A 56008-nucleotide genomic window follows, 5' to 3' on the forward strand; every position below is an offset into this window, starting at 1 on the left:
TGCAGGGTGTCCGCGGCATGGATGCCGCGGCCAAGCCCCCATGGACGGGTTTACGGCGTCCCCGCAATCCGACACCGCCCCGCCAAACCACAGCCAACCCAGAGCCGCTTTGGCTTTGGCTTTGGCTGTTGCCGGCCAGCGGCCGGCACTACCGCGGGTGCAGGGCGCAGCCCTGCCGCCCCCCCCTCCCCTGCGCACGAAAACGATTTCACTGATTTCAGCAAACCGTCATCCCTTCGCCACGCCAGTACCATATTGCGCAGCAGCATGCGCCTGCGGGCGACCCGTGCTAAAAATCGCCCGCCCATCGCTTAGATCGATCCAAGACGACGCTGCGATGGCCGGGAGTTGGGGGAGCAGCAACAGGACGTACCAGGCCACGCGCGCGGCGCCACTGGCAGTTGCTTGGCGACAGCGACAAAGTCACTTCAAATTAGATCGATTCAAGTTGTCCGTGCCACGTCACCGGATCAATCCATGAGAGAGGGAGAGATGGGAATGCAGCATTCAACACGTACGCATGGCCAGGACGCATTGTCGTTGGCCATCGCGCTGGCCTTGGCCGCCGCCGTCATTCCGGGTGGCGCCGCCGCGCAACAGGCCGCTTCCACCGGCTCGCAGGACGCCACCACCCTGGACAGCGTCCAGGTCACCGGCTACCGCTACGCCATTGAAAAGAGCCTCGAGCAGAAGCGCGACGCCAACGCGGTGGTCGAGGTGATCACCGCCGAGGACGTCGGCAAGTTCCCCGACAAGAACGTGGCCGACGCACTGCAGCGCGTGCCCGGCGTGGTCATCACCCGCAGCGGTGGCGAAGGCAAGAGTGTCAGTGTGCGCGGCCTCGCGCCGGACCTGACCCTGACCCAGTTGAACGGCAACTTCGTCGCCTCGTCGGAGACCAACAACGAAGCGACGCGCTCCTTCAACTACACCCTGCTGCCATCGAACATGTTGTCCAGCGCGGAGCTGTTCAAGTCGCCGGAAGCACGCATCGACGAAGGCGGCATCGGCGGCACGGTCATCCTGCATACCCGCCGCCCGCTGGACATGGAATCCAACTCCGGCTACGTGAACCTGGAGGGCACCACCTCCGATACCAGCCACGATGTCGATCCGCAGGCGTCCGCGCTGTACTCGTGGCACAGCAAGGATGAGCGCTTCGGCGTCCTCGTCGGCGTGACCCAGCAGAAGCGCACCACCCGCACCATGGAAGCCAGCACCGAGGACTACCAGTGGTACGGCAATGGCACCACGGCCCGCGATGCCAACGGCAACCTGCTGGAGCAGGATGGCATCCACTACTGGTGGGGCCAGTCCGGCTTCAACAACCAGGCTGGCAAGAACTACAGCGAATTCTTCATGCCGACCTCGGTGAACTTCGCGGTGAAGGAAGAAAAGCGCGAGCGCAAGGGCGGCCAGCTGACCTTCCAGTTCAAGCCGGTCGACAACGTCACGATGACCGCGAACTACTTCCGCTTCGAGCTGCAGGGTGACTACACCCAGAACATGCTGAAGGTGCCGGAGTGGAACCTGGCCCGCTACAACCAGGACGGCAACTGGGCTGGCGGCCGCCTGCTCAACGGCCTGGATTTCGACCCGAGTGGCAGCATCGTCACGGGCGCGCAGTACCAGAAGCTGGCCGGAAAGACCTATTACTGCAGTGAGGAAGAAGCAGCGGCAGCCGGCCTGGAACCCGGTGGCTGGGGCCCGGACGACTGCACCATCCCCACTCCGCAGCTCACCGGTGGATACAGCAAGGAAAAGGCACTGTCGCAGACCGCCGACCTGACCATCGACTGGGATATCAGCCCGCTGTGGAAGGCCTCGTTCACCGGCGGCCGCACCTGGTCCGAAGGTGGTCCGTCGATGAATTTCCGCATGTCGGCCAAGCCGCGCCGCAAGGTTGGCAACCAGTGGCAGTCCGGCAACCAGTACACCGCCTGGGACCTGACCGGCACGCCGTCGGTGCAGTTCTCGCCGGACCTGCAGCAGCAGTTGATGGCGGGCGTGGCCGAAGTCGATACCGGCTCGACCGATTCGTCGTGGATGCAGACCGAGGTCAAGCAGAACTACTTCCAGGCCGACGTCACCAAGCTGTTCGAGGCCGGCTGGCTGGATTCGATCCAGTTCGGCGCCAAGTACCGCGATGGCAAGGTCCACCGCAACACCGGCAACACCTATTGGGTGTGCCCGGGCCTGGATCCGTCCGACTATGACAACAATCGCTACCAGGCCGGCTGCGATCCGACCGCAGGCGATGCGCAACCGGGCTTCTTCCTGTCCAACCCGATCAGCAACATCACCGGCGCGTTCAACGCCAACGTGTTCCCGGGCATCAACTACCCGGCCTACATCGACTACCTGAACAAGACCTACGGTGGCTCGCACAACCGCACCGAAGAAGACTTCGTCTACGACGTCAACGAGAAGATTTATTCCGGCTACTTCCAGGCCAACTTCCGCACTGAGCGGGTACGCGGCAACATCGGCGTGCGCGTGGTGCGGACCAAGCAGTTCGCCCAGTCCAGCGATTCGGTCGAGCGCTTCAACGACTATTTCGTCGACAACGCCAGCGGCGCGCCGATGAGCTGCGATGATCCGGCCGCCGACCCGAACCTGCGCTGCCAGGGTGGCTTCGTCCGCCTGCCCGACCCGCAGGTGCGCGACAAGGTGTATGCCCTGTCGTCGCTGGAAAAGACCTATACCGACGTGCTGCCCAGCTTCAACATTGCCTGGGACATCACCGACAACCTGGTGCTGCGTGGCGCGGCGTCGAAGGTGGTCGCGCGCCCGAGCTACACCAGCATCGCCTATCCCGGTGGCCTGCGCTACATCAGCGAAGAGTACGCCAACGACCGCCGCGTCACCGGCGGCACCGACACGCCCGGCTGGTACGGCTCGGGCAGCAACAAGGCGCTGGAACCGTTCAAGGCGGTCCAGTTCGACCTGGGCCTGGAGTGGTACTTCAAGCCGGGCGCGGTCGCAGGTGTTTCGCTGTTCCGCAAGAACGTGGACAACTTCACCGTGCCGGTGGTGCGCGACCAGCAGATGAACGTCGGCGGGCAGTCGGTCACCGTGCAGAAGTACGAGACCCAGGCCAATGGCCGCGATGGCGTGTCGCAGGGCGTGGAACTGTATGGCCAGTACACGTTCGACTTCGGACTGGGCGTGCAGGCCAACTACACCTACAACGACACCAACCTGGCCTCGATCGTGCTGGATGGCGAGGAAATCGGCTCCTCGCCGCTGGTCGGCAGTGCCAAGAACCAGGCCAACGTTACGGTGTTCTACGAGAACGACAAGTTCCTGGCGCGCGCCTCGTACAACCGTCGAGGTGAAGTGGTCGGCGGCCTGAACAATGGCATGACCACCTACACCAAGCCTTACAGCCAGCTTGACCTGAACGTGGCCTATAACCTCACCCCGGACTGGACGGTGACCGCGGCCGTACTGAACGCCACCAAGTCCGAGCTGCGCAGCTACATCGGCAACGACAGCCAGGCCCGCCTGCTGTCCAATCTGTACGCCGGGCGCCAGCTGTATTTCGGCGTGAACTGGAAGTTCTGAGGCAGCGCCGGGCCTGGCCCGGCGCAGTCTTGCCCGCCCCGACGGGAATGGTCCTCCACGGCAGCCGCGCTGGTACAGGCGGCTGCCGTTTTCATTTGCCTGCACCGCCGTTCAGCCACCTGATTGACCCTGCCATCGTTGGAAGGTGCACACTGGTTTCACCTCACGAGCACCGAAGGAGCTACAGATGGAATTCCATGTTGACGGCATGACCTGCGGCGGCTGCGCGCGCAGCGTGACCCGCGCGATCCAGCAGATCGATCCCAGCGCCAGTGTGGTGGCCGATCCGCCGACCGGCCTGGTCAAGGTGCAGACCACCGCATCACAGGAGCAGGTGTTCGCCGCGCTGAAGGATGCGGGGTTCCCGCCGCGCACTGCCTGATCCCCTGCTTTCTGCCACAGCGGAGCCCGCCCCCTGCACTGTCACTGGGCGGGCTTTTCAGTGCATGCGAACATGAAAACTCAGTGCTTGCGTGCGCGGCGGCGCACCGCGCCGGTCTTGGCCGCTTCCACCGGCAGCGGAGCCTCATCGTCTTCACCCAGCCGCTGCAGGATCGGGCATTCCGGGCGCTCATCGCCGGCACAGCAGCGGATCAGCGATTTCAGCGTGTCGGCCATCTGCCGCATGTGCTCGATGCGCTGTTCCAGGTCGGCGATGTGCTGCTCGGCCAGCTGCTTGACGTCGGCACTGTGGCGCGACGTGTCGTTCCACAGGCCCAGCAGGTCGCCGATCTCGGCCACCTGGAAGCCGAGATCGCGCGCGCGGCGGATGAAGCGCAGGCGATGGATGTCGGCCTGCGAATACGCCCGATAGCCCGACTCCGTTCTATCCGCCGCAGGAATCAGGCCGATCTGTTCGTAGTAGCGGATCATTTTCGCCGACACGCTGGAGGCCTTGGCGGCGTCACCGATATTCATGCGATTCTCCTTCAGTGGGTCGCAACGGCGGCATCCGCCATTGGCGGCTGGAAGCGGCGCAGGCGCAGTGCGTTGCCCAGCACGAACACACTGGACAGTGCCATCGCACCGGCCGCGAACACCGGCGACAGCAGCACGCCCCAGGCCGGGTAAAGCACGCCGGCGGCCACCGGAATCAACGCGGTGTTGTAGGCGAAGGCCCAGAACAGGTTCTGCCGGATGTTGCCCAACGTCGCCTTCGATAGCGCAATGGCGTTCGGTACGCCCTGCAGGTTGCCCGACATCAGCACCACGTCGGCCGATTCCACCGCGATATCGGTGCCGGTGCCGATGGCCAGGCCGACATCGGCCTCGGCCAGTGCTGGCGCATCGTTGATGCCGTCACCAACGAAGGCGACGTGGCCGTGCGTAGCCTTCAGCCGGCGCACTGCCTCGACCTTGCCTTCCGGCAGCACCTCGGCCACCACTTCATCGATGCCGAGCTGGCGCGCGATCGCCTTCGCGGTCCCGGCGTTGTCGCCGGTGATCATCGCCACCTTCAGGCCCAACCGATGCAGTGCCGCGATCGCTGCCGGGGTGCTCGGCTTGATCGGATCGGATACCGCGATGATCGCGGCCAGGCGACCGTCGATGGCGGCATACAGCGGCGACTTCCCCTGCGTGCCGAGTTCCGCCGCCAATGCTGCGAATGCAGTGATGTCCACGCCCAAGTCGCGCATGAAGCGATCGGCACCGACCTCCACGCGTGCACCCTCGACACTGGCCCGCACGCCCATGCCGGTGACCGATTCGAAGTCGACCATGCCCGGCAACGTGATGCCCTGCCCGGTCGCGGCATCAACAATCGCGCGGGCGATGGGATGCTCCGAGCGCGACTCCACCGCGGCCACTGCCGCCAGAACCCTGTTGCGATCGAAGCCGGCAGCAATCTCCAGATCGGTCAGGCGCGGGCGGCCTTCGGTCAGCGTGCCGGTCTTGTCCACCGCCACCACCTGAGCGTCCTTCAGCAGCTGCAGTGCTTCGCCCTTGCGGAACAGCACGCCCATTTCGGCGCCACGACCGGTTCCGACCATGATCGAGGTCGGCGTGGCCAGGCCCATCGCGCACGGGCAGGCAATGATCAGCACCGCCACCGCATTGACCAGTGCGAAGCTCAGTGCCGGCGATGGACCGAAGATCAACCAGACCGCGAAGGTCGCCAGCGCGGCCAGCATCACCGCCGGCACGAACCACAACGTGACCTTGTCGACCACCGCCTGGATCGGCAGCTTCGAGCCCTGCGCCTGTTCGACCATGCGGATGATCTGCGCCAGCAGGGTCTGCGCGCCCACGGCCGTGGCCCGCACCGTCAGTGCGCCCTTCTGGTTGACCGTGCCACCCACCACGCTGCTGCCCGGCAGCTTCTCGACCGGAATCGGCTCGCCGCTGATCATCGATTCATCGATGTAGCTGCGGCCTTCAACCACCTCGCCGTCGACCGGCACGCGCTCGCCCGGGCGCACTTCCACCAGGTCGCCGCTCTGCACTTCATTGACCGGGATGTCGACCGCGCGGCCGTCACGGACCACATGGGCCACCTTGGCCTGCAGGTTGACCAGGCGCTTGATCGCTTCGGAGGTGCGGCCCTTGGCCCGGGCCTCCAGGAAGCGGCCGAGCAGGATCAGCGCGACGATCACCGCCGCCGCTTCGTAGTAGACGTTCACCGTGCCCGGCGGCAGCAGCCGCGGTGCAAAGGTCGCTACCACCGAATAGCCGAACGCCGCGGCGGTGCCCACCGCCACCAGCGAATTCATGTCCGGCGCCAAACGCAGCAGCGCCGGGAACCCCTTCTGGTAGAAACGGCGGCCCGGAATGGCCAGCACCAGCGCGGTCAGCACGAACTGCAGGTACCAGCTGGCCTGCATGCCGAGGGTGGACATCACCCATGCGTGCATGTCGGGGATCAGGTGCGAACCCATTTCCAGTACGAACACCGGCAGTGCCAGCGCGGTGGCCACGATCAGGTCGCGCTTCAGTCCGGCGCGCTCGGCATCCTTCTTTTCCGCAGCCTGATCATCGGACTGCACACCCGCCTCGATCACACGTGCGTCATAGCCGGCCTTGTCGATCGCGGCGACCAGCGCAGCCACGTCCGCCATGCCACGCACCGTGGCGCGCTCGGTGGCCAGGTTGACGCTGGCCTGGCTGACGCCGGGCACGGCCAACAGCGCGCGTTCGACACGGCCCACGCAGGAAGCGCAGGTCATGCCTTCGACCGCCAGCTCGGTGGTCGCCGCGGGCACGTCATAGCCCACCCGCTCCACTGCCTGGACAAGCGCCGCGCGATCCACCGGGCCCGACGGACGAATGTCCGCCCGCTCGGTGGCCAGGTTCACCGAGACACTGCCCACGCCCTCGACCTTGGACAGTGCTGCCTCGACCCGGCCTACGCAGCTGGCGCAGGTCATGCCCTCGATGGGCAGGCTGATGGTGGAGGGGCTGGCGGGGGCGGCAGCGGCGCGCGGCGTGCTCATGATCGGATTCCCGGGTTTCCTTCTGGATGCGGACAGGCTAAACCTTGCCATCGTGGGAAGGTCAAATCCAGCCTGTCCGCATACCTTGAAGGGGGCGCCGCCCCCGGTGTTCCGTTTCCGCATCCACGCATGGCGTGGATCTACCGGCGGAGGCCGGTCTCCTCAGAAGGTGAACACATACTCCAATGCGAACTCGCGGCCGACCGCGCTCAGCAACCGGGTCGGGGCGAAGTCATAGTCCAGCTTGTACGGGTCCTTGTGGTTCCAGCTGGCCGAATTGAACACGTTGTTGACGTAGACATTGACCTTGGCGTGCTCGGTCACCTGGTAACCCACGTTGACGTTCCAGGTGATGAACGGCCCGACCCGGCCGAAGTAGCGCGAGGTCTGCTGGCCCGCGTTGGGGTTCGGGTTCACCGAGCCATCCGGCAGCTGTGCCGGTTCCAGGCAGTTCAGCGACGGACTGTCACTGGGCACGTAGCCGTCGGCGAACGGCAGGCAACCGCCGGGATTGTCCAGGCGATCGGTGCCCCAGTGATAGCGCACGCCCGGCACCGAACCCACGCGGTCGGCATAGACGTTGGCGTTCCAGTTGCCGCGCTGCCAGGCCAGGCTCGCGCGCAGCTTGCTGCGCAGGTCTCGGTCGCGCCGTTCCGGGTTCGGGTCGTTGGCGTAGCGCTGTTCCTTGGTCGAGATCTGGTTGGTGTAGTTCAGGCCCAGCTGGAAGCTGCCCCACTGCGCGGTTTCCAGGCGATAGCGTGCAGTCAGGTCGATACCGCGCACTTCCCGGCTGGCCAGGTTGAACGGGCCGCGCTCGATCGACACCAGCCGGCCGCTGCTGTCACGGTTCACGCGGGCCAGAATGCCGGCGCAGTAATCGCCACCGGCCGGATTGGCCCACGGCGTGCCATCGATGTTCTTGCCGGTCAGGCAGCCGGCCTCGCTGGCCAGCACCTCGTCGGCGCCGACGTCGACGATCATGTCTTCCAGCTTGATCGCCCAGTAGTCGGCGCTGACCGACAGGTTCGGCATCACGTCCCAGACGAAGCCGACCGTCCACGAATCGCCGGTTTCCGAACGCAGCAGCGGCGTGCCACGCCGGTTCACGTCGAAGGTGTACCAGACATCGGTGTTGCCCACGCCACAGTTGTTGACCAGGTAGGCACCGCTCTGGATGCAGCGCAGGCGGTCATAGGTCTGCACTTCGGAACTGCTCGGCTGGCCCAGCAGATAGTGCATGTCCGGCGCGTGGAAACTGGTGGCGTACGAGCCACGCACCAGCAGCGATTCGACCGGGCGCCATTCCAGGCCGACGTTCCAAGTGGTCTCCTTCTGGCTGCCGATATCCAGCGTTTCACTGCTGTCATCGGCCTTGTAGTTGCCATAGCGGTCGTAGCGGGCGGCCGCGGTGGCCGTCACGCTCTCCAGCAGCGGGATCTTGAACTCGACGCCGGCCGAGTAGCGGGTGCGCTCGCCGCCACCGCGATCGACGTTCTGCAGATCGAAGTCGATGCCGGCGCGCGGGTCCGGGCTGAGGTGATAGCCCTGCTGCGCGACTTCGGCCACGGCGGCGAACGAGATCGGGCCGGCCCAGCCCTGGAACAGTTCGCCGGTGATATCCGCCGAGGCCTGGTTGACCCACGATGACGCGCGGTTCCTGGCCACCGCACCCATCTGCCAGTACTGGTCCGGCGTGAGCGGATTCCACCAGCGCGATTCGTTCAGCGCGTAGATCGCCTCGCCGTTGGCGGTGGTGCCCAGGCGCGGGCCGAGGAAGTAGTCGTACGACTTCTGCTTGTCGACCACGTTCTGCCGTTCTTCCACGCGATAGTAGGAACGGCCCACCGTGGCGCTCCAGTCGAAGCGGTCGGCAAGGCGTCCACGCAGGCCCGCGCTCCAGTCCCATGACAGCTCGCGGTTGGTGTTGCGCAGGGTGTCCAGGCCGCCGACTTCGTTCGGGGTGAACTGGCGCACGCCCAGGATCGGGCGGTTGCGGTTGGCATCCCAGTAGTAGCCGTTGTCATCGTCGATCAGCGAGACGCTGGGTGGATTGGTGCCCCAGATCGCTTCGGAGCGGTACACCGCCAGGTTGGTCCAGGCCTGCAGGTCGCTGCTGAAATCGAAGGTGGCATACAGGTTGCCGGACACGTTCTCGGCACCACCGGTCAGCAGCCAGTTGGCGTAGTCGGCGCTCATGCCGCACAGGCGGCCGGTGTTGGTGATGCGGTTGGCGGCGTAGTTGTAGACCAGTCGATCGGCCGTGTAGTACTCACCGTCGAACTTCTCGCAGGTACCGGTGGGCGGCGCCAGGCGCTGGCCCGTCGTCGGATCGATCAGCGCCAGCCCGGCCGTGGGACGGAAGCCGACCTTGCGCTGCTCCATGTTCCAGGACGCATACGGCGCATCATCGGCATCGTCCATCTGCGGGCGGTCGCGGCCGAACAACGGATCGCGCTTGGTGTACTGCAACGCATAGGTCACGCTCCAGTTGTCACCCGTTTTGCCGCCGGCCCATGACAGGTCCCAGGTGTCGCGCCCGCCTTCGGTGGAGGTGCCGCCGCGCACGCGCACTTCGTCGCCGTCGTAGTTGGTTTTGAGGATGACGTTGACCACGCCGGCGATCGCGTCCGAACCATAGATGGCCGAGGCGCCGCCGGTCAGTACTTCGATGCGTTCCACCGCTGCGGCCGGAATGTTGCCGTAGTTGGAGAAATTGGTTTCACCGCCATACGGCAGCGGGTAATCGGCCACGCGACGGCCGTTGACCAACAGCAGCGAGCGGTTCGGGCCCATCCCGCGCAAGTTCAGCCCGCTGGCATTTGGCGTGTGCGAACCCCACTGCGAGGCGGCTTCAACGGTGCCGGTCGCTTCGGTGAGCGTCTTCAGCGCGTCATACACGCTGACGAAGCCCTCTTTCTGGATCTGCTGCGCGGTGATCACGTTGACCGGGGCCGGGCCTTCGACACTGGCGCGCTTGATGCGCGAACCGGTAACGGTGACCGCATCCAAGTCCTTGGTGGACGAACTGGCCGCTTCCTGTGCACCAGCGGCCAGGGGAAACAGGACCAGGACCAGTGCCTGGGACAGCAGGTGACGACGCTTGCGAACGGACTGAGCCATGGGTGATTGCTCTTGGAAAGTGTGGACGCACGGACGGTGGTGGCGTAGCACGACGGCTGATCCGGGTACCGGGATCGGTTCACGACCGTCCCAGCCCCTCCCCTGTGGATCGATCCAAACTAAAGCACAGCTGAACCGCGCCGGGCATGCGGCGATGCAGCAACCGCTGGCGGAATGCCGCTATCGGCTGCCGGTATCCAGAACAATCAAAGGGTTGCGCAACATCGCTGAGAGAACGGCGCACACGACAATGACACGAACGCGACAATCGCGCGCGGAACGGTTTTGTCCGCCCTCAGCGATTCCCCTCACCCGATCGAGTCGGGACGAAGTGGTCATTTCGGAGGGTGTAGTGGCTCGACGCATCGCCTCCGGGTCCGATACCCCACCACTCGATGGTGATCCCGCCGCCCTGCCAGATGACCGAGGAAAAGTCGGATTCACTGTGGGGTCGCCCCGAGTTCTGGCTGGCCAGAGACAGGGCCTCAGGGCAGCTGCTGATCCGTATCCTGCCCCGCTCCACGGGCTCCAGCGGCATCACTTCGTAGACGAAGAGATGGATCTCGCGCCCAGCGCCGCAAAGGCCCATCGGGCTATCCGCGTTGGAATCGAATACCTGATACAGCGCGCGAAAACGCCTCGCCCCGATTCGATGTGCACGCGTGTCGAGGAACGCGCCCCGCGCGGTTGGCTCAAGCCTCACACCAACCATTTCGGGGTCAACCTGCAGGTCCTTGTCGGCAGCCACCTCCCGCACCCACTCCGGTGCCTGCCCTTCACGTGCGCCGATTGCAATCGCTGGCACCGCGCAGACAAGCAGCAGGAACGGTCGAAACATGCGGGAATTCGTTGGCGAACGACGGTATGAACCACTATCGGCAATCACCGACTGCGCCGCCATGCGACGGCGCACCAGCGTATCCATTTCAACGACTTGGCCTGCCGCTCTAGCCGTTCGAACGTGCTGTAAGCGTCACTTCTTCGGGCGCAACGATGGGCAGGCCCGAGGTCGGAGCCCTTCTGCGAAGGGATCCGACCCCGGGCCCAAAGAGCAGCCGAGCGTTGGCTCGGCTCTACAGGAGAAGCGGGTTACCTTGCGCCGTCCAGCGCCTGCCGCAGTGCGGCCACGGTGGCGGTGGCGGTCTGGCTCCAGTCCGGGTCCAGGCCGCGCAGCGCCGGGTTCTGGAACTGCATGGCCGAGCGCCGCAGGCCCTTGGCCGAGGCGTGCAGTTCGGTGCAGCCGCTCCGTCGCGCAACGGCCGCGATGTTGGCCGGTCCCAGCCCGGCGCCGGCCATCACCGTGATACGTCCCGCCGCCTGGGTGACCAGACCCGCCAGCACATCCGCGCCGGCCTCGGCGCTGAACTGGCCGCCCGAGGTCAGCACGCGCTGGCAACCCAGCTCAACCACCTGCTCAAGTGCCGCAGGCAGATCGCGGGCAGCATCGAAGGCGCGATGGAAAGTCACCTGCAGCGGCCCGGCGGCCTGCACCAGTTCACGGCACAGCGCCAGATCGATCCCGCCCTGCACATCCAGCGCACCGATCACCACGCCATCGCAGCCGAGCGCGCGGCACTGCGCGATGTCACGCAGCATCAGTTCGGTTTCCAGTGCGTCGTAGTGGAAGTCGCCCGGTCGCGGGCGCACCAGTACGAACAGCGGAATGGACAGGCGTTCGCGGGCGATCGCGATGCTGGCGAACGACGGCGTTGTGCCGCCCTCGGCCAGGTTGTCGAACAGTTCGATGCGATCGGCGCCGCCGGCCTGGGCGGCCAGCGCCGAGGCCAGCGAGTTGCTGGCAATCTCCAGGGTCAGCCGTGTGCTCACGCCTGGGTGCTCGTGTAGATCGACGGCGAATCACGCAGGTCATCCTGGCGCTGCGCATCGCACACGGCGTAGACGAAGCCGCGGTGCAACGCGTAGGCACCCACCTCGCCCTGCTTGTTCATGGCCAGGAAGCACACCTGCAGCGTCTTGCTCGCTTCGGGGCGCTTGCGCACCACGCGGTCGATGGCTTCGCGGCAGGCCTGCGCGGGCGAGCGCCCTTGGCGCATCAGTTCGACCACCAGGAACGAGGCGGCGTTGCGGATCATCTCCTCACCCACGCCCGAGGCAGTGGCCGCGCCCACTTCGTTGTCGACATACAGGCCGGCACCGATGATCGGGCTGTCGCCGACCCGGCCGTGCAGCTTCCAGGCCATGCCGCTGGTGGTGCAGGCACCTGCAAGATGGCCCTTGGCATCCAGCGCCAGCATGCCGATGGTGTCGTGGTTGTCACTGTTGCCGGGAATACCACGGCGCTCGGCATTGATCTGCGGCTGGTACTTCTCGGTCTTCAGCCACTCGCGCCAGGCCGCTTCGGCCTGCGGCGTCAGCAGGTGCCTGCGTTCAAAACCCTGCTGCACCGCGAACTGCTGCGCGCCCTCGCCCACCAGCAGCACGTGCGGGCTGTTTTCCATCACTTTGCGGGCCACCGACACCGGATGCAGGATGTCCACCAGCGCGGCCACTGCGCCACAACGGCCATCACCATCCATGATGCTCGCGTCCAGGCTCAGCACGCCGTCGCGATCCGGGTTACCGCAATGGCCGACGGTGGGGTTGCACAGCTCGCTCTCGGCCCAGCGTGCACCGGCTTCAACTGCATCCAGTGCGCTGCCACCCTGCGCCAGCACCTCCCATGCGGCCTGGTTGGCCGGCACGCCGAAGTCCCAGGTCGAAACCACCTTGGCCCCACCCTGCGTGCGCGCCTGCACGCCCGGCAAGGCCACCATGCCTGCAGCCAGTGCGCCGGCCTGCAGGAACTGCCTGCGATCCACCATCTTCCCCTCCCAGTCTGCAATGCACGGCCGGCCCGATGCCGGCCACGCCGATCAGTCGTGCGTGGGCTGCCGTGCGGCGTACCAGACCGCTGCGCCGAGAACGCCCAGCTGGCCATGCTCCACGCGCCATACCGGCACCTGGCGCAGTACCTCGGTCAGCACGCCCTTGTTGAGGAAGCGCTCACGGAAGCGGCCATCGGCCAGGAAATCCTGCACATGCGCGGAAATGCCCCCGGCCAGGTACACCGAACGCGCACCCACCGCGATCGCTGCGTCGCCGGCCAGGCTGCCCAGCCAGGCACAGAACACCTGCAGCGTTTCCACCGCCAGCGCATCCTCGCCGCTGCGCGCGGCGCCGATCAGTGCCTCGGTGCTGCCCCACACCGGGGTGACACCGCGCAGTTCGCACAGGCACGGATACAGGTTCATCAGGCCACTGCCGGACAGCACGCGCTCGTTGTCCACGTGCGTCCAGCGCTGCAGCAGCTTGCCCAGCACCTGCAGTTCCAGCGCGTTGCCGGCGCCGAGCGCGGCATGGCCGATCTCGCTGGCCAGCACCGGACGCTCGCCGTCGGCAAAGCGCAATGCTGCACCCAGGCCGGTACCGGCGCCCAGCACCAGCGCCGGGAACGCCTGCGCCGGGTCAGCATCGCCATTGAGCGGCACCAGGGTGTCAGGCTGCAGGTAAGGAATGGCCAACGCCACCGCTTCAAAATCATTGATCAGCTGCAGCTCATGCAGCCCGGACTGCACCCGCGTGGCCGACAGCGAGACCGTCCATGGCAGGTTGGAATTGATCAGCACATCGCCATCGAGCAGGCCGGCGATGGCGACCACGGCGGCCTCTACCGGCTGGCCGAGGCCTGCGGTGAAATCAGCAAGGATCGCTGACAGGCTCGGATGCTCGGCGCAGGCATAGGTGCGATGGCTGCCCAGCAGTGGTGCCTGGCCGGGTTGCGTTTCAGCCAGCGCCAAACGGGCGAAGGTGCCGCCGACATCGGCGACAACGAGACTGCGCGGAAGACCGCCGCGGGCGGAGTCGGTGGAAACCGGGGACGCTGCTGCGATGGTCACGCTGGCCTGCTTGGATCGATTGAATCGCCCCGATTCTCAGGCATCGGGGCGGCTTTGCCTAGCGCGCCGGCGGTTCAGGTTGGACTACATGCCTTCCTGTTCGGCCACCTGCACACCATCCACCAGCACGCGCAGGCGCTGCGGGCGGAAGCCGGCGAACAACAGCGGCCGGGTGCGCTCGACCAGCACCTCATGGCCGGCGATGTGGCGCAGCCACGACTGTACCAGCGAGAACGAGAAGTGGGTGCCCGGATGCAGCGGATGCTGCACCCAGACCTTCTCGGTGGCGCTCTGCAGCAGCATCGCGCCGGTGAACCAGTGGCGGCTGAGGGTGACTGGCGTGGTGCCGGCCATGAAGCGGATATCCATGCGGGGTCCTTTCGCTGGAGCGGAGATGCGGGGGATCAGGGCTGGGCCGTCTGCAGGCTGTAGCGGGTGGTGGCGGTGAATACTGCGCCATCAGGCTGGGTAGAGCGTACTTCGACCTTGTGACTGCCCACTGCCAGGTCGGTCGGCAGCGCACCACGCCACAGGTGCGGCGACGCGGTGGCCTCCGGCGAACGGTCGTAGCCGCGCAGGCTGTCAGCCAGATCGTCAGCCACGTTCTCCACCATCAGGCGCGGATCGGGCTGACTGACCTGCTTCATCGGCTGCCAGGCACCGCCATCGACGCGGTACTCGACCACGCTGGCGTCCTCGCCCATGTAGACGTTGGCGTAGACACCCCACGCCGGATAGGCCCCCTGGCGCAGCACCTTCGGTGCATGCAGGCCGATCTGCTCGCTGGCCGGCTTGCCGGCCACGCGGTACTGCAGTTTGTAGCTGCCATTGCCGGCGACGTCCAGCAACGCGTAGCCCTTCGGCGTGCCATCACTCATGGCGCTGTCCGGCACGCCGGCGGCATCCTTCACCCCGGACCAGAATGCGCCGCAGTTGGCACCGACGTTGTATTCGTGCAGCGGCTTGTCACCGTTCCAGCCGTCGGCCTTGCCGTGGTAGACGTGCTGCTGGGTGTGGCTGTGCCCGCTGAGCACCAGCACGTTGCGGAAGTCCTTCAGCAGGTCGAACAGGCGCTGGCGGTCAGCATGACGGAAGGTCTCGCGCCCCGGCGCGGCGTCGAACAGCGGGATGTGCATGCCCAGCACCAGCAGGCGGTCCTTGTGCAGGCCTTTCAGGTAGCTGGCAAGGAAAGCGAACTGGTCTTCGCGCAGGCCACCGACATACTTCGGCCTTGCGTTGGGGTCATACACCACGTCGTCGAGGAACACGAAACTGGCACCGCCCTCTTCCACCGCGTAGGTGTCCGGGCCGTAGATGTTGCGCCAGCTGTCCAGCGAATGCTCGTCGCTGGCTGCATCGAAATCGAGGTCGTGATTGCCCGGCACATGGAACCACGGCACGCCCAGCGACGTGGTGACCTTGTTGATTGCCGGATACAGGGTCAGATCGTCGTTGACGATGTCACCCAGGGTGGTGCCCATGCGCGCCTTGGTCTGGCCGATCAGCGGCGACACGATCGACTGCTGGTAGTAGCCGATGTCCTTCAGGCTGGCGGTCTGGGAGTCGGTGAAGACCAGCATCTGGAAGCCGCGACGGCTGTCATGGCGATCCGACTGCAGCGCGAAATCCCAGTTGCGGGTGACATCGCTGGTGGCGGCGATGCCGCCGTACTTCAGCGCCGGCGAGCCGTTCGGGCGGAAGTGGCGCCAGAACGAAGGCAGGCCGTCTGTCGCCTTCGGGAACGAATACGCATCGGGCTTGATCACGAACACGGTCTGGCCGTCACGCACCGGAAGGCTGTAGCTGCCATCGGCGGCGGTCTTGACGATCGTCTCGCCGTTGGAGACCTGCACCCCGGCCAGGCCCGGATCGGTCGCACCGCGGCCCGGCTTGCCGTCACGCTCCAGATAGACCTTGCCGGTGACCACGGTGTCCGCAGCCCAGGCCGGCGAGGTCAGCAACAGGCAGCACAGCCAGGCGGCAGGCAGTTTCATGGGAGGCATCCGGCAGAAAGAGACGCGGTATTGTAGAGCCGAGCCACGCTCGGCTGCATTGCCGGCACTACCACGCTTCAACGATGGCGTTTTTCCAGCACCGCCCGCGCATCGTCCAGCGACAGACCGCGCGCGCGCAGCAGTACCAGCAGGTGGTACAGCAGGTCCGAAGCCTCACCGAGCAGTGCCTCGTCATCCTGCGCAACCGCAGCCAGCGCGGTCTCCACCCCCTCCTCACCCACCTTCTGTGCGATGCGGCGGATGCCGCCCTCGAACAGGCGGGTCGTATAGCTGCCCGGCGGGCGCTGCGCCTCACGCATCGCGACCAACTGGTCCAGCCCGCCCAGGAAGTCCTTCGGCGCCTGGTCGAAACAGCTCTCCGCACCCGTGTGGCAGGTTGGCCCCGCCGGGCGTGCCATCACCAGCAGCGTGTCGGCATCGCAGTCGACACTGATCGACTGTACCGCCAGGACGTTGCCGGACTGCTCGCCCTTGGTCCACAACCGCTGCTTGCTGCGGCTGAAGAAGGTCATGTGGCCGATGGCCAGCGTGGCGGCCAGCGATGCGGCGCTGACATAGCCCAGCATCAGCACCTGCAGGGTATCGGCATCCTGCACCACGGCCGGCAGCAGGCCGTCGCCCTTGCCCCAGTCCAGCGCCTGCAGCGCATCCAGCGATGGCCTCACTTCAATAGACATCCCGCACCTCGATCTGCTGTGCGCGCAGGTAGCGCTTCAATTCCGGAATGGCGATGGCACCGCTGTGGAACACGCTGGCTGCCAACGCGCCGTCGACGTCGGCCTGGTCAAAGGCTTCGGCGAAGTGCTCCATCGCACCGGCGCCACCGGAGGCGATCAGCGGCACCTGGCACAGGGCCCGCGCCTGCTGCAGCTGCACGACATCGTAGCCACGGCGCACGCCGTCGCTGTCCATGCAGTTCAGCACGATCTCGCCAGCGCCACGCCGTTGAGCTTCGACGATCCAGTCCAGGGTACGCAGCGGTACCGCCTGGGTCTTGTCCGGGTCGCCACTGAAACGGCGCACCCGCCACTGGCCGTCCGCTTCACGTACCGAGTCGACACCCACCACCACGCACTGCACGCCGAACTCGTCGGCCAGTTCAGTGATCAGTTCCGGGCGGCCCAGCGCGGGGGAGTTGATCGACACCTTGTCGGCACCGGCGAACAACACGCGACGCGCGGCTTCCACGCTGTCGATGCCACCGGCCACGCAGAACGGAATGTCGATCAGGCGCGCGATGCGCTCGATCCACGCCACGTCCACCGAACGCGCCTCGGGGCTGGCGCCGATGTCATAGAACACCAGCTCGTCGGCACCCTGGTCGCGGTAGCGCTGCGCCAGCTCGGCGATGTCGCCCATGTCGACGTGGTCGCGGAAGCGCACGCCCTTCACCACGCGGCCATCGCGCACGTCAAGGCAGGGAATGATGCGGCGGCTCAACATGCCAACGCCTCCGCCAGGTCAATGCGCTGCTCCAGCAGGGCCTTGCCGAGAATCGCACCACCGCAGCCAGCGGCACGCGCCTCGGCCACATCGGCCACGTCACGGATGCCGCCGGACGCCTGCACCGCCACCCCCGGCAGCAATGCAGACAGGTGCTGGTAGAGGCCGATATTGGGCCCGGCCAGCATGCCGTCGCGGGCGATGTCGGTGCACAAGAGGTGGCGCATGCCGGCGCGCGCGTAGCGCTGGGCCAGGTCATCCAGGGTCACCCCGGCGTTCTCGGTCCAGCCGTGCACCGGCAGCTGCCACTGCCCCTGTGCGTCCTGGCGCGCGTCCAGCGCAATCGTGATGCGCTCGGCGCCAAATTCCTCCAGCCAGCCGACCACTTCATCGGGGCGGCGCACCGCCAGCGAGCCGACCACCACGCGGCCGGCGCCAGCATCAAGCATGCGCGCCACATCGTCGCGGCCACGCACGCCACCACCGGTCTGCACCTGCAGCGGCGTCTGCGCGCGGATCGCCGCCAGCAGCGGTGCCAGCGTATAGCCACCGGCGCGTGCAGCATCCAGGTCGACCAGATGCATCCACTGCGCGCCCTGTGCGGCGAAGGCCTGCGCGCGCGGCAGCGGATCGTCGCCGTAGGAGGTTTCCTGCGCGTAGTCGCCCTGGCGCAGCCGCACCACGCGGTCATCGCGGATATCCAGCGCGGGGTAGACGATGTAACTCATGCAGCGGTGCCCTCGAGGAAATTGCGCAGCATCAGCGAGCCGGTCTCGCCGGAGCGCTCGGGGTGGAACTGTGCGCCGTAGTAACGGCCCTGCTCCACCACGGCAGTGAACAGGCCGCCGTGGTCACAGGCAGCGACGGTGTGGGTATTGAGGGGCGCCGCGTAGCTGTGCACGAAGTAGGCGCTGGCCCGCTCCGGGACACCCTGCAACAGCAACGACTCCCGCAGCGGCAGCAGCCGGTTCCAGCCCATGTGCGGCACGCGGATGCCACAGGCCGGCACCAGCTTGCGCACCACGCCCGGAATCAGTCCCAGTGTCTCTACGCCCGCTTCCTCGGAGCGTTCGAACAGCAACTGCATGCCAAGACAGATGCCCATCAGCGGCACCTGCAATCGCTGCAGCGGTTCCACCAGGCCCTGCGCGTGCAGGCGCTGCATGCCGGGACCGGCGGCGCCGACACCGGGCAGGATCACCCGCTGCGCACCCACCAGTTCGTCCGCATCGCGCACCAGCCGCACCGTCGCGCCCAGGCGCTCCAGTGCGTAGCGCACCGAGCCCAGGTTGGCACCACCGGCATCGATCAGCGCGACGTCGCTCACAATGCCCCCTTGGTGCTCGGCAGTGCCGTGCCCTGCCGGGCCAGCGCCGGGCGCAGTGCGCGCGCCAGCGCCTTGAAGCAGGCCTCCACCTTGTGGTGATCGTTGTCGCCGCGTACCTGCAGATTGAGGTTCAGGCCACTGGCATCGCACAGCGAACGGAAGAAGTGCGGCACCAGCTCGGTCGGCATGTCGCCCACCCGCTCGCGCTTGAACTCGCCCTCGAACACGAAGTACGGGCGTCCGCTGAAGTCCAGCGCGGCGCTGGCCAGGGTCTCGTCCATCGGCAGGGTGAAACCGTAGCGGCCGATGCCGCGCTTGTCGCCCAGCGCCTCGCGCAGGGCCTGGCCCAGGGCCAGCCCGGTGTCCTCGATGGTGTGGTGCTCATCGATGTGCAGGTCACCCTCGGCCTGGATATCGAGGGCGAACCCGCCGTGCTTGCCGATCTGTTCCAGCATGTGGTCGAAGAAGGGCAGTCCGGTGGCGATGCGCGCATCACCGGCACGGTCCAGATCGAGTTCAACGCGGATCTTCGTCTCCTTGGTGTTGCGCTGGACCACGGCAGTACGCGGCGCGTCGGCCAGCGCGTGGGCGATGCCCGGCCAGTCCCACTCGCCCCCGAACTGCGCGGTGCGCAGCTGGAAGCCACGTATGTTGAGGTTGTCGGCGAACTGCAGGTCGGTGATGCGGTCGCCAACCATGCCCGAGCGCGCCCAGTCGATGCTGCGGTCCTGCAGGTAGGCGGTCATCAGGCCGATGCCCGGCTTGCGGGTCGGCGCATTGTCCTGCGGCCAGCTGCAGTCGATCAGCACGTCACGGAAGGTGATGCCCTGGCTCTCGAAGATCTGCAGCATCAGGTCGTTGGGGCCATCGAAGCTGGCGCGTGGGTAGCTGTCGCTGCCCAGGCCGTCCTGGTTGGTGACGATCACGAACTGGTAGCCGGCATCCCGCAGCTTCAGCAGCGCCGGGATCACCTGCGGCACGAAGCGCAGCTTCTCGTAGGCATCGATCTGGAAATCGGACGGCTCCTCGATGAGGGTGCCGTCGCGGTCGATGAACAGGATCGGGGTCATGCTGCGGCCCTCCGCGCCGACAGGGCCGCAAGCACGCGGTCGTTCTCTTCGGGACTGCCGATACTGATGCGCAGTGCATCACCCAACTGCGGCGCGGCGCGCTGGTCACGCACCACCACGCCCGCAGCCAGCAGCGTATCGAACGCGGCCTGGGCATCGGCGAAGCGAACCAGCAGGTAGTTGCCGGCCGAGCGGTAGACGCGACGCACGCCGGCCAGGCCCGGCAGCGCCACGCGCAGGCGTTCGCGCTCGGCAATCACCGTGGCTACGCGCTCGGCGGTCCGGGCCAGCGCGGCGGGTTGCAACGCCTGCACCGCCAGTTCCGCGCACGGCGTCGGCACCGGGTACGGCGCCTGGCAGCGGCGCAGCACGGCAATCAGCTCCGGGGCGGCCATCAGGGTGCCGATACGGGCAGCAGCCAGCGCGTGCGCCTTGGACAAGGTGCGCAGTACCGCCAGGTTGGCGTGTGCGGCCAGAAGCGTGGTGGCCGATGCGCGCCCCGCGTACTCCACATAGGCCTCGTCCACCACCACCAGCGCCTGCCCGCGCAGCGCAACCGCCACACGCTCGACCTCCTCCAGAGCGATGTCACTGCCGGCCGGGTTCGACGGTGCGCACAGGAACACCAGCTTGGCTCCCTGCGCCTTGGCCGCGTCGATCACCGCATCCAGATCGGCGCGCAGGCCATCCTCGCTGTCCACCAGCGGCACTTCAATCAATGCGGCGCCCTGCAGGCGTGCGCAGACGGCGTACATGCCGAACACCGGCGGCGTGACCAGCACGCCATCGCGACCGGGCACACACAGCGCGCGCACCAGCAGGTCGATGGCCTCGTCACTGCCGCGGCCGACCAGCAGCTGCTGTGGCGTCACGCCGTACAGCGCCGCCAGTTCCTCACGCAGCACCAGCGGTTGCGGTTCGGGATAGCGCCGGCTGCTGCCAGCCGCATCGGCCGGATTGGCCCAGGCCGACTCGTTGGCATTCAACCAGACCTCGCCCTGCACCACCGCACTGCGCGCCGAGCTGTAGCCGGCGAAGGCCTGCAGATCCGGGCGCACCAGTGCCAGCACGTCATCAATGGCGGCGCTCATGCGGCGGCCTCCATGCGCAATGCCACCGCACGTTCGTGGGCATCCAGGCCTTCGGCGCTGGCGATGATGCGTGCGCAGCCGCCGATCGCCGCCAGGCCGGCGGCGCTCGCGCTCTGCACGCTGATCAGGTTCTGGAAGCTGGCAACGCTGACGCCACTGTAGGCACGCGCGGCACCGGCGGTCGGCAGCACGTGGTTGGTGCCGCTGCAGTAGTCGCCCAGTGCTTCGGGGGTGTAATCCCCCAGGAACACCGAGCCGGCCGCCTGCACCTTGTCCAGCCACGCGCGCGGGTCGCGCAGGGCCAGGATCAGGTGCTCGGGCGCATAGCGGTTGCTGATCGCGAAGGCCTCGTCCAGCGAATCGACCTGGATCAGGCGCGAGGCCGACAAGGCCTGGCGCGCGATCTGCTGGCGCGGCAACACGGCCACCTGGCGCTCCACCTCGGCTTCGACCACGGCCAGCATCGCGGCATCGTCGGTCAGCAGCAGTACCTGCGAATCCGGGCCATGCTCGGCCTGCGACAGCAGGTCGGCGGCGACGAATGCCGGATTGGCGCCGGCATCGGCAATCACCAGCACTTCCGAAGGACCGGCCGGCATGTCGATGGCGGCGGCGCCGTCCTGTGCGACCTGCTGCTTGGCTTCGGTAACGAAGCTGTTGCCCGGCCCGAACAGCTTGTCGCAGGCGGGAATGCTTGCGGTGCCATAGGCCATGGCAGCGATCGCCTGCGCGCCGCCCAGCTTGAACACGCGCTGCACGCCGGTCAGCCGCGCCGCCACCAGTACGGCCGGGTCTGCGCTGCCATCGGCTCGCGGCGGCGTGCACAGCACCACCTGCGGGCAGCCGGCCAGCTGTGCCGGAACACCCAGCATCAGCGCGGTGGACGGCAGCGGCGCGCTGCCGGCTGGCACGTACAGGCCCACCCGCCCGATCGGACGCAGCATGCGTTCGCAGACTACGCCCGGCGCGGTTTCAACTGCGTATCCCTTGCCCATGCCGGCGGCGTGGAAGCGGGCGATGCGCTCGGCCGCGTCCACCATGGCCTGGCGCAGTTCGCCGGGTACGGCGGCTTCGGCCGCAGCGAACTCGGCTTCGCTCACTTCAAAGGACGACAGTTCGACACCATCGAAGCGTGAGGTGATCGCACGCAGCGCGTCGTCGCCCTGCGCGCGCACCTGTGCAATCAGCGTCGCCACCGCGTCGCGGGTCTGCTGCGCCACGGTCTGCACCGGGCGGGTCAATGCCGCGCTGCGCGCGGCCTCATCAAGTCGGGACCAGATCAGACGGTTCATGCCAGCGACCGCTCCACGCTCAGTACCATCAGGCCCTGCGCACCCGCGCGCTCGAGCTCCTCCATGCGCTGCCAGCTCAGCGGGCCGGGGCACATGGTCTGCAGGCGCAGCGCACCGCCATCGGCCGGCAACCGCACCAGCGGCTCGGCATCGGCCAGCAACTGCGCCAGCGCGTCGACGCGATCCTCGCTGGCGCGGAACATCAGCAGCTTGCGGTCCTGGCGCTGCACCACGCCGTCGAGGCGGCGCAGCAGCATCGCGCGCAGCGATGCACGTGCATCATCCGGCACGCGCACCGCACCAGCCAGCACCGCCTCGCTGTCGAGGAGATTGTGTACCGGGGTCAACTGGTTGGCACGCAGCGTGGCGCCGCTGGACACCAGATCGCAGATCAGGTCGGCGGTACCCAGGCGCGGGGCGATTTCCACCGACCCGGACAGCTCGACCACCTGCGCGTCCACGCCCTGCTCGGCCAGCCACTGCGTGAGGATGGCCGGGTAGCTGGTGGCGATGCGGGTGCCGGCCAGCTGCGCCGGGCCCTGCCACTGCCATTCCTCGGGCACCGCCAGCATCAGCCGGCACTGGCCGAAGCCCAGCCCGCGCAGCGCCTGGTAGGCGTCGGGCAGGCCGATCTGACGGCGTGCCGCGGCCTGTTCGTCCAGCTCGTTGCGGCCGACGATGCCGAGGTCGCAGACGCCGTCGGCGATCAGGCCGGGGATGTCGTCGTCGCGCACCAGCAGCAGGTCTACCGGCAGCGATTCGCCGTAGCAGAACAACTTGTCACGGCTTTCGCGCCAGCTCAGGCCACAGGCGCTGAGCAGGTTGCGGGCGGGCTCGGCCAGCCGGCCAGTCTTCTGGATGGCGATACGCAGCCGGTCTCGTGCCGGCGCTGCCTGGGTTGCACTCATGGGGGAGGTCTCGAAGTTCGGAACGGGGCGCGGATCAGCGCGAAGCAAGGCGGTCGATGGCGGCGGCATAGCCCCGATGGCCGTGCTCGAGCGTGCGCGCCACCCGTCCGGTGGTGGTCACGCTGACCCCGGTGCGCTCGTGGATCTCGCGATACGGCACGCCCTGCTGCAGCAACGGCACCACCTTCCAGCGGTCGGCCATGGCTTCCAGTTCGGCCGGAGTGCACAGGTCGCGCAGGAAGGCCTCGACCTGTTCCGGCTCGCGCAGGGCGGCAAAGGCCCGGGCCAAGGCTTCAAGGTCGGCCTTCGGGTCTTTGGCGGCAATCTCGGGGCGGGCTTTCACGGGGTCGTTTCCATGCATCAATGTAATAGCGCGCTAGTACATTAGCGCATTCTTGCGCGGTGCGTCAAATCTGGGGGGATTTGTGGGCAGGGCTGCGCCCTGCACCCGCTAGATGCCGAAGCGACGTCAAATGCTGGATGGCTGAGGGTTGGCGGGGTGGGTCCGGTGGCAGGGGACGCCGTAAACCCGTCCATGGGGGCTTGGCCGCGGCATCCATGCCGCGGACACCCCTGCCTCCGGACCCACCCCGCCGTCGACAGTTTCCTGCGAGCTGTTGGAACAGCAAGGGGTCGGATCCGTTTTCTGAAGGAAAACGGCTCTGCCCCCCGGAACGCGGCCCGGAAACGAAAACGCCCACCGGGTGGTGGGCGTTTCGTGGCGTGTCGGCGTGCGGCCAACCGGCCGTTACATCACCTTCGACTGCTCCAGCTCGACCTGCAGGGTGCTGGCCAGCTCGTCGCGGGAGACTTCGAACTGCTGCTCGCGCAGCAGGTCCTTCACTGCCACCACGCCGCGCGCCAGCTCGTCTTCACCGGCCAGCACCACGAAGCGGATGCCCGCCTTGGCCGCGTACTGGAACTGCTTGCCGATCTTCTTCGGCTCCATCTGCACTTCGGTATTGATGCCACCGGCGCGCAGGCGGCGCGCGATGTCCAGCGACTGCGGCATGCCCTGCTCGTCCATCAGCGCCACCAGCGCCTGCACGCTGCTGGCCTCGATGCCATCGATCAGGCCGGCCTCGCGCAGCTGCCAGAACAGGCGCGACAGGCCGATGGAAATGCCCACGCCCGGCAACTTGGACTTGCTGTAGTGGCTGGCCAAGTCTTCGTAGCGGCCGCCCGAGCAGATCGAGCCGATCTGCGGGTGGTCGGTCAACGTTGTCTCGTAGACGGTGCCGGTGTAGTAGTCCAGGCCGCGCGCAATGGAGAAGTTCAGGCAGTACGCGGTTTCCGGCACGCCCAGCGCCTGCACCAGCTGCAGCACTTCGCGCAGTTCGGCCACGCCGGTACGCAGGATCTCCGAAGAACCGGCGTCGGCTTCAAGCGTTGCCAGCTGCGCCAGCGCATCGGCATGGCCCTGCGAACGCACGGCCACGAATGCCAGGATCTTCTCGACCTGCTCGCCCGGGATGTTGAAGCCCTCGCCCACCAGCGTCTCGCGCACGTAATCGGCGCCGCGCTTGTCCAGCTTGTCCACTTCGCGCAGCACCGCCAGCTGGCGCTCGCCTTCGGCCACGCCCAGGCTCTCGAAGAAGCCGCGCATGAGCTTGCGGTTGTTCAGCTGGATGCTGAAGTCACCGATGCGCAGTTCCGAGAACACGGCGTGGATGACCGCCAGAACTTCGGCATCATAGCGAACGCTCAGGCTGTCCTTGCCGATCACGTCGATGTCGCACTGGTAGAACTCGCGGAAACGGCCGCGCTGGGCACGCTCGCCGCGGTACACGCGCTGCATCTGGTAGCGACGGAACGGGAAGGTGAGTTCGTGTTCGTGCTCGGCCACGTAGCGTGCCAGCGGCACGGTCAGGTCGAAGCGCAGCGCCATTTCCGGCAGCGAACGGTCGCCCGATTCGGCCGCATTGGCCAGCGCACCGGTGGATTGCACGAAGTACACCTGGCGCTCGGTCTCGCCGCCGGACTTGGTCAGCAGCACGTCGGACAGCTCGAACACCGGCGTCTCCACCGGCAGGAACCCGAAGCGCTCGTAGTTGCGGCGGATCACGTCCAGCATGCGCTGGAACGCAATCTGCTCGCGCGGCAGCAGTTCAAGGGTGCCGGGCGGGGTACGGGGCTTGATCACGGGCGGAACTCCTGCTGGAACGGGACGTGGGAGGGGGCGACATTCTAGCGCCCCCGCCTCGGGCAGGGTCGAACGGCCGCTTGAAGTATCATAAGGCCCTCCCCCGCCCGCGATACGCCCCCGCAACATGTCACGGCCTTCCGGCGCTCCGCCCGCCACCAACGATCCCGCCTCGCCGTCCTGCACCACGCTGGACTGCCTGCACTGCTCGGTTCGCCACCTTGCGGTGTGCTCGGCGCTGTCGCCCGATGAAGTGCAGGCGCTGGAACAGGTCACCGTTTCGCAGCAGGTCAGCATGGGCAGCACGCTGGCCCGCACGGGTGAAGAACGCGACCATGTCTATACATTGACTGCCGGCGCACTGCGCCTGGTACGCACCCTGGCCGACGGCCGCCGCCAGATCAACGGCTTCGTGCTGCCCGGCGACTACCTGGGCCTGAGCGGCAGCGACCATCACCGCTACGACATCGAAGCCATCGCCGACAGCCGTGTCTGCCGCGTCGCGCTGCCACAGATGAAGGCGCTCCGCAGCCGCTTCCCGCACCTGGAGCGCAAGCTGCTGCAGCGTGCCTGCCAGGAACTGGATGCCGCGCAGGACGCTGCACTGGCGCTGGCACGCCTGCAGCCGGCCGAGAAGCTGGCTGATTTCCTGCTGCGCCTGGCCGCGCGTGAAGCCAGGCTGGGCGGCGACGGCCTGCGCGTGTCGCTGCCGATGGGCCGAGGCGACATCGCCGACCATCTGGGCCTGACCATGGAAACGGTCAGCCGCACCTTCACCAAGCTGCGCCAGCAAGGGCTGATTGCCCTGCCCCACCTGAACGTAGTGGAGATCCTCGACGAGGACGGGCTGCGCACACTGGCCGGTGAAGGGTTGATCTGACCGCACTGCGGTTGATGGGATTGCCGGCCAGCGGCCGGCAACCACATCCATCTCCGATCAACGCAACAACACCTCGCGCAACGCCGCGTAATCGGCGGCCAACGGTTCGGCGTGCGCCGGCCGTTGCAACAACGCATCCAATGCCGGCGGCACGGCCACAGGTTCGCCGATCAACGGCTCGACCACGGCCTCGAACTTGGCCGGATGCGCGGTGGCCACCACCGCCCAGTCGCCCTTGGCACCACGGGCGCGCAGGTCCTGCAGCACCTTCACCGCCGTAGCCGTATGCGGGCAGAACAGCTCGCCACTGCTGGCATGGGCCGCCGCAATCGTCGCGCGGATGGTCACATCATCCACCGCGAACGCACGCAGTGCAGCGCGCAGCTCCGCATCATCTCCGCGGTACAGCCAGCGCAGGCGTTCGAAGTTGCTTGGCGCACCCACGTCCATTGCATTGGCCACGGTGGCCACACTGGCCTGCGGCTGGTAGTCGCCGCCACTGAAGTACGCGGGCAGCACGGCATTGGCATTGGTGGCCAGCACGATCTGTCCGATCGGCACTCCCAGTGCGCGCGCCAGCACCGCGGCCATCGCGTTGCCAAGGTTGCCGGTCGGCACCACCAGGTTGAGCCGGCGACGATGCAACGCGTAGTGGCTCAGTGCCGTATGTGCGTAGTAACTCATCTGCGGCAGCAGGCGACCGAGGCTGATGCTGTTGGCCGAGCTCAGCGGCACCTGTGCCTGCAGTTCGCGGTCGGCCAGCGCCTGCTTGACCATGGCCTGGCAGTCATCGAAGGCACCGGCCACGCGCAGCGCCAGGATGTTGTCACCAAAGCAGCCGAGCTGGTGCGCCTGGCGCGGTGACACGCGACCATCCGGATACAGCACCACCACGCGTACGCCTGGCTGGCGATGGAAGGCCGCAGCAACGGCCGCGCCGGTATCGCCGGAGGTGGCGACGACGATGGTCAGGTCACGGTCCTTGCCGGCCTGCAGCCGCGACAGCGTACCGGCCAGGAAACGCGCACCAATGTCCTTGAACGCCGCCGTCGGCCCATGGAACAGTTCCAGCACGTGGTTACCGTCGCCGAGCGCACGCAGCGGCACCGGGAAGTCGAACGCCTCGCGGCAGATCGACGGTAATCCGGCCTCCAGCGCATCTCCGGCGAAGAACGGTGCCAGCAGGTCTGCAGCGGTATCGGCCAGGGTCGCACCGGCTTCCAGCTCACGTGGCGCCGGCAGTACTTGGGGCACGTACAGGCCACCATCGGGCGCCAAGCCTGCAGCGATGGCCGCACTGAGGCCAACGGCCGGGGACCGGCCGCGGGTCGAAACGAATTGCATGGGTTCAGTATCCAAAGAGGGAGAAGGATTCAGCACAGCCGGGCTCCGGGCGCATCCAGCGGCGACACCCAGGCATCGCTGTCGAAGCCGGCAGCAGCGAATGCGGCCTGCACCGGCGCCGCGGCAGCGTGGGCCTGGTCGGCATCTTCGAACCAGGCGAATACGCTGGGGCCGGCACCGGAGATGCCCGCGCCCATTGCACGGGCTGACAACGCCGCATCACGAGCCGCCTCGAAGCCGCCGATCAGTCCCGCCCGTCGCGGCTCCACCAGCACATCGCGCAGGCCAGCGCGGACCAGCGCCGCGTCGCTGCGATGGCAGCCGCTGAGCACCAGCGCAAGATTCGCACTCTGCGCCACGAATTCACCCAGCGCATAGCTGCCTTGCAGCGCCTGGCGTGCCAGACGGGTTTCCAGCACCGCGTGCGGGTGCACCAGCAGGCTGTGCCAACTGGCTGGCACAGGGATCGGCAGCAGGCGGTCGGCCGTGCACAACGCCAGCCCGCCGAGCAGCAGCGGCCCCACGTTGTCACCATGGCGGCCCCCACTGGCCACGGCCTCGCCATCCAGCGCAAACGGATACAGCGCATCGCGCGAGAGTGGCGCATCCAGCAATGCGTTGGCAGCAACCAGCGCAGCGACGGACGAGGCTGCCGAGCCCCCCATGCCGGAGCCGAATGGAATGCCCTTGTCGATCTCCACCGCGAAGCCGAAGTGCAGGCCCAGCCCTGCGCGCAGCGACATCAACGCCGCACCTGCCGTGTTTCCGGCCGCCTCCAGCGGAAGTTCGACCGCACTGCCACGGATGGCCTCGATGCGCACCACCGGCTCATCGATACGCCGCACGCTCACCGTATCGCCAACGCCTGCAATGGCATGCCCCAGTATGTCGAAGCCCACCGCCACATTGGCCACCGAGGCGGGCGCAAATGCACGTGCGATCACAGGCGTGCTCCCTCGCCAGCGGCTACCCGCAGCAGGTCGGCGAACACGCCCGCCGCCGTCACTTCCGGTCCAGCGCCCGGTCCCTGCACCACCAGCGGGTTGTCGCAGTAGCGGCGGGTACGGAACTGCACCACATTGTCGGTCAGCCGCAGGTTGGCGAAGGCATGGTCGGCCGGCAGTTCCTGCAGGCCCACCGAGGCGCCGTCGGTGCCCAGCCGTGCCACGTAGCGCAGCACCGCGCCACGCGCCCGTGCATCCTGCAGGCGCTGCAGCAGGCTGGCGTCGGACTCGCCCAGCCGTGCCATGAAGTCATCCACGCTGCCGTCGCGCAGCAGTGCCGGCACCAGGCTTTCCACCTGTACCTGTTCCAGGCTGAGCGCGTGACCGGCCTCGCGTGCAAGGATCACCAGCTTGCGTGCCACGTCCACACCGGACAGATCATCGCGCGGGTCCGGCTCGGTATAGCCCATCGACCGCGCCTGCGCGACCAGCTGCGAGAACGGCTGGCTGCCATCGAAGCGGTTGAACAGCCAGGCCAGCGTGCCGGAGAAGATGCCCTCGATGGCCAGCACCTCGTCACCGGTATCGACCAGATCGCGCAGCGTGGTGATCACCGGCAGGCCCGCGCCCACCGTGGCCTCGTAGCGGAAGCGCGCACCACTGGCCGCTGCGGCGGCGCGGATGCGCTGGTAGCGCGGCAGCGGCCCGGCACCCGCCTGTTTGTTCGGGGTGACCACATGGATGCCCGCCGCCAGCCAGCCCTCGTAGCGCTCGGCCACCTCGGCACTGCCACTGCAGTCGATCACCACCGCATGCGGCAGGTGCGCAGCCAGCAGGTGCTCGGTGAAACGATCAAGATCGCTGGATTCACCCGCGTCCCGCAGGGCCTCGCGCCAGTCCGCGTGCAGGCCGTCCACTTCCAGGCGCATGCGCGAACGCGAGGCCAGCGCACGCAGGCGAAGATCCACATTGGCCTTGGCCAGCAGCTGCGGGCGCGCGGCCAGCAACTGGTCCAGCAGTGCGGCGCCAACGTTGCCGGGCCCGATCACACCGACCGCGAAGGTCTGCGGCGACAACCAGAAGCCTGCATGCGCCGCGCGCAGCGCACGGGTGGCATCGGCGCTATCCACTGCGACCGAGATGTTGCGCTCGGACGAGCCCTGCGCAATCGCCAGGATGTTCACCTGCGCACGCCCCAGTGCCTCGAACAGGCGCGCCGCCACACCTGGCTGCCCGGCCATGCCGTCACCGACCGCGGCCAGTACGCTGACGCCCTCACTGACCTGTACGCGCTGCACCTGTCCCGCTGACAACTCGTGCGCAAATGCGTGCAGCAGTGCATCACGGCCACGGCCGGCTTCGGCAGCACGCACCACGCAACAGATTGAATGTTCCGAGGAACCCTGCGAGATCATCACCACCGACACCTGCGCCTGGCGCAGCGCGGCAAACACGCGCTCGGCGGTACCCGGCACGCCGATCAGGCCGGTGCCTTCCAGGTTCAGCAGGGCCAGCCCGGGACTCAGGGTCAGGCCCTTCACCGGCCCGCGCGGCGAGCGCTCGGCGCTGATCCGCGTACCCGGATGCGCCGGCTGGAACGTATTGCGGATGAAGATCGGCAGGCCGAGGCGGATCGCCGGCGACATCGTCTGCGGGTGCACCACCTTGGCGCCGAAGTACGCCAGTTCGCAGGCCTCGTCGTAGCTCAGCGCTTCCAGCTGCACCGCCTCGGGCACCAGCCGTGGGTCCGCCGACAGCACGCCATCGACATCGGTCCAGATGTGCAGCTCGTCAGCGTTGAACAGCGCGGCAAAGATCGCACCGGAATAGTCGCTGCCGTTGCGGCCGAGGGTGGTAATGCGGTCATCGCGATCGCGTGCGACGAATCCGGTGGCAACCAGGCGCGACTGCGGATGCTGCAGGCGCCACTTGGCCAGGCGGTCGGCACTGGCTTCCCAGTCGACATCCACGCCGAGTTCGCCATGCCCGACCACCAGCACATCGCGCGCGTCGAGTACCGCGCAGTCTTCGCCCAGCGCGCGCAGATGCGTGCCGAGCAGCTGTGCGGAAAACACTTCGCCCAAGCCCTGCACACGGTCCAGCACCTCGCGCGGCAGCTCGCCGATCACCGCCAGCGCGGCCAGCACTTCGGCCAACTGATCGAAGCGGGCGTCGATCCATTCAACCGTCTCGCCCACCTGCTCGCCCAGCAGCGCCACGGCAGCGCCGCGATGGCGTGCGCGCAGGGCATGCCAGGCCTCACGCCAGCCTTGATCGCCCTTGGCCGCCAGCTGGGCCAGTTCGATCAGCGCGTCGGTGACGCCCTTCATCGCCGAGACGACAGTGACCTGCAGCGATTCAGGACGGGCCAGCAGCAGGCCGCCCACATGGCGATAGCGTTCGGCATCGGCCACCGAGGTGCCGCCGAACTTGTGCACGACGGTGAACGGGGCAGCCAGGTCGGCCGGGGCAACGGAATGAGCGGGAGCGTGGGAAGACATGCAGACCTCGGTAGGAGGCCCCGTCGCATGCAGGTGTCGAGTTTCCCCGCCACCTGTAGGGTGCGGGGCCGTGGTTTTCGGGAGTTACACGAAGACGACGGGCCGCACCAGGGCAGTGGTGACGGTGGTGGTGGTAATGGTGGTGATGGTCGCGACCGGCGCAGTCGAACGGCCCGCAATGGCGGGGGCGATCAGGCTGGCGTGGGCGGCATCAAGGACCATGGCGCACAGAAAACACCGTGCGCCCTGCCGCTGTCAAGTGCTGCGATGCAAAAAACCGATGCAGCGATCATCGGCCAACGTGCCGACATTTGGTTGCAACTGAGACAAAGCCGGCATCAGCACGCTTGACGACTGCATTCAGCCTGCATGTTCGGCGATCGCCCGTGGTGTGCGATGCGCATGCGCGCACAGCATCACGCCAGCCACCAGGAACACGATTGCCAGCGCTTCCAGCAGCGAGGGCCAGCGCTGCTGCCATGCAAAGGCGTACAGCAGCGCGAACAGGGTCTCGAACACGATCATCTGGCCAGTCAGGGTCAGTGGCAGCAGGCGGCTGGCACGGTTCCAGAATGCGTTGCCAAGGATCGAGGCCACCACTGCCACGCCGGCGCTGATCGCCCAGAACCCGCTCCATTGCGCCGCCGTATGGCTGCCGGTGTGCCCGATGAAGGCCATCGGCACCAGCAGCAGGGCCAGGCCGCCGGTGGTGACGCCGGTCAGCAGCGACCAGTCGTGGCTGGACAGATCCGGTCGGCGCGCCAGCCAGCGGCTGTTGCCGATCGAATACAGCGCCCACGAGAACAGCGCACCGAACGCGCACAGCAGCCCGATCAGGCGCTGCCGCCACGGGGTGGCCAGGTGCTCGGACATCAGCGCTTCCCAACCCACCAGGGCGACCCCCAGCACGCACAGCCCCAGTGCCGGCAGCAGCTGTTTCAGTGGTACAGCGCCCTGCTCGCGCACGCCAACGAGGGTGACCACCACCGGAATCAGGCCAACGATCAGCGATGCCGCAGCGCCACCGGCCCACTGCACGGCGGTCGCCAGCAGCAGGAAATACACCAGGTTGCCTGCCAGGCTCAGCCACAGCAGGCCGATCCATTCGGCACGGCCCAGCCGCGGTGCCAGCCGCTTCCATCGCGGCAGCAGCAGGGCGACTGCCATCAGGCCATAGACCAGGTAGCGGCCGGCGGACAGTTGCAACGCATTGAACGACTGAAGCACGGCAGGCGCGAGAAAGACCACGCCCCACAGTGCGCCAGCGGCCACGCCATTGGCGATGCCCACGGCCATCGGGTTGTTGCGCATTCGGATTGTCCGGGCGGATGGAACGGGCCGCGCAGTGTAAGCGCTGGCCGCTGGGCGCTCTTGACCCAGGCTGCTGCCTTGTCACCTCTGTAGAGCCGAGCCAATGCTCGGCTGCGATTTACCGTTGTGCAGATAAGGGCAGCCGAGCGTGGGCTCGGCTCTACAGATCAGCCGGCACCCCTGCGCCACGCAGCGGGGGTCTGGCCACATTCGCGGCGCAGCGCACGGGTCAGTGCACTCTGTTCGGAATAGCCTGCGGCCAGTGCGATATCGCTGATCGGCGCGGCGGTGGTGCGCAGCTGATGCTTGGCCCAACGCAAGCGGCACGCACTGAGCCAGGCCTGCGGGCTCAGCCCGAACTCGCGCTGGAACAATGTGTGCAACCGGCTCTCGCTGACACCGACAACTCCGGCCATCCGGGAAACCGGCCAGGCCCGGCCGGGATCGGCCTGCACCGCCGCGCACAGGCCCTGCATGCGCGCGCCACTGCCCGCCGGTGCAAATACCTGCAGCAACTGCGGCAGCAACGCCGGCATCGGCTGCCCTGCCTGCACGGCGGCCAGGCGCTGCCGCAACGCCAGCGGCAGATGCAGCCAGCGCTGGCGGCACAGATGCTCCTGCGTGCCGTCATCCAGCACGCCTGGAGGACAATCAACGATCACGAAACCATTGGGGCCGTCCGCCATCTGGTCATGTGCTTCGCCGGCGGCGACAAATGCCCCCTGCAGCAGGTCCAGCCGGCCGCCGCGCCCTTCCATCTCGAACTGCAGTTCCCCCTGCAGCGGCAGCACCCACTGCGCGTAGTCATGGCGGTCCAGGCCGGTGGCCTGCCCGTAGTGCCGAAGATGGAAGATGGCGCCCATCCGGGCAGTGTGCGCGTGTAACAACGGCCGTGCAAACCGCTGCTATAGTCGATCCGTCATCCAACGCAGGGAGTGCAGGTCATGACCCATCAGCAGCTGTCCCTGGTGCTTGCCACCAGCCTCGGCCTGGCGCTCACCGCCTCGGCCTCCGCGCAGGAACGTACGCCACCGGCCCCGCACTGCATGGACGCGGTCGGCGTCCAGGAAGTGGAGCAGGCTTCATCGCGTTCAATCGCTCTGCGAGCCGCCTCGGGCCAGGCCTATCGGATCGACTTCAGTGAAGAGTGCCCCGGCGTCCGCGGTGCCACCACGCTGAAACTTGAGGCGCCCGCTGGCTGGGCCTGCGGTCGCCCCAGCGAGCGTGTGGTGGTCGATGGCCGCAGCTGCGCGATCAGCGCGGTGACCCCCGTGCAGGATCGCGACTACGCCAGCGTGGCCCGCGACAGCGACCGCCTGCGCATGGCCACCCTGCCCGCCCTGACCATCCGCGAGCGCAGGGACATCCGCCGCAGTTTCGGTGGTTCGCCGTCGTACTGCTTTGCCACGCGCAACGTGCGCGCGTGGTCGTCCGACCCGCTGGGCATGCTGGTGGAGACCAATCCGCATCGCAATGGGGGTCACCGCTACTATCGCGTGGAGCTTGGCAGCCACTGCCGCCAGCTCGACCGTGCGCCACAGCTGAGCTTCCACTCCGGCATGCAGAACGGCCTGATCTGTGGCAATCCGGGCGATCGCATCCTCACCGCCGGATTCGAGAATGGTGACCTGCGCAACGACGCGCTGGCGCCGCTGCCGCAGTACACCCGCGGCGGCTGCACGATCCAGGCGGTCTATCCAGCTTCCAGCCAGGCGTCGAACTAACCGTCGACGCCGAGGAACGCGAACGGTGCGCTGGGCACGAAGTGGCCCAGCGCGTCGCCGGAAAAGGTATTGCGCTGGTCCGGACCGAGATCGAGCTTGAGCACCTTGCCGCCGAAATCCACCTTGTTGAGGTCGACCCAGAACGTGTTCGGGGTCAATGCCGATTCGAAGAAGTACAAGCGCCGCTTGTGGTCGGCCACGGTACGCCAGCGCGTGGAGGAGATGTTCGGCTCGCCCGGCGTGGTAATGCCGTAGGGCACCGACGTATTGCGGATCACGCTGAACACGCTGGCCAGCGCCACCACCGGGTCTTCAGACTTGGGAATGGCGTTGATGTAGAACGAGGCGCGCGCGAAACGGTCGGCTGAGCGGTTGGTGCCCGGCAGCATCACCGTGCCGCCGATCTGCTGCCAGTAGCTGTTGAGTGCCAGCTGCTGCTCGAAGATCGGTGAATTGGTCATCACCTGGTAGCGCCGGTCATGGTGGATCACCTGGCGACCGCCGATGTATTCGACGATGGCACTGTCGCCACTGGCATCTGACAGCGACAGGTGCAGCGTGGCCTGGCGGTCTTCGCCCGGTACCTTGTCGGTGACGATCGAGTACGGCTCGCGCTGCAGCGCCGCGACCGCCTCGTCGACGGTGGCGAAGTTGTCCAGCACATACTGCGCCCATAGTGAGATGGCCAGGCCCGGCTTGTTGCCGCGCTGCTTCGGATACTCCGATTCGACCAGCCACAGCAGGTTGGCCACCAGGCCCTTCTCGTTCATGCCATCGGTGGTCGATACGTCATAACCGGTGGCCACCACCGAGCCGTAGCGCGCCGTCCAGGCCAGCGACTTCGGCCCGGCCTGGCCAGTGCGCGCGATGCCGCGCGGCAGCACGTAGAGGTTGGTCGCCACATCGACCTTCCAGTCCATCGAGCGCGCGGTGATCACATCACCGTTGTCGCCCAGGTAGACCGCGCGCGTGCAGGCCAGCGCGGGTGCCACTGCGGCGGCCAGCGCGACCGCCAGCAGTGCCCTTTCCTTCCACTTCATCCGTGCCATGTCGTTGCGCTCCTTTCCCCGTGATCCGTGGATATGACCCGATTCAGGGTGACACAGCGGTGAAGCCCCGGCGAACCAGGCGATCGTGCAGCCAGAAACCTGCAAGCATGGCCGGCACGAACCAAAGCGCTTCGCGCGATCCCACCGCCAGCCCGGCGATGGCAGGGCCCGGGCAATAGCCTGCCCAACCCCAACCCATTCCGAACAATGCCGCGCCCAGCACCAGGCGTACATCGACACCGCGCGCAGCGGGCAGTTGGAAGCGCGTTGCGCATGACGGCCGCGGGCGCCGCAGCACCCAGCGCTGGCCGACCGCGCTGACCAGCAGTGCCGAGGCCAGCACCCAGGCCAAGGTGGGATCGAAATCGCCGGCGATGTCGAGGAAACCGAGGATGCGGCGCGGATCGGTCATGCCGGCCAGCGCCAGGCCCGCGCCGAACAGCGCCCCTGCCGCGCCGGCGGCCACCATCGTGCGGCTCATGCGAAGCCTCCGCCATGACGGATCAGGAATGTAGTCAGCACTGCGCAGGCCATGAATACCAGCACCGCCAGCAGCGACCGGATTGAGCCGCGGGCCATGCCGCACACCCCATGACCACTGGTGCAGCCGTTGCCCAACCGCGTACCGAATCCGACCAGCAGGCCGGCGCCAACCAGCTGCCACGCCGGCAAGGCGTCACGCAACAGGTCGCGGGGCGCTTGATCTGGCACGGCCTGCCAGCACAGCACACCCCCTGCAGCGGCAAGCAGGCCGAGCAGGAATGCCCAGCGCCAGCCTCGATCGCCGGGCGTTGCGCGCACGCTGCCAGCGGCGATGCCGCTGATGCCGGCTACCCGGCCCGTGGTTGCCAGCAAGACCACCGCCGCCGCACCGATCAACGCGCCCCCCGCGACGGCGGCCCACGGCACGGTCATGACCTGCCTCCAGTTGTCGCGTTCATTCGCTTGCCTTTTGAATTAGCTTTTTCTAAATTAGCGTCTTCTAAAGCAAAAGGTCAACCATGACCCGAATCGAGCTCGACAGTGCCGCGATGGCCGAGCATGCCGCCCAGGCCGCGGCGCTGCTCAAAAGCCTGGCCCATCCTGCACGGCTGCGCGTGCTGTGCCGGCTGGTCGAAGGCGAGGCGCCAGTACCGGAACTGCAGGCACTGACCGGGCTCAGCGCATCAGCGCTGTCCCAGCATCTAGCGGTGCTGCGCGGACTTGGCATCGTCTCGACCCGGCGCGAAGCGCAGTCGATCCACTACCGGGTAGTGGAAGGGCCGGCGCTGGGCGTATTGCAGGCGTTGCACGCGGCGTACTGCGGAAGTGCCGCGCGCTGAACCTTCCACGCAGGTTCAACCTGCGTGCAGCACCGGTTGCACGACCTGATCGAGCAGATCCACCGGGGTCGGCGCCGACAGGTCACCATGCAACGCGCGGGTGAAACCTGACCAGTCGCTGGAAGACAGTTGCCGCAGCAGCGCCTCCTCCACCGGCAACGCGCGCATCGACCAGTACGGAAACTGGCGCTGGCCAAGGCGGCCACGCGCCAGTTCGATGATGTCGATATGGCTACCGGCCTGCAGGATCCGTTCGTACACCGAATCGATACCATCCGGCGGCCCTTCGATGTACTGCAGGAATCGCCCGCCGTCATGCAGCAGCACACCGGTCACGCCCGCCATCTTGTTGAAACGGGCTGCATCGTCGACCAGCGCCCGCAGCCGTTCAGCGGAAAGATCCGGCAGCGCCTGGCTGACGTAGGCGATGGCACGCAGTGGCATGGCGCTTCCTTGACAATATGTACACCCACGGTAGCAGCTGCGGACGAGTCCGTCTCAGTGCCCGCAGGTGTTCCCTGAAGAATTCAGGTAGCGGCCGCCGGCAGCGCCTCTGTGCGCCTCGGCAACCGGGCTTCGAACACCACCTGACCGGCTTCATTGCGCGCTGCGATGTGCCCGCCGTGTGCGCGCACGAACTGATCGACGATATACAGGCCCAACCCCAGGCCATTGCTGGGATGGAAGCTGGCCTTGAACGGCTCGAACAGGCGCGGCAGCAGCGCGTCGTCGATCCGTCCCGCGTTGCTCACCCGCAGCAGCACGCTGCGCGGATCACGGCCGTCCACCTCCACCCTCGCCTCACTGCCATGGGTGAGCGCATTGCCGATCAGGTTGGCGGCAACCTGTCCCAGCCGATCCAGATCACCCTGCAGGCGGGTATCGCCCAGCATATCCAGATGCACCCGTGCGTGGCCGTGGGCGCTGCCCGCTTCGGCCACCACCGCACGCGTGACCTCGGCAAGATCACAGGCGCTGGCCTGCAGGCGCAGCCCGCCGCTGCGGATCCGCGAAAAGTCCAGCAGCTGCTCGACCATGCGCGCCATGCGCAGCGTGCTGGCCTCCAGGTGCTTCAGGGTCTGCTGCGCGCCGTCATTGCCCGCAGGAAGCTCCAGCGCCAGCTTGTCGGCACACAGCAGGATCGCCGACAGCGGCGTGCGCAGATCGTGGGTGAGCACCGCCGCCATCGTCTCGTTGAGCTTGAGCGAGCGCTCCAGCGCCTCGTTGCGCGCCTTCAGCAGCTGCCGCTGCTGGTACAGCTCGATGAAGACATTGACCTTGCTCAGGATCACCTGCGGCGCCACCGGCTTGTGCAGGAAGTCGACCGCGCCGGTTTCATAGCCCTTGAACGCGCGCAGCGGATCGTCCGGCGAGGCGGTCAGGAAGATGATCGGCACATCCCGGCTGCGGTGTGAACCGCGCATCAGCTCGGCCAGGGTGAAGCCATCGATCTCCGGCATGTGCACGTCCAGCAGGGCAAGCGCCACCTCATGCTCGAGCAGCAGTTCCAGCGCCTGCGCGCCAGAGCCCGCCAGCAGCAGGTTCACGCCTTCGCGCTGCAGCAGCGCCTGCATGGCCACCAGGTTCTGCGGCACGTCATCGACGATCAGCAGGTTGACCGGGGTCTGCGACTGCGCAGGGTCCGGCGGCAACAGGTTCATGCAAACAGCTCCTTCAGGCGACGGCACATCAGTTCGAGGGGCAGCACGGCATCGGCGCCGGCGTGCTGCAGGGCGGAGGCCGGCATCATCGATGCCTCGGCCTCCTCGGGACATTGCAGCCAGGCGCGGCCGCCGGCGGCGCGCACCGCGGCCACCCCTTCACTACCATCGCTGCTGGCACCGGTCAGCAGCAGGGCCAGCACCTGCGCGCCGAACACGGCCGCAGCCGACTCGAACAATGGATCGATCGCCGGGCGTGAAAACAGCACCGGTGCGTCCACCGACAACGCCAGCGAACCGGCGTCTTCCACCAGCAGGTGATAGTCCGGTGGCGCAAAGGTCACCGTGCCAGGCTGCAGCGGCTGCTTGTCTTCGGCCTCGCGCACCGGCAGCGCACAGTACGGCGCCAGCACTTCGGCGATGCGGCTGCTGCGATCGCGCGGAAGGTGCAGCACGGCCAGCACCGGCGCCGGCAGAGCCGCAGGCAGCGCGCCGAGCACCGCCTGCAGCGCCGCGACCCCACCCGCCGAGGCCCCGATCACCAGCACCGCCGGTCGTGTCGGCGGTGCCATCAGGCAACCTTCCGGTACAGGCGATGCTCCCGCGAGCAGGTCTCGAACGCGCCGTGGTGGCGCCCGAACTGCAGCGACTCCTTGCTGCCCAGGCCAAGGAAGCCGCGATGCACCAGCGCTTCACGGAACAGGCCTACCGCGCGGTCCTGCAGATCGCGGTTGAAATAGATCAGCACATTGCGGCACGACACCAGGTGCACCTCGGAGAACACGGTGTCGGTGGCCAAGCTGTGGTCGGCGAACACCACGTTGCGGCGCAGCTGGCGATCGAACACCGCGCCATCGTAGGCCGTGGCGTAGTAGTCGGACAGCGAGGCGGTGCCACCGGCCGCCAGGTAGTTCCGGCTGAACTGGGCCATCCGGTCGATGCCATAGGCGCCGGCCTCGGCGGTGGCCAGGGCTGCCGGATTGATGTCGGTGGCGTAGACGATGCTGCGCTCCAGCAGGCCTTCCTCGTGCAACAGGATCGCCAGCGACCACACTTCCTCGCCGGTACTGCAACCGGCCACCCACAGCTTCACCGACGGGTAGGTGCGCAGCACCGGCACCACCTGCTCGCGCAGCTCGCGGAAATAGGCCGGGTCACGGAACATCTCCGAGACCTGTACGGTGAAGAACTGCATCGCCTGCGCGAACAGGTCCGGCTCGTGCAGCAGGCGGTGCTGCAGGTCGGCCAGCCGCTCGCACTCATAGCGCTGCATGGCCTGGCGGATCCGCCGGCGCAGCGACGACACCGCATAACTGCGGAAATCGTAGTGGTAGCGCTGGTAAAGCGCTTCCAGCAGCACCTTCAGCTCCAGGTCGAACAGGGCCTGCTCGTTCATTGCCGCGAGCACCAGACCCGGCACAGCGAGACCAGCTTGTCGACGTCGATGGGTTTGGCGATGTAGTCGTTGGCGCCGGCCTGCAGGCAGCGCTCACGGTCGTCCGGCATGGCCTTGGCGGTCAGCGCGATGATCGGCAGGTCCTGCAGGTGGCGCTGCGCGCGGATTTCGCGCATCGCAGCAAGGCCATCCTTCTCCGGCATCATGATGTCCATCAGCACCAGGTCGACCTCGCGCTCGGCCAGGCGATCCACCGCTTCCTGGCCATTGCGCGCGATCTCCAGCGTGACGCCGAGGGGTTCGAGCACGCTGGACAGTGCGAAGATGTTGCGCACGTCGTCCTCGGCCAGCAGCACCGTCCGACCGTCGAGCACGGTGTCGCGACGGCGGGCCTCGCGCAGCAGGCGCTGCTGGTCGCTGGGCAGGCTGGCCTCCACGCTGTGCAGGAACAGGGTCACCTCGTCCAGCAGGCGCTCGGGCGAACGTGCGCCCTTGATGATGATGCTCTTGGAATAGCGGCGCAGGCGCTGCTCTTCCTCGCGACTGAGCGCGCGGCCGGTATAGACGATCACCGGCGGGAAACCGACATCGTCGTTGCCGGCCATGTGCTCGAGCAGGTCGTAGCCACTGCCGTCGGGCAGCGACAGGTCCATCACCATGCAGTCGAACGTGACCGTACTGAGCTGTTCCAGTGCGGCGGCCAGGGTGCCTACGGCGACGATCTGCAGCTGGTCGCGGCCCAGCAACAGTTCCAGGTTGTGGCGCAGCTCGTTGTCGTCCTCCACGATCAGCAGCCGCCGCATGTCGCGCTGGCTGGTCTGTTCCAGCTGTTCGATCGCCGTCACCAGCCGCTCGCGCGTGGTCGGCTTGATCGCAAAACCGATCGCGCCGAGCTCGCGCGCTACCTGGCTGCGGTCCGTGGCCGAGACCACATGCACCGGGATGTGGCGGGTGTCCGGGTTGCGCTTCAGGCGTTCCAGCACGCTCAGGCCCGACACGTCCGGCAGGCCGATATCGAGCAGGATGCCGTTCGGGCGCAGTTCGCTGGCCAGGGCCAGCGCCTCTTCCGCCGTGCCCGCCACCACGCAGTCGAAGTCCAGTTCATGGGCCAGCGCCACCAGTGCTTCGGCGAACGTGGCATCGTCCTCGACCGCCAGGATGAGGCGCCCGGCACGCTGGCGGCGACCGCGGTCGTCGGCTACGCCGGCCATCGCAGTAACCGGCGCTGCCGCGGTCGCAGCGCGTGCGGGCGCGGCCGGCAGCACGGCCGGCGCCGTCGGCGGCGCAGCCACGGGAACCTCGGCAGCGTCGGCTGCGCTCGCCGCGGGCGCACCCTGCAACGGCAGCTCCAGGATGAAGCAGCTGCCGCGCCCGGGCTCACTGTCGACCTGGATGCCGCCGCCCATGCGCTCGGCCAGATCGCGCGAGATCGACAGGCCCAGGCCGGTGCCGCCGTAGCGACGGCGGGTGCTGCCATCGGCCTGGCGGAACGCCTCGAAGATGACATCCAGCTGCTCGCGGGCAATGCCGATGCCGGTGTCACAGACCTCGAACCGGATGCGGCCGTTGCCGCCGGCACGCACGTGCAGGCTGACCTTGCCATGCTCGGTGAACTTCACCGCGTTGGCCAGCAGGTTCTTCAGGATCTGCTGCAGCCGCTGGCTGTCAACCACCATCTGGGTTGGTGCCAGGGCGTCGGCTTCGATCTGCAGGGCCAGGCCCTTCTGCCGCGCCATCGGCTCGAACGTCTCGCGCAGCCGCTGCAGCGCGCTCTCGACCACCACCACTTCATCGGACAGTTCGACATGGCCGGCCTCGATGCGCGACAGGTCGAGGATGTCGTTGATCAGCGCCAGCAGGTCGTTGTTGGACGACAGGATCGCTCGCGCGTACTTCACCTGTTCCTCGGTCAGCGTGCCGTCCTTGTTGTCGGCCAGCAGCTTGGCCAGGATCAGCGAGCTGTTCAGCGGCGTGCGCAGCTCATGCGACATGTTGGCCAGGAACTCGGACTTGTAGCGCGAGGTCGCCGCCAGCTCGTTGCTGTTGCGCACCAGCTGGCTCTGCGCAACCAGCAGTGCCTGCTTCTGCGCCTCCAGCTCGTGGGTGCGCTCTTCCAGCTGCACGTTGCTCTGTTCCAGCTCAGCCTGCTGTTCTTCCAGGTGGCTCTGCGACTGCAACAGGCTGCGGCTCTGCTCTTCCAGCTCCTCGTTGGCCACGCGCAGCTCTTCCTGCTGGGCCTGCAGCTCCTCGCCCTGGCGCTGCGACTCTTCCAGCAGCACCACCAGCTGCGCACGCAGCAGCGATGCGCGCAGTGCCATGCCGATGGTGTCGGCGCAGCGCTCCAGCAGCTCGCGATCAAGGTCACGCTGTTCACCCGCCCGCGCGCGGCCCAGCTCGATGACACCGACCACCGTACCATCGCTGCTGATTGGCGCCAGGATGCGCTCGCGCACCGGCAGCCGGCCCAGGCTGGTCTGCAGTTCGAGCACGGCAGCGTCTTCGCCGTGCAGGTGGCGGATGCGTTCGTCCCGCGCAACCTGCCCGGCCAGTCCTTCGTGCAGGGCCAGGGAGGCCGGCGTCCCAGTGGGCAGCGCCACGCCACCGGTCAGCTGCAGCCGGCCGCCGTCCAGGCGATAGACCGCACCGACCTCTGCATCCAGCTGCCCGGCCAGGCTTGCTGCTGCCGCCTCGGCGATCTGCTCCGGCCCAAGGTCACCGCGCAGGCTCAGCGCCACCGCGTTCTCGGCCTCCTGCAGCCAGAGCGCGCGCATCGCCTGGCGCCGGGCCTGGATCGCGCGCGAGACGATCAGTGCGATCATCAGGAAGGCGCAGCCACCGACGGTACGGTTGACTAGCGAGAACGACGAATTGTTGCTGGCTGGCGCAACGTTGAAGCCGATCACCAGCAGGACACAGGCGATCATCGCGACCACGAACGGCGCGCGTGCACTGCGCTGGAACACCGTCACGCCGACCGCGAGGAAGTAGGCCAGCCATACCGCATAGCCGAGCGGGACGACCAGTTCCAACACGATGGTCGCGGCCAGCAGCACGGCGGACGTCATCCAGATCCAGCGGTCACGCGTAGTCGCACCAGGACGCATGCAGGTCGGTTCCAGAAGGCAAAGGGTGGAAGATGGTACTCCGTGTCGCATTCAGCCGCACAGGACAAATGGCACGTGTCAGGTGTGCACGCATCCTTCACACTTGAGTGCCTAGCTTCACGTCCCTCACAGGGGTAACACTTATTTACACGTGGACGCAGCCGCTTCTACGACGTCCGTGCTGACGGACCCTTCCCGACAACTGCGACTGTTGATTGACAGCGTGCGCGACCATGCGCTGTACCTGCTTGATCCTGAAGGCATCGTGTGCAGCTGGAACCCGGGCGCTGAACGTATCAAAGGCTATTCAGCCGATGAAGTGGTGGGATCGCACTTCAGCCGCTTCTACCTGCCCGCCGACCGCGAGACCGGCGAACCGCAGCGCCTGCTTCGCGTCGCAGCGCAGCAGGGCCATGTCGCCAGTGAGGGCTGGCGCGTTCGCCGCGATGGCTCGTCGTTCCGCGCAAGCGTGGTCATCGAGCCGGTCGTCGAAGCCGGCGAACTGCTCGGCTTCGTCAAGATCACCCGTGACATCACCGAGCAGTGGCAGGCGCAGCGGCTGCTGCGCGATGCCCAGCGTGCGCTGCGCAATACCCAGCAGTTCGAGACGGTCGGCCGGCTCAGTCGCGGCCTCTCACATGAGTTCAACAACCTGCTGACCACCATCGGCAACGCCCTGGACCTGCTGTCGCTGCGTGTCAGCAGTGACGATGCACGCGCAGCCGAGCTGCTGGATGCCGCGCAGGCAGCCACCGACCGCGGCGCGCTGCTGACCCGCCAGCTGCTGGCCTTCAGCACCGGCCAGACCCTGATCCGGGAATCGGTGGACATCAATGCGCTGGTACGACAGTGGCTGCCGGACCTGCAACGCGCCTGCCCGCCCACGGTGGTACTGGAAGCCCATCTCACCCCGGGCCTGCCGCAGGTGAGCACCGATGCGATGCAGCTCCAGACCGCCCTGGCGAACCTGGTGGCCAATGCCGTGGAGGCCACCGCCGATGGCGGCCGCATCCTGATCGGCACCGCGTTGGAACATCGCCTCGACCCGGATGCGGACACCACGCTGCAACGCGGCTATGTCACCCTCAGCGTCTGCGACGAAGGCCACGGCATGGCCGCCGACATCGCCGAGCGGGCCAGCGAGCCCTTCTTCACCACCAAGGACATCGGCAAGGGCAGCGGCCTGGGCCTGAGCCAGGTGTTCGGATTCACTACCCAGAGCGGCGGCTTCGTCGACGTGTCCACCACGCCCGGTGTCGGCACCACGGTCAGCCTGCTGCTACCCGCAACCGAGGAATTTACCCATGACCGATGACCCGATCCGCGTACTGATGGTGGAGGACCAGAACGATCTGCGCGAGATGATCGGCATGGCCCTGCGCGATTTCGGCATCGAGGTGTCCACCACCGCCGACGGGCATGAAGCCGCTGCGTTGCTGAAGGGCGACGCACGCTTCGATGTGGTGTTCAGCGATGTCAGCATGCCCAACGGCATGTCCGGCATCGAACTCAGCGAGCACGTCGCGCGTGAGCAGCCGCATGCACGCATGATCCTGTCCTCCGGCTATGCGCGTTCGCAGCTGCCGCCGCTTCCGGAGCAGGTGGAGTTCCTGCCCAAGCCCTATCGCTTGCGCCAGCTGGTTGAACTGCTCAAGCAGGACTGAAGGCGTACCGGCCTTCGTGGCCATGCTCAGCGCCGGGCCCGCTGCATGAACAGCAGCGCCGGCGTGGATGCAGTGTCCACCGGCTCGAAGCCGAGGGTCCGGTACAACGCAAGCGCGGCGGCGTTGTTCCGGTAGACGCGCAGGGTCAGCCGTTGGACAGCATCAGACTGGAACGCCTGCTCGATCAGCGCGTGTACCAACCTCCGCCCGAGGCCGCAGCCCCGCGCCTGCGGGGCAACCAGCAGACGGCCCAGATGCATCGCACCCGGCTCGGTGCACCAGGCCTGGCCGAAACCCACGCGCATGCCGTTTTCTGCCAGCAGCAGCCATCCCGGGCGTTCGCGCAGCTGCAATACGTTCTCGAACTGATCGGGTGGCAGTGGATAGGGCACGCCCGGCCCGGCCCAGCGTAACGTGGCTGCGGCCGAATCCAGCCACCCGGCGATGCGCGCGTAGTCGTGGGGTTGCACGGGCTGCAGGCGGTGGTCCATGGCGGCCGGATCGCAGGGTGAGGCGCCAGCATATCCGAGTGGCCTCGCGGGCAGCGCGCGGACGTGGCGCCGCGAACATGGTGACCCCGGCCCGATTCGAACGGGCGACCTTCCCCTTAGGAGGGGGACGCTCTATCCAGCTGAGCTACGGGGCCATGCAGCCCGGAAGTTTACAGGCAACGTGCCCTGCCCTCCAAGCATTCATGTTCCACCCGGTTCCCCTGGCGCGTTGCACCATGGCCGGTCGGGGCGCTCTGCTACCATCGGCGATTCAGTTCATCGCGTCCCCCACCTGCCCGCGATGGCACCAAACAACGTAACGAAACACAGGAGTCTGCATGTCTTCCGAGCTGCTCAAGTCCCTTGGCCTGGACGCGATCAACGCTGGCACGTACCTGGGCAACGGGGAGTGGTCGAGCGCGACCAGCGGTGAGCTGATCACCCCGGTCAACCCGACCACCGGCGAGCCGATCGCGCAGGTCCGCGCCACCACTGAGGCCGAGTACGAGACCGTCGTCGCCCGCGCCCAGGAAGCCTTCAAGGTCTGGCGTACCACGCCGGCGCCGCGCCGCGGTGAAGCCGTGCGCCTGTGCGGCGAAGCGCTGCGCAGGCACAAGGACGCCCTGGGTTCGCTGGTTGCCCTGGAAATGGGCAAGAGCAAGCCGGAAGGCGATGGCGAGGTGCAGGAGATGATCGACATCGCCGATTTCGCCGTGGGCCAGAGCCGCATGCTGTACGGCTACACCATGCATTCCGAGCGCCCCGGCCACCGCATGTACGAGCAGTACCACCCGCTGGGCCTGGTCGGCATCATCTCGGCCTTCAACTTCCCGGTCGCGGTGTGGAGCTGGAACTCGTTCCTGGCGGCGATCTGTGGCGACGTGTGCATCTGGAAGCCGTCCAACAAGACGCCGCTGACCGCCATCGCCTCGCTGAAGATCTGCAACGATGCCCTGCGCGAAGCGGGCTTCCCGGACATCTTCTTCCTGATCAACGATGCCGGCACCGCGCTGTCGGAAAAGATGGTCGATGACCGCCGCGTGCCGCTGATCAGCTTCACCGGCTCGACCCAGGTCGGCCGCACCGTCAACGAGAAGGTCGCACGCCGCCTCGGCCGCTGCCTGCTGGAACTGGGCGGCAACAACGCGATCATCCTGGACGAAACCGCCGACCTGAAGCTGGCCGTGCCGGGCATCGTGTTCGGTGCGGTCGGCACTGCCGGCCAGCGTTGCACCACCACCCGCCGCCTGATCGTGCACCGCTCGATCTACGCCGACGTGCTGGCCACCCTGGTCAAGGCCTACAAGCAGGTGGAAGGCAAGATCGGCGATCCGACCGATGCCGCCAACCTGATGGGCCCGCTGAACAGCGAAGGCGCCGTGCAGCAGTTCCTCGATGCCATCGCCCAGGCCAAGGCGGCCGGCGGCACCATCGAGACCGGCGGTACCCGCATCGACCGCGCCGGCAACTTCGTGCTGCCTGCTATCGTCACGGGCCTGAAGAACAGCGACGCCGTGGTCCAGCACGAGACCTTCGCACCGATCCTGTACGTGATGCCGTACGACACCCTCGACGAAGCCATCGACATGCAGAACGGCGTGCCGCAGGGCCTGTCGTCCTCGATCTTCACCCAGAACCTGAAGACCGCCGAGAAGTTCCTGTCGGCCGCCGGCAGCGACTGCGGCATCGCCAACATCAACATCGGCACGTCCGGTGCGGAGATCGGCGGCGCCTTCGGTGGCGAGAAGGACACCGGCGGCGGCCGCGAGTCTGGTTCGGATGCCTGGAAGGTCTACATGCGCCGCCAGACCAATACCATCAACTATTCGGATTCGCTGCCGCTGGCGCAGGGCATCAAGTTCGACCTGTGATGGCAAGCGACGCAGACACGTCTGTGGGTCAGAGCCCCTCCGGGGATCTGAGCCATGCCCAGGGTCGGATCCCCGCAGGGGCTCCGATCCTCGATTTCAGCGGCCGCCGCGTGCTCATTGCCGGCGGCAGCAAGGGCATTGGTCGTGAAATGGCACTGGCCTTTGCTGGTGCCGGTGCGCAGGTCTCGGTCTGCGCGCGCGGCCAGGCCGGCCTGGAGGCCCTGTGCGCCGATGCACAGGCGCAGGGCACGCCATTGCATGCGTTTTCCACCGATCTGGCCGATCCCGGCCAGATCCAGGCCTGGCTGCAGGCCGCCGCCGATGCCCTCGGCGGCATCGATGTGCTGGTCAACAATGCCACCGGCTACGGCATGGCCGACAATGAAGAGGGCTGGGCCGCGAGCCTGCAGATCGACCTGATGGCGGCGGTGCGTGCCTCACGCCTGGCCCTGCCCTGGCTGCGCGCATCCAGCGATGCCTGCATCCTCAATCTGTCGTCGATTGCCGCGCAGCAGCCGCGCCCCGGTGGCGCGCCCTACGCCGCTGCCAAGGCCGCGCTTTCGCACTACACCACCTCGCAGGCGCTGGCGCTGGCCAAGGACCGGATCCGGGTCAACGCCATCGCACCGGGCTCGATCGAGTTCGATGACGGGCTCTGGGACCGTCGCCGCGTCGAGGATCCAGCGCTGTACCACGGCACCCTGGCGAAGATCCCGTTCGGTCGCTTTGGCCATCCGCGTGAGATCGCCGACGCCGCCCTGTTCCTGTGCTCGCCACTGGCGCGCTGGGTTACCGGCAGCGTGCTCAACGTGGATGGCGGCCAGGTGTTGATGGGCTGATAGGCACCTGGTAGCTGCCAAACTTGGTTGGCATGCCGTTCGTCGACCAAGGTCGACGGCTACCGTAGCGGCCACCCCTGGTCGGCGCGTCCGCAACCGCTGGGCATGGGATTGCCCGGGCAGAGGCACTATCATGTGCACACTGCCAAGGAGGACCCGATGAGCGTGGCACCCCGACAGACAAGCGCCCTGGCCGTGGTCAGCCTGGTCATGGGCATCGCCAGCTGGACCGTCCTGCCCTTCGTGGCCAGCATCGTCGCCATCATCACCGGCCACATGGCCCGCGCCGAGATCCGCCGCCGCCCGCATGAACTGGAAGGCGACGGCCTGGCCGTTACCGGCCTGGTGCTGGGCTGGGTCATGGTCGGCGCCGTGCTTGCCGCCATCCTGGTCTTCATCGTGTTCTTCGGCGGCCTGGCATGGCTGGCGGCGGTGTCGAACTGACGCCATGACCGCCTCCGACAGCACTGAACGCTTCAGCAGCCGCGTCGCCGACTACGTCCGCTACCGGCCCGATTATCCGCCCGCCCTGTTGGAGTGGCTGCATGGCCCGATGGGCGTCAGCCGCGAGGCCGTGGTCGCCGACATCGGCGCCGGCACCGGTATTTCCAGTCGCCTGTTCCTGGCCAGCGGCCATCCAGTAGTCGCGGTTGAACCCAACGCCGCCATGCGGGGCGCGGCCGAGGAATGGCTGGCACCGCAGTACCCGCAGTTCCGTGCGGTGGACGGCCGCGCCGAGGCCACCACACTGGACGATGCCAGCATCGATCTGGTCAGCGTCGCGCAGGCCTTTCACTGGTTCGACACCGTGGCGGTGCGCGCCGAGTGGCAGCGCATCCTGCGCTCCGGTGGCCAGGCACTGATCTACTGGAACTCGCGCCTGCTCGATGCCAGCCCGTTCCTGATCGGCTACGAACAGTTGCTGCTGGACTATGGCACCGACTACACCGCTGTGGCCGAGCGCTACCAGGACGATGCCACCATGCAGGCCTGGTTCGGCACCGGCCTGCGCGGCAGGGTAGAGCTGCCAAACGTGCAGCATCTGGACTTCGACGCCTTGCGCGGGCGTCTGCTGTCCTCCTCCTATGCACCCCAATCCGGTCATCCCCGCCACGCGGCGATGATCGACGCTCTGCATGACCTGTTCGCCGCCCATGCGGTGGACGGCCAGGTCGCTTTTGAATATCGAACCCGAGCCTTCCTCGGCACGCTGGACTGAACCGACGCATGTATTCGCTTGCCCGCCCCTTCCTGTTCTCGCTCGACGCCGAGCGCGCCCACGGCCTCGGCCTGTCCGCACTGGACCTGGCCTATCGCACCGGCACCACGCCGCTGCTGGCCGCACGCATCGCGCCGATGCCCAGCACGGTGTTCGGGCTGACCTTCCCCAATCCGGTCGGCCTGGCCGCCGGCCTGGACAAGAACGGCGAGCACATCGATGCACTGTTCGCGCTCGGCTTCGGCTTCGTCGAAATCGGCACCATCACCCCGCGCCCGCAGGCCGGCAATCCGCAACCGCGCCTGTTCCGCCTGCCGGAACACAACGCCATCATCAACCGCATGGGCTTCAACAATGCGGGCGTGGACGCGCTGGTGCGCAACGTCGAGCGCGCGCGCAACCGCCGCGGCCTGCTCGGCATCAACATCGGCAAGAACAAGGACACCCCCAACGAACAGGCCGTGGACGATTACATTGCCTGCCTGGACAAGGTGTACCCGCTGGCCGATTACATCACCGTCAACATCTCCTCGCCCAACACCGCAGGCCTGCGTGAGCTGCAGGAAGAGACCGCGCTGCGCCAGCTGGTCAGCCAGCTGCGCGACCGCCAGGAAGACCTTGCTGCCCGCCACGGCCGACGCGTGCCGATGCTGGTGAAGGTGGCGCCGGACCTCAGCGAACGCGATATCGACGCCGCCGCCCGCGTGCTGGGCGAACTGCAGGTGGACGGCGTGATCGCCACCAACACCACCATCGACCACAGCAGGGTGGCCGGCGATCCGCTGGCCAATGAGGCTGGCGGCCTGTCCGGTGCACCGGTGCTGGAGCAGTCCACGCTGGTGCTGCGCCGCCTGCGTTCGCGCCTGCCCGAATCGGTGCCGCTGATCGGCGTCGGCGGCATCCTGTCCGGCGCCGATGCCGTGGCCAAGATGGCCGCAGGCGCGGCACTGGTGCAGTGTTACAGCGGCCTGATCTTCCGTGGACCGGCGCTGGTTTCCGAATGCGTGGAGGCGATCCGTCGCCGCCGTGAAGCGCCAAGCCGCGGCGCGGTGGCCCCGCTGTGAGCGCGCCCATGGATACCATCGACGGCAACGCCCCGCTGCGCTGGACGCTCACCCGCAATGCGCCGCTGCAGGCGCTGAATACCTTCCATGTGCAGGCCAGCGCCGCGCAGCTGCTGGAACTGCACGATGCCGCGCTGCTGCCGGACGTGCTGGCATTGCCCGAGGTGGCCAGCGGCCCGCTGCTGGTGCTGGGCAGCGGCAGCAACGTTCTGATCGCCGAGGACCTGCCCGGCACCGTGCTGGTGTTCGGCAACCGTGACATCAGTTTCCTTGAACACCGCGCCGACCATGCGGTGATCCGTGCCGGTGCCGGCGTGCCATGGCATGGCCTGGTGATGTGGTCGCTGCAGGAAGGCCTGTCTGGCCTCGAAAACCTGGCCCTGATTCCCGGCACGGCCGGTGCCGCGCCGATCCAGAACATCGGTGCCTATGGCGCGCAGGTTGGCGAGTTCATCCAGGCGGTCGAAGCATGGGACTGCCAGGAGCAGGCCTGGGTGCGGCTGGACAACGAACAGTGTGGCTTCGCCTACCGCGACAGCGTGTTCAAGCAGCAACCCGATCGCTACCTGATCACCGCCATCGAACTGAAGCTGCCACTGCTGCACGATCTGCGCATGGACTACGCCGGCATCCGCGAGGAACTGCAGGCACAGGGCGTGGAGCTGCCGAGCGCAGTGGACGTGGCCAATGCCGTGATCGCGATCCGCCGCCGCAAGCTGCCCGACCCGGATGTACTGGGCAACGCCGGCAGCTTCTTCAAGAACCCGGTGCTGCCGCTGGAACAGGTCGACGTGCTGCTGCAGCACTTCCCCGACCTGCCGGTGTTCCCGGCCGAGCAGGATGACAAGCGCAAGGTCTCGGCGGCATGGATGATCGAGTCCTGCGGCTGGAAGGGCTTCCGCGAAGGTGATGCCGGCGTGGCGCCAAGCCACGCGCTGGTGCTCGTCAACCACGGCAATGCCAGCGGCGCTGAACTGCTGGCGCTGGCGCGCCGCATCTCGGCCTCGGTGCTGGAGAAGTTCGGCGTGCCGATCGAACCGGAGCCCCGCCTGCTCGGCGCACAGTGGTGAACACCCCCGCCCCTTCCCCAAGCGCCCCGATGCGGGCGGCGCTGCTGATGCTTGGCAGCACGATGGCATTCGGCCTGATGGCGGTCGCGATCCGCTACGCCACCCGCTACGTGCCAACCCAGGAAGTGGCGTTCTTCCGCAATGCCTTCGGCTTGCTGGCGTTGCTGCCGATGCTGCTGCGGCCGGGCCGTGCTCCGCTGAAGATGCAACAGCTGCCGCGCTATTTCGTGCGCAGTGCGATTGGCCTGGGCTCGATGCTGTGCGCGTTCTGGGCACTGGGCCACCTGCCGCTGGCGCAGGCGGTTTCGCTGTCGTACTCCACGCCGCTGTTCGTCACGATTGCCGCCGTGCTGTGGCTGGGTGAAACCGTGCGCGTGCGCCGCTGGGCTGCGGTCGTGGTCGGCTTCATAGGCGTGCTGGTGATCGTGCGACCCGGTACCGCCGGCTTCACCGCGGGCAGCTTGGTCGCCGTGGCCGCCGCGGTGCTCAGTTCGCTGGTGGCGATCCAGATCAAGCAGCTGACCCGCGTCGACAGCGCCGATACCGTGGTGCTCTACACCTACGTGTTCTGGGTGCCGCTGTCGCTGGTTCCGGCGCTGTTCGTCTGGGTCTGGCCGAGCGGCATGGCCTGGCTGTGGCTGCTGGCCACCGGCGTGCTCGGCACCATCGGCCAGCTGTTGTGGACGCGGGCGCTGCGCCTGGGTGAAGTCTCGGCGCTGACCCCGATCAGCTTCCTGCAGCTGCCGCTGGTAACGCTGTTCGGCTGGATGCTTTTCAACGAAAGCGTGGACCGCTGGACGATCATCGGCGCCGGCATCATCCTCGCCGCCAACGCCTACATTGCCCACCGCGAGGCCGTGCTGTCGCGCCGCGCCGCCAGCGCAGCCGCCTCATCAGCGGCGAAGCCCGCCGAGTAAATCCGCGCCACGCGTGGATGACGCTGCACTCCTCTGTAGAGCCGAGCCTACGCTCGGCTGCTCTTCGCGCCTCCACCGTTGACTGAGCGCGCAGGGTTCATCCACGCATGGCGTGGATCTACAGCGCGCGATACACCCGCTCGGCCGCGTCGAACACATTGCCCGGTGCGAACTGTTCGCTGAGGAAATGCAGCGACTGCCGGCGCAGCTGCGGCGACCGGTCCTCTCCATCGCTGCCCAGCAGGACCTGCTGGAACTCGATCAGGTCCTGCAGGATGCGCCAGTGACGGTACCAGGCGATCCAGCGAGGGTCGCCGCGGTCACTGCCATAGCCTTCCTCGAATCCCAACGGGTTCTCGCGGCCCCAGCGCCCGCCGACAGCGCCACCGATGAACATCAGGTCGCGCTCGCGCGGTGCCAGCGACAGGCCATCCCAGTCGATCAGGTGCAGGCCGCCGTCATTGCCCATCAGCAGATTGCCGGCATGAAGGTCGGTGTGGCACAGGTGCAGCCGCACCGGCAGATCCTGCAACGCCGCGTGCAGCTGCAGTGCCTGCGCGTGCAGCGCCGCGATGCGCGCGTGCTGCTGGTCCCAGACGGAAACGAAGGCACGGCCCAGCCCATCCTTGGCAGCCGCCAGGCCTTCGCCGGCCAGCCACTGCCCGACGGTATCAAGCGCCGCGGTTTCCATCCGGATGCTTGGCAGCGCTTCCTGCAGCGCCGGTGGCGGGCACGCCTCGTGCAGGCGCCGCAGCACCTCGCCCAACCGTTGCCATTGCGTGCGGCTCAATGCCGCCTCGAAACCGGACTGGCCTTCCACATACGGGAACAGGGTGAACTGCAGGCCCCAGCGCTGCACCGATGCCCCGCCGGTCAACGCCGGCCAGGGCGCAACGATCTCCTCGATACCCAGCGTGCCGCGCAGCCAATGCAGGGTGTCCCAGACGGCAGGGGCCACCTGGTAACTGCGGCATTTCAACCACCACTGCCCGCGCCGTGCATCGATGCGATACACACTGGCGTTGGCATCGGCGCCAACCGGGCGTGGCACCACGGCGGTCGCGGTGATGCCATAGGATTGCTGGAGGACTTCGCCGAGATGCTGCGCCGAAGCGGATGACATGGATGCAAGCGGAAAGTGTTATCTGCGACAACTATCGCAGATGTGCCCGCCACGACACAGACATGTCCGTCACAACATCGTGCCTGCGCGACCAACGTGCTAGCCAGCGACGCGACGCATCACCGCTTCCAATGGCCCCCGCGTGAACCGCCACGACCACAGCCACGCTGCGCCCGTGGCCAGCATCAGGAACAACAGCGCCCACAGCAGCACGGTCGGTAGCGACGCGCTGCCATCGAGCAGCCCCAACCATTCCAGCGTACCCATGCCCAGCAGGATGTGGCCGACGTAGAGGGTCAGGGTCATTCGCCCTGCTGCAGTCAGCGGTTCCAGCCAATCCCCCGGATACCGGCGGCTGATCCAGAGGCACGCGGCAATCGCGCTGCAGGCTGCGCCCGCACCGGTCAACACGTAGGCCGGTCCCGGCGGCATCGGCTGCATTCCCAGCCACGGCTGCCAGGGCGTTCCCTGCGCAAGCTGCTGCACGGCCTGGCCTGCGCCGATCAGCAGCAGGCCCACCAGCAGCAACGCACGCTGCACCCGCGCTTGTGACAACGGCAGGCGCGCCAGCAGCATGCCCAGCAGGAAGAAGCACATCCAGGGCAGCAAGGGATGGAAGCCGTTGAACAGCAGGTTGCGCGCGGCACCCGGCCACTGCCAGAGACCGGCATACTCCAGCGTCTGCCAGTTCCAGCCCTGGCTGTAATTCCAGTGCAGCAGTGCCCAGAACGACCCGGCCGCCAGGCCGGCGATGCTGGCCAGCAGCACCCGTGACGACGCACGCAGCCACAGCACCGCCAGCGCGAAATACACCGCGTAGTAGTGCAGGATGTCGGCCGGGAACAGGGTCAGGTTGAGCAGGCCCAGCACCAGCAGGAACAGCGCGCGCCGCCAGGTCTGCGCGCCGGCCGGCATCCAGCCAAGGCGCTGTGTGGCCAGTACCAGGCCAAGTCCGGCCAGGGTGACGAAGGTCGCAGAGGCCTTGCCTTCCAGCAGATGGAAGAAGCCGGCCAGCCAACCCTGACCCTCTGCCGGCACGGCCATCGCCAGGCGGAAATTGACCAGCACCATGCCGGCCAGCGCCAGATACCGTGCCAGATCGAGGCCGTGCAATCGCCGCTCAACCGCGCTCATGCGCGTGCACCGAGCAGCAGCGCGAGCAAGCCAGGGTCCAGCGGAGCCTCATCGGTGCCACCGGCTTCGCCCAGCCCGCGACGCAGCGCATCGCTTTCGATGGCATCCAGCAGCACCTGCGCCTGCAGTGCCGGGGCCAGCACGGGACGCCGACGTTCACGCTGTGCCACCTGCTGCAGCGCTTCGGCCAGCACAGCCTGCAACTGCCTGCGATTGGCCGCAAATGCCTCGGCCACGGCCCGATTGCGTGCGCTCTCGGCCAGCACTTCGACGGCGAGCGTCGCCCATTCCGGATGGCTGCACAGCGCGTGGAAGTCCTGCAGGAACGCCAGCACCTGCGTGCGATCACCGTCGGCCACGGCCAGCCGCTGCAGCAACGGCGCCAATTCCTCGCTCTCGGCCACGGCCACTGCAAGGATGATCGCTTCCTTGCCAGGGAAGTGGTTGTAGAGATTGCCCAGGCTGACGTCGGCCGCCTGCGCGATGTCACGCATGCTGGTCTGGTGGAATCCCTTGGCGAGGAAGCACTGCAGGGCGGCCTGCAGGATCTGCGCGTTGCGTTGCGCGTTGCGGTCGGCTCGGTTCATGGCGCCAATAATGAACGAACGTTCGTCCAACTGGAAGATGACAACCCGGCCAACCAGCGAGTTCCGTTCAGCCGGCCCTTGACCTCAACTGCGGTTGAGGCCCGATGCTGCGCGGCCCGTTCCAGGCCCAACCCGGAGAGACTTCATGCCGCGGATGATCACCGCCCTGCTCGACAGCCGCGTGCTGTGGTTCCTGGCCCGACTGCTGCTGGCCGTGGTGTTCCTGTCATCGGGTCTGGCCAAGCTGCTGGCGTGGGACAACAGCGTGGCCGAAATGCAGGCGGCCGGGCTGCAACCGCCTGTGCTGTTCAACCTCGCCAGCGCCGTGGTGCTGCTGGGTGGCTCACTGTGCCTGCTACTTGATCGCCTGCTCTGGCTGGGCAGCGGCGCGCTGGCGGTGTTCATGCTGCTGACCATCGCCATCGTGCATGCCTTCTGGACCAAGCACGGCGCGGAACAGCAGCTGGCCCTGTTCTTCGCACTGGAACACCTGAGCGTGATCGGTGGGCTGATCTGCGCGGCCATCGCCAGCCGCGCGCGGGCTCAGAAGAACTCGTCGAGCAGCCGGTAGAACGCCAACCGGCGCTCGTCGGCTACAGCGCCGTAGCGTTGGAACAACGGCGTGACCCAACGCGTATCACCGAAGTTGTGGACCAGGCTGCGCGCGGCCAGCGCCAGGTCCTGGTAACGGTCGGCCACGCCCAGCCGCCCACAGTCGATGAAACCGCTGAAACGCCCCTCGGCCACCATCAGATTCGGAAGGCAGGCATCGCCATGACTGACCACCAGATCTTCATGATCGGGACGGGTGCTGCACAGTTGGGCGAAGACCTGCTGTGGACACTGTCCCAGGCGTTCGTCATCGAAGTCATCGGCGTCCACGCGCCCCGCCTCGACCCGTGCCTGCGCGGCCGGCAGGCGCGAGGCCAGCCGCTGATCGAACGGACAGGCTGCTACCGGCAACGCATGCAGCCCGCGCAGCGCGTCGGCCAGTATCTCCACCCGTTGCTGCGGCGCGAGTTCCGCCGACGAAGCCAGATCGCGGCCAGGCAGCGCGCTCATCAGCAACCAGTGCCGGCCCGCTTCTTCGGCCGTGGCAATCACCGTTGGCGCCGGTTGTCCCTGTGCCTGGAGCCAGCGCAGGCGCGCGATCTCATCGCCCAGCTCACTGAAGGCGTCGATCAGTTCCGACTTGAGGAAGGCGTCGGGTCTACCTGGCCGCAGCACGCGGGCAACGTCGGCCCGCGAAACACCCATCGACTGCCGCTCGATGCGCGCGTCGGCCAACGCATTCTGCCACGCCAACGGCAGCGGCATGCCATCAGGGGTGGCGTTGTGCTCGTCCATGCCAGGAGATTCCTGTTGCCGGTGACCCTACGCATTCTCGCTCATCCTGGCGCACATCGCCCCCCGTGCGGGAGGCAGCCTGAGCGAGCTGACCGGGCCGTCGGCGGCCACTGCGTCCCAGCGCCTGCAGCAGCGACGGCTGC

General features: G+C 67.3%; 52 protein-coding genes, 1 tRNA gene and 1 pseudogene. 15 read left to right on the forward strand and 39 right to left on the reverse strand.

Going from position 1 to position 56008, the window contains the following annotated elements; genetic code table 11:
- Window positions 1-492: 492 nt before the first annotated feature.
- Both AC10QF_RS14640 and AC10QF_RS14645 read left to right on the forward strand, forming a co-directional pair.
- Entirely contained in the window at window positions 493-3567 is a 3075-nt protein-coding gene (locus AC10QF_RS14640; protein WP_329848454.1) for a TonB-dependent receptor, read from the forward strand.
- 187 nt (window positions 3568-3754) lie between these two features.
- Window positions 3755-3949 carry a heavy-metal-associated domain-containing protein gene (locus AC10QF_RS14645; RefSeq protein ID WP_065184972.1) on the forward strand — a complete coding sequence of 65 codons (195 nt, stop codon included), beginning with the start codon at window positions 3755-3757 and terminating at the stop codon, window positions 3947-3949.
- A gap of 80 nt (window positions 3950-4029) precedes the next feature.
- On the opposite strand, the gene cueR is transcribed toward AC10QF_RS14645, so the two are convergent.
- The 19 genes from cueR to hisS all read right to left on the reverse strand — a co-directional run bounded on the left by cueR (window position 4030) and on the right by hisS (window position 25303).
- Window positions 4030-4485, reverse strand: coding sequence for a Cu(I)-responsive transcriptional regulator (cueR, locus tag AC10QF_RS14650; protein WP_065177589.1), 456 nt, complete (start codon window positions 4483-4485; stop codon window positions 4030-4032).
- A gap of 11 nt (window positions 4486-4496) precedes the next feature.
- On the reverse strand, window positions 4497-6998 hold the full coding sequence (locus AC10QF_RS14655) for a heavy metal translocating P-type ATPase (RefSeq protein WP_494542422.1): 2502 nt from the start codon (window positions 6996-6998) through the stop codon (window positions 4497-4499).
- A 162-nt stretch (window positions 6999-7160) separates the two neighbouring features.
- On the reverse strand, window positions 7161-10118 hold the full coding sequence (locus tag AC10QF_RS14660) for a TonB-dependent receptor plug domain-containing protein (RefSeq protein WP_494542423.1): 2958 nt from the start codon (window positions 10116-10118) through the stop codon (window positions 7161-7163).
- 295 nt (window positions 10119-10413) lie between these two features.
- Window positions 10414-11043 carry a hypothetical protein gene (locus tag AC10QF_RS14665; RefSeq protein ID WP_494542424.1) on the reverse strand — a complete coding sequence of 210 codons (630 nt, stop codon included), beginning with the start codon at window positions 11041-11043 and terminating at the stop codon, window positions 10414-10416.
- Window positions 11044-11207: 164 nt separating this feature from the next.
- On the reverse strand, window positions 11208-11945 hold the full coding sequence (locus AC10QF_RS14670; protein ID WP_095377679.1) for a copper homeostasis protein CutC: 738 nt from the start codon (window positions 11943-11945) through the stop codon (window positions 11208-11210).
- Window positions 11942-12940, reverse strand: a complete 999-nt coding sequence (locus AC10QF_RS14675; protein ID WP_111178341.1) for a glycosylasparaginase — start codon at window positions 12938-12940, stop codon at window positions 11942-11944. The genes AC10QF_RS14670 and AC10QF_RS14675 overlap by 4 nt, the downstream gene beginning before the upstream one ends.
- A gap of 51 nt (window positions 12941-12991) precedes the next feature.
- The gene (locus AC10QF_RS14680; protein WP_494542425.1) at window positions 12992-14014 is read right to left on the reverse strand and encodes a glucokinase; all 1023 of its coding nucleotides are present in this window, start codon (window positions 14012-14014) and stop codon (window positions 12992-12994) included.
- An 84-nt stretch (window positions 14015-14098) separates the two neighbouring features.
- Complete coding sequence (locus AC10QF_RS14685) at window positions 14099-14383, reverse strand: hypothetical protein (RefSeq protein WP_005409434.1); 285 nt, start codon at window positions 14381-14383, stop codon at window positions 14099-14101.
- 35 nt (window positions 14384-14418) lie between these two features.
- A complete protein-coding gene (locus AC10QF_RS14690) occupies window positions 14419-16008 on the reverse strand; it encodes a calcineurin-like phosphoesterase C-terminal domain-containing protein (RefSeq protein WP_053500446.1) in 1590 nt (529 codons plus the stop codon).
- A gap of 77 nt (window positions 16009-16085) precedes the next feature.
- Window positions 16086-16706, reverse strand: coding sequence for a bifunctional phosphoribosyl-AMP cyclohydrolase/phosphoribosyl-ATP diphosphatase HisIE (gene hisIE / locus AC10QF_RS14695; protein ID WP_329845208.1), 621 nt, complete (start codon window positions 16704-16706; stop codon window positions 16086-16088).
- On the reverse strand, window positions 16696-17472 hold the full coding sequence (hisF, locus tag AC10QF_RS14700; protein WP_053499875.1) for an imidazole glycerol phosphate synthase subunit HisF: 777 nt from the start codon (window positions 17470-17472) through the stop codon (window positions 16696-16698). The genes hisIE and hisF overlap by 11 nt, the downstream gene beginning before the upstream one ends.
- Window positions 17466-18200, reverse strand: a complete 735-nt coding sequence (gene hisA, locus AC10QF_RS14705; protein ID WP_494542426.1) for a 1-(5-phosphoribosyl)-5-[(5-phosphoribosylamino)methylideneamino]imidazole-4-carboxamide isomerase — start codon at window positions 18198-18200, stop codon at window positions 17466-17468. Before hisA ends, hisF begins: the two co-directional genes overlap by 7 nt.
- Complete coding sequence (gene hisH, locus AC10QF_RS14710; RefSeq protein ID WP_138953596.1) at window positions 18197-18799, reverse strand: imidazole glycerol phosphate synthase subunit HisH; 603 nt, start codon at window positions 18797-18799, stop codon at window positions 18197-18199. Before hisH ends, hisA begins: the two co-directional genes overlap by 4 nt.
- Entirely contained in the window at window positions 18796-19869 is a 1074-nt protein-coding gene (gene hisB, locus AC10QF_RS14715; RefSeq protein ID WP_197592397.1) for a bifunctional histidinol-phosphatase/imidazoleglycerol-phosphate dehydratase HisB, read from the reverse strand. Before hisB ends, hisH begins: the two co-directional genes overlap by 4 nt.
- The gene (hisC, locus tag AC10QF_RS14720) at window positions 19866-20960 is read right to left on the reverse strand and encodes a histidinol-phosphate transaminase (protein ID WP_099495181.1); all 1095 of its coding nucleotides are present in this window, start codon (window positions 20958-20960) and stop codon (window positions 19866-19868) included. The genes hisB and hisC overlap by 4 nt, the downstream gene beginning before the upstream one ends.
- Window positions 20957-22252: a histidinol dehydrogenase gene (hisD, locus tag AC10QF_RS14725; RefSeq protein WP_478489496.1), complete on the reverse strand. Its 1296-nt coding sequence runs from the start codon at window positions 22250-22252 to the stop codon at window positions 20957-20959. The genes hisC and hisD overlap by 4 nt, the downstream gene beginning before the upstream one ends.
- Window positions 22249-23160 (reverse strand): ATP phosphoribosyltransferase, encoded by a 912-nt coding sequence (gene hisG, locus AC10QF_RS14730; protein WP_494542427.1) that lies wholly within the window; start codon window positions 23158-23160, stop codon window positions 22249-22251. The genes hisD and hisG overlap by 4 nt, the downstream gene beginning before the upstream one ends.
- Before the next feature lie 34 nt (window positions 23161-23194).
- A complete protein-coding gene (locus AC10QF_RS14735) occupies window positions 23195-23503 on the reverse strand; it encodes a YerC/YecD family TrpR-related protein (protein ID WP_005416326.1) in 309 nt (102 codons plus the stop codon).
- Window positions 23504-23908: 405 nt separating this feature from the next.
- Window positions 23909-25303, reverse strand: coding sequence for a histidine--tRNA ligase (hisS, locus tag AC10QF_RS14740; protein WP_065177574.1), 1395 nt, complete (start codon window positions 25301-25303; stop codon window positions 23909-23911).
- A 127-nt stretch (window positions 25304-25430) separates the two neighbouring features.
- Here hisS and AC10QF_RS14745 point away from each other — a divergent pair, with 127 nt between their 5' ends.
- Complete coding sequence (locus AC10QF_RS14745; RefSeq protein WP_005416324.1) at window positions 25431-26183, forward strand: Crp/Fnr family transcriptional regulator; 753 nt, start codon at window positions 25431-25433, stop codon at window positions 26181-26183.
- A 57-nt stretch (window positions 26184-26240) separates the two neighbouring features.
- Here the strand turns inward: AC10QF_RS14745 and thrC are convergent, their stop codons facing one another.
- The 6 genes from thrC to AC10QF_RS14775 all read right to left on the reverse strand — a co-directional run bounded on the left by thrC (window position 26241) and on the right by AC10QF_RS14775 (window position 33146).
- Window positions 26241-27527 carry a threonine synthase gene (gene thrC, locus AC10QF_RS14750; protein ID WP_494542428.1) on the reverse strand — a complete coding sequence of 429 codons (1287 nt, stop codon included), beginning with the start codon at window positions 27525-27527 and terminating at the stop codon, window positions 26241-26243.
- A 29-nt stretch (window positions 27528-27556) separates the two neighbouring features.
- Complete coding sequence (locus tag AC10QF_RS14755; protein ID WP_494542429.1) at window positions 27557-28471, reverse strand: homoserine kinase; 915 nt, start codon at window positions 28469-28471, stop codon at window positions 27557-27559.
- A complete protein-coding gene (gene thrA, locus AC10QF_RS14760) occupies window positions 28468-30972 on the reverse strand; it encodes a bifunctional aspartate kinase/homoserine dehydrogenase I (protein ID WP_372486230.1) in 2505 nt (834 codons plus the stop codon). The genes AC10QF_RS14755 and thrA overlap by 4 nt, the downstream gene beginning before the upstream one ends.
- 84 nt (window positions 30973-31056) lie before the next feature.
- On the reverse strand, window positions 31057-31194 hold the full coding sequence (locus AC10QF_RS14765) for a hypothetical protein (protein ID WP_162911581.1): 138 nt from the start codon (window positions 31192-31194) through the stop codon (window positions 31057-31059).
- A 138-nt stretch (window positions 31195-31332) separates the two neighbouring features.
- Entirely contained in the window at window positions 31333-32283 is a 951-nt protein-coding gene (locus tag AC10QF_RS14770; RefSeq protein ID WP_005416320.1) for a DMT family transporter, read from the reverse strand.
- Window positions 32284-32450: 167 nt separating this feature from the next.
- Window positions 32451-33146, reverse strand: coding sequence for a helix-turn-helix domain-containing protein (locus AC10QF_RS14775; protein ID WP_005416319.1), 696 nt, complete (start codon window positions 33144-33146; stop codon window positions 32451-32453).
- An 81-nt stretch (window positions 33147-33227) separates the two neighbouring features.
- On the opposite strand from AC10QF_RS14775, the gene AC10QF_RS14780 reads away from it, so the two are divergent.
- A complete protein-coding gene (locus AC10QF_RS14780) occupies window positions 33228-34007 on the forward strand; it encodes a DUF6491 family protein (RefSeq protein ID WP_494542430.1) in 780 nt (259 codons plus the stop codon).
- On the opposite strand, the gene AC10QF_RS14785 is transcribed toward AC10QF_RS14780, so the two are convergent.
- From AC10QF_RS14785 to AC10QF_RS14795, 3 genes and pseudogenes are all read right to left on the reverse strand, one after another.
- Entirely contained in the window at window positions 34004-35056 is a 1053-nt protein-coding gene (locus tag AC10QF_RS14785) for a linear amide C-N hydrolase (protein ID WP_053499905.1), read from the reverse strand. The genes AC10QF_RS14780 and AC10QF_RS14785 overlap by 4 nt on opposite strands.
- 43 nt (window positions 35057-35099) lie before the next feature.
- Entirely contained in the window at window positions 35100-35537 is a 438-nt protein-coding gene (locus tag AC10QF_RS14790; RefSeq protein ID WP_069138670.1) for a DUF6691 family protein, read from the reverse strand.
- Window positions 35534-35974, reverse strand: a pseudogene (locus tag AC10QF_RS14795) (YeeE/YedE family protein); the annotation flags it as partial. The gene AC10QF_RS14790 and the pseudogene AC10QF_RS14795, both read right to left, overlap by 4 nt.
- 83 nt (window positions 35975-36057) lie before the next feature.
- Here AC10QF_RS14795 and AC10QF_RS14800 point away from each other — a divergent pair.
- Window positions 36058-36378, forward strand: coding sequence for an ArsR/SmtB family transcription factor (locus AC10QF_RS14800; protein WP_111175790.1), 321 nt, complete (start codon window positions 36058-36060; stop codon window positions 36376-36378).
- A gap of 15 nt (window positions 36379-36393) precedes the next feature.
- Here AC10QF_RS14800 and AC10QF_RS14805 read toward each other — a convergent pair whose 3' ends face one another.
- The 5 genes from AC10QF_RS14805 to AC10QF_RS14825 all read right to left on the reverse strand — a co-directional run bounded on the left by AC10QF_RS14805 (window position 36394) and on the right by AC10QF_RS14825 (window position 42539).
- A complete protein-coding gene (locus AC10QF_RS14805; RefSeq protein WP_005416313.1) occupies window positions 36394-36822 on the reverse strand; it encodes a BLUF domain-containing protein in 429 nt (142 codons plus the stop codon).
- An 83-nt stretch (window positions 36823-36905) separates the two neighbouring features.
- Complete coding sequence (locus tag AC10QF_RS14810; RefSeq protein WP_329842579.1) at window positions 36906-38039, reverse strand: hybrid sensor histidine kinase/response regulator; 1134 nt, start codon at window positions 38037-38039, stop codon at window positions 36906-36908.
- Window positions 38036-38611, reverse strand: a complete 576-nt coding sequence (locus tag AC10QF_RS14815) for a chemotaxis protein CheB (protein WP_005416311.1) — start codon at window positions 38609-38611, stop codon at window positions 38036-38038. Before AC10QF_RS14815 ends, AC10QF_RS14810 begins: the two co-directional genes overlap by 4 nt.
- Window positions 38611-39435 (reverse strand): CheR family methyltransferase, encoded by an 825-nt coding sequence (locus AC10QF_RS14820; protein ID WP_005416310.1) that lies wholly within the window; start codon window positions 39433-39435, stop codon window positions 38611-38613. Before AC10QF_RS14820 ends, AC10QF_RS14815 begins: the two co-directional genes overlap by 1 nt.
- Window positions 39432-42539, reverse strand: coding sequence for a response regulator (locus tag AC10QF_RS14825; protein WP_494542431.1), 3108 nt, complete (start codon window positions 42537-42539; stop codon window positions 39432-39434). The genes AC10QF_RS14820 and AC10QF_RS14825 overlap by 4 nt, the downstream gene beginning before the upstream one ends.
- A gap of 151 nt (window positions 42540-42690) precedes the next feature.
- Here AC10QF_RS14825 and AC10QF_RS14830 point away from each other — a divergent pair, with 151 nt between their 5' ends.
- Window positions 42691-43854: a two-component system sensor histidine kinase NtrB gene (locus tag AC10QF_RS14830; RefSeq protein WP_494542432.1), complete on the forward strand. Its 1164-nt coding sequence runs from the start codon at window positions 42691-42693 to the stop codon at window positions 43852-43854.
- Window positions 43844-44203, forward strand: a complete 360-nt coding sequence (locus tag AC10QF_RS14835) for a response regulator (RefSeq protein WP_049413819.1) — start codon at window positions 43844-43846, stop codon at window positions 44201-44203. Before AC10QF_RS14830 ends, AC10QF_RS14835 begins: the two co-directional genes overlap by 11 nt.
- A 26-nt stretch (window positions 44204-44229) precedes the next feature.
- Here AC10QF_RS14835 and AC10QF_RS14840 read toward each other — a convergent pair whose 3' ends face one another.
- Together AC10QF_RS14840 and AC10QF_RS14845 are read right to left on the reverse strand one after the other, a co-directional pair.
- Window positions 44230-44694 (reverse strand): GNAT family N-acetyltransferase, encoded by a 465-nt coding sequence (locus AC10QF_RS14840; protein WP_494542433.1) that lies wholly within the window; start codon window positions 44692-44694, stop codon window positions 44230-44232.
- 78 nt (window positions 44695-44772) lie between these two features.
- A tRNA-Arg gene (locus tag AC10QF_RS14845) sits at window positions 44773-44849 on the reverse strand.
- A gap of 183 nt (window positions 44850-45032) precedes the next feature.
- Between AC10QF_RS14845 and amaB the strand changes: the two genes are divergently transcribed.
- From amaB to AC10QF_RS14880, 7 genes are all read left to right on the forward strand, one after another.
- Window positions 45033-46565: an L-piperidine-6-carboxylate dehydrogenase gene (amaB, locus tag AC10QF_RS14850; protein ID WP_005416301.1), complete on the forward strand. Its 1533-nt coding sequence runs from the start codon at window positions 45033-45035 to the stop codon at window positions 46563-46565.
- Complete coding sequence (locus AC10QF_RS14855; RefSeq protein ID WP_494542434.1) at window positions 46565-47404, forward strand: SDR family NAD(P)-dependent oxidoreductase; 840 nt, start codon at window positions 46565-46567, stop codon at window positions 47402-47404. The genes amaB and AC10QF_RS14855 overlap by 1 nt, the downstream gene beginning before the upstream one ends.
- 159 nt (window positions 47405-47563) lie before the next feature.
- The gene (locus AC10QF_RS14860; protein WP_053500019.1) at window positions 47564-47848 is read left to right on the forward strand and encodes a DUF4190 domain-containing protein; all 285 of its coding nucleotides are present in this window, start codon (window positions 47564-47566) and stop codon (window positions 47846-47848) included.
- A gap of 4 nt (window positions 47849-47852) precedes the next feature.
- The gene (locus AC10QF_RS14865; RefSeq protein ID WP_138953614.1) at window positions 47853-48623 is read left to right on the forward strand and encodes a class I SAM-dependent methyltransferase; all 771 of its coding nucleotides are present in this window, start codon (window positions 47853-47855) and stop codon (window positions 48621-48623) included.
- Window positions 48624-48631: 8 nt separating this feature from the next.
- Window positions 48632-49687, forward strand: a complete 1056-nt coding sequence (locus AC10QF_RS14870) for a quinone-dependent dihydroorotate dehydrogenase (RefSeq protein WP_053500023.1) — start codon at window positions 48632-48634, stop codon at window positions 49685-49687.
- Between the two features lie 8 nt (window positions 49688-49695).
- The gene (gene murB, locus AC10QF_RS14875) at window positions 49696-50757 is read left to right on the forward strand and encodes a UDP-N-acetylmuramate dehydrogenase (RefSeq protein ID WP_005416296.1); all 1062 of its coding nucleotides are present in this window, start codon (window positions 49696-49698) and stop codon (window positions 50755-50757) included.
- Between the two features lie 29 nt (window positions 50758-50786).
- Window positions 50787-51674: a DMT family transporter gene (locus tag AC10QF_RS14880; RefSeq protein WP_494542457.1), complete on the forward strand. Its 888-nt coding sequence runs from the start codon at window positions 50787-50789 to the stop codon at window positions 51672-51674.
- Between the two features lie 118 nt (window positions 51675-51792).
- Here AC10QF_RS14880 and AC10QF_RS14885 read toward each other — a convergent pair whose 3' ends face one another.
- The 3 genes from AC10QF_RS14885 to AC10QF_RS14895 form a co-directional block, all read right to left on the reverse strand.
- Window positions 51793-52797: a phosphotransferase gene (locus AC10QF_RS14885; RefSeq protein ID WP_494542435.1), complete on the reverse strand. Its 1005-nt coding sequence runs from the start codon at window positions 52795-52797 to the stop codon at window positions 51793-51795.
- Window positions 52798-52896: 99 nt separating this feature from the next.
- Entirely contained in the window at window positions 52897-53931 is a 1035-nt protein-coding gene (locus AC10QF_RS14890; RefSeq protein WP_494542436.1) for a heparan-alpha-glucosaminide N-acetyltransferase domain-containing protein, read from the reverse strand.
- The gene (locus AC10QF_RS14895; RefSeq protein ID WP_065185242.1) at window positions 53928-54518 is read right to left on the reverse strand and encodes a TetR/AcrR family transcriptional regulator; all 591 of its coding nucleotides are present in this window, start codon (window positions 54516-54518) and stop codon (window positions 53928-53930) included. The genes AC10QF_RS14890 and AC10QF_RS14895 overlap by 4 nt, the downstream gene beginning before the upstream one ends.
- 145 nt (window positions 54519-54663) lie before the next feature.
- Between AC10QF_RS14895 and AC10QF_RS14900 the strand changes: the two genes are divergently transcribed.
- A complete protein-coding gene (locus tag AC10QF_RS14900; RefSeq protein WP_005416291.1) occupies window positions 54664-55089 on the forward strand; it encodes a DoxX family protein in 426 nt (141 codons plus the stop codon).
- Here AC10QF_RS14900 and AC10QF_RS14905 read toward each other — a convergent pair.
- Window positions 55062-55865, reverse strand: coding sequence for an APH(3')-II family aminoglycoside O-phosphotransferase (locus AC10QF_RS14905; RefSeq protein ID WP_494542437.1), 804 nt, complete (start codon window positions 55863-55865; stop codon window positions 55062-55064). The genes AC10QF_RS14900 and AC10QF_RS14905 overlap by 28 nt on opposite strands.
- Window positions 55866-56008: the final 143 nt, after the last annotated feature.

The organism is Stenotrophomonas maltophilia complex sp. Om-AH-Sm3 (assembly GCF_059337855.1).

What these genes read in the sequence shown, in the direction of transcription:
- AC10QF_RS14640 (WP_329848454.1), top strand. Translation starts at nt 493, where the DNA reads ATGGGAATGCAGCATTCAACACGTACGCATGGCCAGGACGCATTGTCG.
- AC10QF_RS14645 (WP_065184972.1), top strand. Translation starts at nt 3,755, where the DNA reads ATGGAATTCCATGTTGACGGCATGACCTGCGGCGGCTGCGCGCGCAGC.
- cueR (WP_065177589.1), bottom strand. Translation starts at nt 4,485, where the DNA reads ATGAATATCGGTGACGCCGCCAAGGCCTCCAGCGTGTCGGCGAAAATG.
- AC10QF_RS14655 (WP_494542422.1), bottom strand. Translation starts at nt 6,998, where the DNA reads ATGAGCACGCCGCGCGCCGCTGCCGCCCCCGCCAGCCCCTCCACCATC.
- AC10QF_RS14660 (WP_494542423.1), bottom strand. Translation starts at nt 10,118, where the DNA reads ATGGCTCAGTCCGTTCGCAAGCGTCGTCACCTGCTGTCCCAGGCACTG.
- AC10QF_RS14665 (WP_494542424.1), bottom strand. Translation starts at nt 11,043, where the DNA reads ATGGATACGCTGGTGCGCCGTCGCATGGCGGCGCAGTCGGTGATTGCC.
- AC10QF_RS14675 (WP_111178341.1), bottom strand. Translation starts at nt 12,940, where the DNA reads ATGGTGGATCGCAGGCAGTTCCTGCAGGCCGGCGCACTGGCTGCAGGC.
- AC10QF_RS14685 (WP_005409434.1), bottom strand. Translation starts at nt 14,383, where the DNA reads ATGGATATCCGCTTCATGGCCGGCACCACGCCAGTCACCCTCAGCCGC.
- AC10QF_RS14690 (WP_053500446.1), bottom strand. Translation starts at nt 16,008, where the DNA reads ATGAAACTGCCTGCCGCCTGGCTGTGCTGCCTGTTGCTGACCTCGCCG.
- hisIE (WP_329845208.1), bottom strand. Translation starts at nt 16,706, where the DNA reads ATGTCTATTGAAGTGAGGCCATCGCTGGATGCGCTGCAGGCGCTGGAC.
- hisF (WP_053499875.1), bottom strand. Translation starts at nt 17,472, where the DNA reads ATGTTGAGCCGCCGCATCATTCCCTGCCTTGACGTGCGCGATGGCCGC.
- hisA (WP_494542426.1), bottom strand. Translation starts at nt 18,200, where the DNA reads ATGAGTTACATCGTCTACCCCGCGCTGGATATCCGCGATGACCGCGTG.
- hisB (WP_197592397.1), bottom strand. Translation starts at nt 19,869, where the DNA reads ATGACCCCGATCCTGTTCATCGACCGCGACGGCACCCTCATCGAGGAG.
- hisC (WP_099495181.1), bottom strand. Translation starts at nt 20,960, where the DNA reads ATGAGCGCCGCCATTGATGACGTGCTGGCACTGGTGCGCCCGGATCTG.
- hisD (WP_478489496.1), bottom strand. Translation starts at nt 22,252, where the DNA reads ATGAACCGTCTGATCTGGTCCCGACTTGATGAGGCCGCGCGCAGCGCG.
- hisG (WP_494542427.1), bottom strand. Translation starts at nt 23,160, where the DNA reads ATGAGTGCAACCCAGGCAGCGCCGGCACGAGACCGGCTGCGTATCGCC.
- AC10QF_RS14745 (WP_005416324.1), top strand. Translation starts at nt 25,431, where the DNA reads ATGTCACGGCCTTCCGGCGCTCCGCCCGCCACCAACGATCCCGCCTCG.
- thrC (WP_494542428.1), bottom strand. Translation starts at nt 27,527, where the DNA reads ATGCAATTCGTTTCGACCCGCGGCCGGTCCCCGGCCGTTGGCCTCAGT.
- thrA (WP_372486230.1), bottom strand. Translation starts at nt 30,972, where the DNA reads ATGTCTTCCCACGCTCCCGCTCATTCCGTTGCCCCGGCCGACCTGGCT.
- AC10QF_RS14765 (WP_162911581.1), bottom strand. Translation starts at nt 31,194, where the DNA reads ATGGTCCTTGATGCCGCCCACGCCAGCCTGATCGCCCCCGCCATTGCG.
- AC10QF_RS14770 (WP_005416320.1), bottom strand. Translation starts at nt 32,283, where the DNA reads ATGCGCAACAACCCGATGGCCGTGGGCATCGCCAATGGCGTGGCCGCT.
- AC10QF_RS14775 (WP_005416319.1), bottom strand. Translation starts at nt 33,146, where the DNA reads ATGGGCGCCATCTTCCATCTTCGGCACTACGGGCAGGCCACCGGCCTG.
- AC10QF_RS14780 (WP_494542430.1), top strand. Translation starts at nt 33,228, where the DNA reads ATGACCCATCAGCAGCTGTCCCTGGTGCTTGCCACCAGCCTCGGCCTG.
- AC10QF_RS14785 (WP_053499905.1), bottom strand. Translation starts at nt 35,056, where the DNA reads ATGGCACGGATGAAGTGGAAGGAAAGGGCACTGCTGGCGGTCGCGCTG.
- AC10QF_RS14790 (WP_069138670.1), bottom strand. Translation starts at nt 35,537, where the DNA reads ATGAGCCGCACGATGGTGGCCGCCGGCGCGGCAGGGGCGCTGTTCGGC.
- AC10QF_RS14800 (WP_111175790.1), top strand. Translation starts at nt 36,058, where the DNA reads ATGACCCGAATCGAGCTCGACAGTGCCGCGATGGCCGAGCATGCCGCC.
- AC10QF_RS14805 (WP_005416313.1), bottom strand. Translation starts at nt 36,822, where the DNA reads ATGCCACTGCGTGCCATCGCCTACGTCAGCCAGGCGCTGCCGGATCTT.
- AC10QF_RS14810 (WP_329842579.1), bottom strand. Translation starts at nt 38,039, where the DNA reads ATGAACCTGTTGCCGCCGGACCCTGCGCAGTCGCAGACCCCGGTCAAC.
- AC10QF_RS14815 (WP_005416311.1), bottom strand. Translation starts at nt 38,611, where the DNA reads ATGGCACCGCCGACACGACCGGCGGTGCTGGTGATCGGGGCCTCGGCG.
- AC10QF_RS14820 (WP_005416310.1), bottom strand. Translation starts at nt 39,435, where the DNA reads ATGAACGAGCAGGCCCTGTTCGACCTGGAGCTGAAGGTGCTGCTGGAA.
- AC10QF_RS14825 (WP_494542431.1), bottom strand. Translation starts at nt 42,539, where the DNA reads ATGCGTCCTGGTGCGACTACGCGTGACCGCTGGATCTGGATGACGTCC.
- AC10QF_RS14835 (WP_049413819.1), top strand. Translation starts at nt 43,844, where the DNA reads ATGACCGATGACCCGATCCGCGTACTGATGGTGGAGGACCAGAACGAT.
- AC10QF_RS14840 (WP_494542433.1), bottom strand. Translation starts at nt 44,694, where the DNA reads ATGGACCACCGCCTGCAGCCCGTGCAACCCCACGACTACGCGCGCATC.
- amaB (WP_005416301.1), top strand. Translation starts at nt 45,033, where the DNA reads ATGTCTTCCGAGCTGCTCAAGTCCCTTGGCCTGGACGCGATCAACGCT.
- AC10QF_RS14855 (WP_494542434.1), top strand. Translation starts at nt 46,565, where the DNA reads ATGGCAAGCGACGCAGACACGTCTGTGGGTCAGAGCCCCTCCGGGGAT.
- AC10QF_RS14860 (WP_053500019.1), top strand. Translation starts at nt 47,564, where the DNA reads ATGAGCGTGGCACCCCGACAGACAAGCGCCCTGGCCGTGGTCAGCCTG.
- AC10QF_RS14865 (WP_138953614.1), top strand. Translation starts at nt 47,853, where the DNA reads ATGACCGCCTCCGACAGCACTGAACGCTTCAGCAGCCGCGTCGCCGAC.
- AC10QF_RS14870 (WP_053500023.1), top strand. Translation starts at nt 48,632, where the DNA reads ATGTATTCGCTTGCCCGCCCCTTCCTGTTCTCGCTCGACGCCGAGCGC.
- murB (WP_005416296.1), top strand. Translation starts at nt 49,696, where the DNA reads ATGGATACCATCGACGGCAACGCCCCGCTGCGCTGGACGCTCACCCGC.
- AC10QF_RS14880 (WP_494542457.1), top strand. Translation starts at nt 50,787, where the DNA reads ATGCGGGCGGCGCTGCTGATGCTTGGCAGCACGATGGCATTCGGCCTG.
- AC10QF_RS14885 (WP_494542435.1), bottom strand. Translation starts at nt 52,797, where the DNA reads ATGTCATCCGCTTCGGCGCAGCATCTCGGCGAAGTCCTCCAGCAATCC.
- AC10QF_RS14890 (WP_494542436.1), bottom strand. Translation starts at nt 53,931, where the DNA reads ATGAGCGCGGTTGAGCGGCGATTGCACGGCCTCGATCTGGCACGGTAT.
- AC10QF_RS14895 (WP_065185242.1), bottom strand. Translation starts at nt 54,518, where the DNA reads ATGAACCGAGCCGACCGCAACGCGCAACGCAACGCGCAGATCCTGCAG.
- AC10QF_RS14900 (WP_005416291.1), top strand. Translation starts at nt 54,664, where the DNA reads ATGCCGCGGATGATCACCGCCCTGCTCGACAGCCGCGTGCTGTGGTTC.
- AC10QF_RS14905 (WP_494542437.1), bottom strand. Translation starts at nt 55,865, where the DNA reads ATGGACGAGCACAACGCCACCCCTGATGGCATGCCGCTGCCGTTGGCG.